At 73.5% G+C, this 55,636-nt stretch carries 49 protein-coding genes and 2 pseudogenes; 25 read left to right on the top strand and 26 right to left on the bottom strand.

Going from position 1 to position 55,636, the window contains the following annotated elements:
• The first annotated feature begins 410 nt into the window (after positions 1 to 410).
• The 3 genes and pseudogenes from ACRWND_RS13590 (at position 411) to glgC (ending at position 4,031) form a co-directional block, all read left to right on the top strand.
• Positions 411 to 1,373, top strand: a complete 963-nt coding sequence (locus ACRWND_RS13590; RefSeq protein WP_431948990.1) for a DivIVA domain-containing protein — start codon at positions 411 to 413, stop codon at positions 1,371 to 1,373.
• Positions 1,374 to 1,597: 224 nt separating this feature from the next.
• A complete protein-coding gene (gene glgA / locus ACRWND_RS13585; protein WP_431948989.1) occupies positions 1,598 to 2,794 on the top strand; it encodes a glycogen synthase in 1,197 nt (398 codons plus the stop codon).
• An 18-nt stretch (positions 2,795 to 2,812) separates the two neighbouring features.
• A pseudogene (gene glgC, locus ACRWND_RS13580) lies at positions 2,813 to 4,031 on the top strand (glucose-1-phosphate adenylyltransferase).
• Between the two features lie 169 nt (positions 4,032 to 4,200).
• Here the strand turns inward: glgC and ACRWND_RS13575 are convergent.
• The gene (locus ACRWND_RS13575; protein ID WP_431948988.1) at positions 4,201 to 4,620 is read right to left on the bottom strand and encodes a PPOX class F420-dependent oxidoreductase; all 420 of its coding nucleotides are present in this window, start codon (positions 4,618 to 4,620) and stop codon (positions 4,201 to 4,203) included.
• Positions 4,621 to 5,335: 715 nt separating this feature from the next.
• Here ACRWND_RS13575 and ACRWND_RS13570 point away from each other — a divergent pair.
• Positions 5,336 to 5,593, top strand: coding sequence for a response regulator transcription factor (locus tag ACRWND_RS13570; protein WP_431948987.1), 258 nt, complete (start codon positions 5,336 to 5,338; stop codon positions 5,591 to 5,593).
• 97 nt (positions 5,594 to 5,690) lie between these two features.
• Here ACRWND_RS13570 and ACRWND_RS13565 read toward each other — a convergent pair whose 3' ends face one another.
• Both ACRWND_RS13565 and ACRWND_RS13560 read right to left on the bottom strand, forming a co-directional pair.
• Positions 5,691 to 6,290 carry a hypothetical protein gene (locus ACRWND_RS13565; protein ID WP_431948986.1) on the bottom strand — a complete coding sequence of 200 codons (600 nt, stop codon included), beginning with the start codon at positions 6,288 to 6,290 and terminating at the stop codon, positions 5,691 to 5,693.
• Positions 6,291 to 6,969: 679 nt separating this feature from the next.
• Positions 6,970 to 7,533, bottom strand: coding sequence for a GNAT family N-acetyltransferase (locus ACRWND_RS13560; RefSeq protein ID WP_431948985.1), 564 nt, complete (start codon positions 7,531 to 7,533; stop codon positions 6,970 to 6,972).
• Between the two features lie 182 nt (positions 7,534 to 7,715).
• Here ACRWND_RS13560 and ACRWND_RS13555 point away from each other — a divergent pair, with 182 nt between their 5' ends.
• A complete protein-coding gene (locus ACRWND_RS13555; protein ID WP_431948984.1) occupies positions 7,716 to 10,265 on the top strand; it encodes a SpoIIE family protein phosphatase in 2,550 nt (849 codons plus the stop codon).
• A gap of 175 nt (positions 10,266 to 10,440) precedes the next feature.
• Positions 10,441 to 11,442: a hypothetical protein gene (locus ACRWND_RS13550; RefSeq protein WP_431948983.1), complete on the top strand. Its 1,002-nt coding sequence runs from the start codon at positions 10,441 to 10,443 to the stop codon at positions 11,440 to 11,442.
• Between the two features lie 55 nt (positions 11,443 to 11,497).
• Here the strand turns inward: ACRWND_RS13550 and ACRWND_RS13545 are convergent, their stop codons facing one another.
• The 3 genes from ACRWND_RS13545 to ACRWND_RS13535 form a co-directional block, all read right to left on the bottom strand.
• Entirely contained in the window at positions 11,498 to 12,475 is a 978-nt protein-coding gene (locus ACRWND_RS13545; RefSeq protein WP_431948982.1) for an alpha/beta fold hydrolase, read from the bottom strand.
• Between the two features lie 332 nt (positions 12,476 to 12,807).
• A complete protein-coding gene (locus tag ACRWND_RS13540) occupies positions 12,808 to 13,650 on the bottom strand; it encodes a prephenate dehydratase (RefSeq protein WP_431948981.1) in 843 nt (280 codons plus the stop codon).
• A gap of 264 nt (positions 13,651 to 13,914) precedes the next feature.
• Complete coding sequence (locus tag ACRWND_RS13535) at positions 13,915 to 15,312, bottom strand: CoA transferase (RefSeq protein ID WP_431948980.1); 1,398 nt, start codon at positions 15,310 to 15,312, stop codon at positions 13,915 to 13,917.
• 451 nt (positions 15,313 to 15,763) lie between these two features.
• Between ACRWND_RS13535 and ACRWND_RS13530 the strand changes: the two genes are divergently transcribed.
• Positions 15,764 to 16,642: an alpha/beta fold hydrolase gene (locus tag ACRWND_RS13530; protein WP_431948979.1), complete on the top strand. Its 879-nt coding sequence runs from the start codon at positions 15,764 to 15,766 to the stop codon at positions 16,640 to 16,642.
• 51 nt (positions 16,643 to 16,693) lie between these two features.
• Here ACRWND_RS13530 and ACRWND_RS13525 read toward each other — a convergent pair whose 3' ends face one another.
• Positions 16,694 to 17,926 carry an FAD-dependent oxidoreductase gene (locus tag ACRWND_RS13525; RefSeq protein WP_431948978.1) on the bottom strand — a complete coding sequence of 411 codons (1,233 nt, stop codon included), beginning with the start codon at positions 17,924 to 17,926 and terminating at the stop codon, positions 16,694 to 16,696.
• Positions 17,927 to 18,033: 107 nt separating this feature from the next.
• On the opposite strand from ACRWND_RS13525, the gene ACRWND_RS13520 reads away from it, so the two are divergent.
• Positions 18,034 to 19,254 carry a cytochrome P450 family protein gene (locus ACRWND_RS13520; protein WP_431948977.1) on the top strand — a complete coding sequence of 407 codons (1,221 nt, stop codon included), beginning with the start codon at positions 18,034 to 18,036 and terminating at the stop codon, positions 19,252 to 19,254.
• 142 nt (positions 19,255 to 19,396) lie between these two features.
• Here the strand turns inward: ACRWND_RS13520 and ACRWND_RS13515 are convergent, their stop codons facing one another.
• The gene (locus ACRWND_RS13515) at positions 19,397 to 19,867 is read right to left on the bottom strand and encodes an SPW repeat protein (protein WP_431948976.1); all 471 of its coding nucleotides are present in this window, start codon (positions 19,865 to 19,867) and stop codon (positions 19,397 to 19,399) included.
• Positions 19,868 to 20,446: 579 nt separating this feature from the next.
• Between ACRWND_RS13515 and ACRWND_RS13510 the strand changes: the two genes are divergently transcribed.
• Positions 20,447 to 21,307 carry a glycosyltransferase family 2 protein gene (locus ACRWND_RS13510; protein WP_431948975.1) on the top strand — a complete coding sequence of 287 codons (861 nt, stop codon included), beginning with the start codon at positions 20,447 to 20,449 and terminating at the stop codon, positions 21,305 to 21,307.
• Positions 21,308 to 21,322: 15 nt separating this feature from the next.
• On the opposite strand, the gene ACRWND_RS13505 is transcribed toward ACRWND_RS13510, so the two are convergent.
• Both ACRWND_RS13505 and ACRWND_RS13500 read right to left on the bottom strand, forming a co-directional pair.
• Entirely contained in the window at positions 21,323 to 21,712 is a 390-nt protein-coding gene (locus ACRWND_RS13505) for a hypothetical protein (RefSeq protein WP_431948974.1), read from the bottom strand.
• Entirely contained in the window at positions 21,709 to 21,993 is a 285-nt protein-coding gene (locus tag ACRWND_RS13500; RefSeq protein WP_431948973.1) for a ribbon-helix-helix domain-containing protein, read from the bottom strand. Before ACRWND_RS13500 ends, ACRWND_RS13505 begins: the two co-directional genes overlap by 4 nt.
• 151 nt (positions 21,994 to 22,144) lie before the next feature.
• Here ACRWND_RS13500 and ACRWND_RS13495 point away from each other — a divergent pair, with 151 nt between their 5' ends.
• The 3 genes from ACRWND_RS13495 to ACRWND_RS13485 all read left to right on the top strand — a co-directional run bounded on the left by ACRWND_RS13495 (position 22,145) and on the right by ACRWND_RS13485 (position 23,985).
• Positions 22,145 to 22,807 (top strand): maltokinase N-terminal cap-like domain-containing protein, encoded by a 663-nt coding sequence (locus ACRWND_RS13495; RefSeq protein WP_431948972.1) that lies wholly within the window; start codon positions 22,145 to 22,147, stop codon positions 22,805 to 22,807.
• Positions 22,808 to 22,821: 14 nt separating this feature from the next.
• Positions 22,822 to 23,043, top strand: a complete 222-nt coding sequence (locus tag ACRWND_RS13490; protein WP_431948971.1) for a hypothetical protein — start codon at positions 22,822 to 22,824, stop codon at positions 23,041 to 23,043.
• Between the two features lie 147 nt (positions 23,044 to 23,190).
• Positions 23,191 to 23,985, top strand: coding sequence for an SDR family NAD(P)-dependent oxidoreductase (locus tag ACRWND_RS13485; protein WP_431948970.1), 795 nt, complete (start codon positions 23,191 to 23,193; stop codon positions 23,983 to 23,985).
• 383 nt (positions 23,986 to 24,368) lie between these two features.
• On the opposite strand, the gene ACRWND_RS13480 is transcribed toward ACRWND_RS13485, so the two are convergent.
• Entirely contained in the window at positions 24,369 to 25,631 is a 1,263-nt protein-coding gene (locus ACRWND_RS13480; protein WP_431948969.1) for a hypothetical protein, read from the bottom strand.
• A gap of 343 nt (positions 25,632 to 25,974) precedes the next feature.
• On the opposite strand from ACRWND_RS13480, the gene ACRWND_RS13475 reads away from it, so the two are divergent.
• The gene (locus ACRWND_RS13475) at positions 25,975 to 27,129 is read left to right on the top strand and encodes a CaiB/BaiF CoA transferase family protein (protein WP_431949012.1); all 1,155 of its coding nucleotides are present in this window, start codon (positions 25,975 to 25,977) and stop codon (positions 27,127 to 27,129) included.
• 299 nt (positions 27,130 to 27,428) lie between these two features.
• Positions 27,429 to 27,689, top strand: a complete 261-nt coding sequence (locus ACRWND_RS13470; RefSeq protein WP_431948968.1) for a hypothetical protein — start codon at positions 27,429 to 27,431, stop codon at positions 27,687 to 27,689.
• Positions 27,690 to 27,807: 118 nt separating this feature from the next.
• Here the strand turns inward: ACRWND_RS13470 and ACRWND_RS13465 are convergent.
• From ACRWND_RS13465 to ACRWND_RS13455, 3 genes and pseudogenes are all read right to left on the bottom strand, one after another.
• Positions 27,808 to 28,144 (bottom strand): annotated as a pseudogene (locus tag ACRWND_RS13465) (IS1380 family transposase); the annotation flags it as partial.
• 41 nt (positions 28,145 to 28,185) lie between these two features.
• Positions 28,186 to 29,112: a universal stress protein gene (locus ACRWND_RS13460; protein ID WP_431948967.1), complete on the bottom strand. Its 927-nt coding sequence runs from the start codon at positions 29,110 to 29,112 to the stop codon at positions 28,186 to 28,188.
• Positions 29,113 to 29,683: 571 nt separating this feature from the next.
• Entirely contained in the window at positions 29,684 to 30,571 is an 888-nt protein-coding gene (locus tag ACRWND_RS13455; protein ID WP_431948966.1) for a universal stress protein, read from the bottom strand.
• Between the two features lie 813 nt (positions 30,572 to 31,384).
• On the opposite strand from ACRWND_RS13455, the gene ACRWND_RS13450 reads away from it, so the two are divergent.
• The gene (locus ACRWND_RS13450) at positions 31,385 to 32,296 is read left to right on the top strand and encodes an alpha/beta fold hydrolase (RefSeq protein WP_431948965.1); all 912 of its coding nucleotides are present in this window, start codon (positions 31,385 to 31,387) and stop codon (positions 32,294 to 32,296) included.
• A 147-nt stretch (positions 32,297 to 32,443) separates the two neighbouring features.
• On the opposite strand, the gene ACRWND_RS13445 is transcribed toward ACRWND_RS13450, so the two are convergent.
• From ACRWND_RS13445 to ACRWND_RS13430, 4 genes are all read right to left on the bottom strand, one after another.
• A complete protein-coding gene (locus tag ACRWND_RS13445) occupies positions 32,444 to 33,550 on the bottom strand; it encodes a type III polyketide synthase (RefSeq protein ID WP_431948964.1) in 1,107 nt (368 codons plus the stop codon).
• 462 nt (positions 33,551 to 34,012) lie between these two features.
• A complete protein-coding gene (locus ACRWND_RS13440; RefSeq protein WP_431948963.1) occupies positions 34,013 to 35,218 on the bottom strand; it encodes a cytochrome P450 in 1,206 nt (401 codons plus the stop codon).
• Positions 35,219 to 35,472: 254 nt separating this feature from the next.
• Complete coding sequence (locus ACRWND_RS13435) at positions 35,473 to 35,628, bottom strand: DUF6131 family protein (RefSeq protein WP_431948962.1); 156 nt, start codon at positions 35,626 to 35,628, stop codon at positions 35,473 to 35,475.
• Between the two features lie 660 nt (positions 35,629 to 36,288).
• Entirely contained in the window at positions 36,289 to 38,379 is a 2,091-nt protein-coding gene (locus ACRWND_RS13430) for a SpoIIE family protein phosphatase (RefSeq protein ID WP_431948961.1), read from the bottom strand.
• 194 nt (positions 38,380 to 38,573) lie between these two features.
• On the opposite strand from ACRWND_RS13430, the gene ACRWND_RS13425 reads away from it, so the two are divergent.
• Positions 38,574 to 39,140, top strand: coding sequence for a type 1 glutamine amidotransferase domain-containing protein (locus tag ACRWND_RS13425; RefSeq protein ID WP_431948960.1), 567 nt, complete (start codon positions 38,574 to 38,576; stop codon positions 39,138 to 39,140).
• 17 nt (positions 39,141 to 39,157) lie between these two features.
• On the opposite strand, the gene ACRWND_RS13420 is transcribed toward ACRWND_RS13425, so the two are convergent.
• A complete protein-coding gene (locus tag ACRWND_RS13420) occupies positions 39,158 to 39,817 on the bottom strand; it encodes a response regulator (protein ID WP_431948959.1) in 660 nt (219 codons plus the stop codon).
• On the bottom strand, positions 39,814 to 40,770 hold the full coding sequence (locus ACRWND_RS13415; RefSeq protein ID WP_431948958.1) for a HAMP domain-containing sensor histidine kinase: 957 nt from the start codon (positions 40,768 to 40,770) through the stop codon (positions 39,814 to 39,816). The genes ACRWND_RS13420 and ACRWND_RS13415 overlap by 4 nt, the downstream gene beginning before the upstream one ends.
• A 255-nt stretch (positions 40,771 to 41,025) precedes the next feature.
• Here ACRWND_RS13415 and ACRWND_RS13410 point away from each other — a divergent pair, with 255 nt between their 5' ends.
• Both ACRWND_RS13410 and ACRWND_RS13405 read left to right on the top strand, forming a co-directional pair.
• A complete protein-coding gene (locus ACRWND_RS13410) occupies positions 41,026 to 41,307 on the top strand; it encodes a DUF3040 domain-containing protein (protein WP_431948957.1) in 282 nt (93 codons plus the stop codon).
• A gap of 157 nt (positions 41,308 to 41,464) precedes the next feature.
• Entirely contained in the window at positions 41,465 to 43,045 is a 1,581-nt protein-coding gene (locus ACRWND_RS13405; protein ID WP_431948956.1) for a multicopper oxidase family protein, read from the top strand.
• A gap of 72 nt (positions 43,046 to 43,117) precedes the next feature.
• On the opposite strand, the gene ACRWND_RS13400 is transcribed toward ACRWND_RS13405, so the two are convergent.
• Positions 43,118 to 44,404, bottom strand: coding sequence for a DUF6777 domain-containing protein (locus tag ACRWND_RS13400; RefSeq protein ID WP_431948955.1), 1,287 nt, complete (start codon positions 44,402 to 44,404; stop codon positions 43,118 to 43,120).
• A 5-nt stretch (positions 44,405 to 44,409) separates the two neighbouring features.
• On the opposite strand from ACRWND_RS13400, the gene ACRWND_RS13395 reads away from it, so the two are divergent.
• From ACRWND_RS13395 to ACRWND_RS13375, 5 genes are all read left to right on the top strand, one after another.
• Positions 44,410 to 44,691 carry a hypothetical protein gene (locus ACRWND_RS13395; protein WP_431948954.1) on the top strand — a complete coding sequence of 94 codons (282 nt, stop codon included), beginning with the start codon at positions 44,410 to 44,412 and terminating at the stop codon, positions 44,689 to 44,691.
• Between the two features lie 100 nt (positions 44,692 to 44,791).
• A complete protein-coding gene (locus ACRWND_RS13390) occupies positions 44,792 to 45,352 on the top strand; it encodes a hemerythrin domain-containing protein (RefSeq protein ID WP_431948953.1) in 561 nt (186 codons plus the stop codon).
• Between the two features lie 180 nt (positions 45,353 to 45,532).
• Positions 45,533 to 46,078 carry a hypothetical protein gene (locus ACRWND_RS13385; RefSeq protein WP_431948952.1) on the top strand — a complete coding sequence of 182 codons (546 nt, stop codon included), beginning with the start codon at positions 45,533 to 45,535 and terminating at the stop codon, positions 46,076 to 46,078.
• Positions 46,079 to 46,166: 88 nt separating this feature from the next.
• On the top strand, positions 46,167 to 47,513 hold the full coding sequence (locus ACRWND_RS13380; RefSeq protein ID WP_431948951.1) for an FUSC family protein: 1,347 nt from the start codon (positions 46,167 to 46,169) through the stop codon (positions 47,511 to 47,513).
• A gap of 137 nt (positions 47,514 to 47,650) precedes the next feature.
• Positions 47,651 to 47,998, top strand: a complete 348-nt coding sequence (locus ACRWND_RS13375) for a DUF6343 family protein (RefSeq protein WP_431948950.1) — start codon at positions 47,651 to 47,653, stop codon at positions 47,996 to 47,998.
• Between the two features lie 13 nt (positions 47,999 to 48,011).
• On the opposite strand, the gene ACRWND_RS13370 is transcribed toward ACRWND_RS13375, so the two are convergent.
• Together ACRWND_RS13370 and ACRWND_RS13365 are read right to left on the bottom strand one after the other, a co-directional pair.
• Positions 48,012 to 48,839 carry an alpha/beta fold hydrolase gene (locus tag ACRWND_RS13370; protein ID WP_431948949.1) on the bottom strand — a complete coding sequence of 276 codons (828 nt, stop codon included), beginning with the start codon at positions 48,837 to 48,839 and terminating at the stop codon, positions 48,012 to 48,014.
• A gap of 162 nt (positions 48,840 to 49,001) precedes the next feature.
• Positions 49,002 to 49,598, bottom strand: coding sequence for a TetR/AcrR family transcriptional regulator (locus tag ACRWND_RS13365; RefSeq protein ID WP_431948948.1), 597 nt, complete (start codon positions 49,596 to 49,598; stop codon positions 49,002 to 49,004).
• 171 nt (positions 49,599 to 49,769) lie between these two features.
• Here ACRWND_RS13365 and ACRWND_RS13360 point away from each other — a divergent pair, with 171 nt between their 5' ends.
• Positions 49,770 to 50,657 (top strand): NAD(P)-dependent oxidoreductase, encoded by an 888-nt coding sequence (locus tag ACRWND_RS13360; protein ID WP_431949011.1) that lies wholly within the window; start codon positions 49,770 to 49,772, stop codon positions 50,655 to 50,657.
• A 200-nt stretch (positions 50,658 to 50,857) separates the two neighbouring features.
• Here the strand turns inward: ACRWND_RS13360 and ACRWND_RS13355 are convergent, their stop codons facing one another.
• The 3 genes from ACRWND_RS13355 to ACRWND_RS13345 all read right to left on the bottom strand — a co-directional run bounded on the left by ACRWND_RS13355 (position 50,858) and on the right by ACRWND_RS13345 (position 54,044).
• Complete coding sequence (locus tag ACRWND_RS13355) at positions 50,858 to 51,250, bottom strand: SsgA family sporulation/cell division regulator (protein WP_431948947.1); 393 nt, start codon at positions 51,248 to 51,250, stop codon at positions 50,858 to 50,860.
• A gap of 333 nt (positions 51,251 to 51,583) precedes the next feature.
• A complete protein-coding gene (locus tag ACRWND_RS13350; protein ID WP_431948946.1) occupies positions 51,584 to 52,675 on the bottom strand; it encodes an NAD(P)-dependent oxidoreductase in 1,092 nt (363 codons plus the stop codon).
• A gap of 775 nt (positions 52,676 to 53,450) precedes the next feature.
• On the bottom strand, positions 53,451 to 54,044 hold the full coding sequence (locus tag ACRWND_RS13345) for a TetR/AcrR family transcriptional regulator (RefSeq protein ID WP_431948945.1): 594 nt from the start codon (positions 54,042 to 54,044) through the stop codon (positions 53,451 to 53,453).
• A gap of 255 nt (positions 54,045 to 54,299) precedes the next feature.
• Between ACRWND_RS13345 and ACRWND_RS13340 the strand changes: the two genes are divergently transcribed.
• Entirely contained in the window at positions 54,300 to 55,574 is a 1,275-nt protein-coding gene (locus tag ACRWND_RS13340; RefSeq protein WP_431948944.1) for an MFS transporter, read from the top strand.
• Positions 55,575 to 55,636 lie beyond the last annotated feature (62 nt).

Here is a 55,636-nt window from a genome sequence, read left to right as displayed (position 1 = left end):
ACGGTGATGCCGGGGCCACTTCGGCGGCGGGCTTGCCTCCCCCGGCGGCGACGGGGCGCCCGTCGTGCTTGGTCGCCGTCGCCCCCGGGCAGCGGCCCTCCCGGGCCCCGCCCGCGCCGCCCTGATCGAGGACCCTGGGGCCGTATTCACCCGTCCGGCCCTTTCGCCGGGCACGAAGGGAAATCCACGCTGTCAGCGGACGCCGTGACAGCGCTGATGATCACAGTTGCCACTGCGCCTCGCGTAGTTGCGCCCGCACGCCGCTCGCCCGGGTCCCACGATCGGCGCCGGCCGCACCGCCCGCGCCGCGCACGCGCGATGTGCCCGGGCTGCCCCGACCCGGCCCGCCGCCCAAGCTGGAGTTGACGGATGCGGTCAGGACTTGTCGACGAACACCTCGAGGTGAGCAGATGGCACAGACGCCGATTACCCCCGAGAACGTGCGCACGAAGCAGTTCACCACCGTCCGCCTCCGCGAGGCCTACGACGAGCGCGAGGTCGACGACTTCCTGGACGAGGTGCGGGCCGAGCTGACCCGGCTGCTGAAGATCAACCAGGATCTGCGCACCGAACTCTCCGCCGCCGAGGCCGCTGCGGCCCGGCAGCCGGAGCGGCCGGAACACCCCGAACCGGCCGAGCAGCCCCGGCACGGGGCGGCGTCGGGGCCGGAACCCGCGGCAGCCGACGCCGCGTTCCGGTACGAGCCCGGGGCCGACTCCGGGCCCCGGCGCGAGCCCGCGCCGGAGCGGAAGCCCGCCCCCCGCCCCGCCGCCGAGGCGGCCGCATCCGCCGACGGGTCGCCCGCGCGAGCGGAGGAGTCGGCCAGGCAAGCGGAGGAGGCCGGCCCGAAGCGGTCCGGGATCGCCGTGGACAGCTCGGCCCGTCTGATGGCCCTGGCCGAGCGCACCGCAGAACAGGCCGTCTCCGAGGCCCGCGCCGAGGCCCACAAGATCGTCGGTGAGGCCCTCGGCCAGGCCGACGCCCTGCGCCGCGACGCGCGCGACCGCGCCCAGGCACTCGAGCAGGAGGCCCGCGAGAAGCACCGTCAGGCAATGGTCGCCCTGGCCTCCGCCCGCACCGCGCTCCAGCGCAAGGTCGACGACCTCCGCACCTTCGAGCACGCCTACCGCAGCCGGCTCACCGCCCACATGCAGTCCCAGCTCCGCCGCCTCGACCGCGACCTCGCCCGCTCCCTCGCCCCGCCCGTCGCACCCCCGTCAGTCTCCCTCGCCCGCGCCACCGCCACGTCTCCCGCGGACGCCCGGCCCGCACCCCCGTCCCCCGCCCATGCCTCCCCGGCCTCCCCGGCCTCCCCGGGGCCCGGTGTCGCCCCCCTCACCACCGCGGGCACGCTCAGCGGAGAGGAGGACTGAGGCGCGGCCTGCGGCGCCCAGCGGGCGCGGTGCGTATGGGGGAACGCGGGCGTCCGCTCCCTGGCGCCGAGCCGTTCCGCGTCACCCCGGAGGTGGCCACCGGTGGCGGGTGCCGTCGTCCCGGACGGCGTCCGCACCCCTGAGGTTCCGGGGAACGCGGATCGAACGCCGTTCCGCTGGGCATGGATGTCCCGACACGGCAACGGGACTCCGGGGAGGCGCCCGTGAAGGTGGCACTGCTCACGCGGGAGTACCCGCCGCACGTGTACGGCGGGGCGGGCGTCCATGTGGAGTTCCTGGCCCGTGAGTTGCGATCGCTGGCCGACCTCGAGGTCCACACGTGGGCCGGGGCCGACGGGAAGGGCCCGGCGGGCGGCTCGGACGAGCCCGGCGTCATCCGCCATGCCGCCGCCGCGGAGCTCGGGGAAGCGAACGAGGCGCTGCGCAGCCTGTCCGTCGACCTGTCGATGGCCGCCGCGCTGTCCGGGCGGGATCTGGTGCACTCGCACACCTGGTACGCCGCCCTCGCAGGCCACCTGGCCAAGCTGCTGTACGGCGTACCGCACGTGCTGACCGCCCACTCACTGGAGCCGCTGCGCCCCTGGAAGGCCGAGCAGCTGGGCGGCGGGTACGCGCTCTCCGGCTGGGCGGAGCGGACGGCGGTCGAGGCCGCGGACGGCGTGATCGCCGTGTCGCACGGCATGCGCGCGGACATCCTGCGCAGCTACCCCGCGCTCGACCCGGCTCGGGTGCACGTCGTCCACAACGGCATCGACACCCGCCTGTACCGGCCGGACGCGTCCCCCGCCGCGCTGACCGCGCACGGCGTCGATCCGGGCCGCCCGTACGCCCTGTTCGTCGGGCGGATCACCCGCCAGAAAGGGGTGCCGCACCTGCTGCGGGCCGCCCGGCGGATCGATCCGGAGCTGCAGATCGTGCTGTGCGCCGGGGCGCCCGACACCCCTGAGATCGACCGGGAGTTCCGCGAGCTGGTGGCGGAACTGCGATCGGTGCGCGGCGGGGTGGTCTGGATCCCGCGGATGCTGCCCCGGCCGGAGGTGGTGCGACTGCTCACGCACGCCGCGGTGTTCGTGTGTCCCTCGGTGTACGAGCCGCTGGGCATCGTCAATCTGGAGGCGATGGCGTGCGGCACCGCCGTGGTCGCCTCCGCGGTGGGCGGGATCCCGGAGGTGGTGGAGGACGGCGTGACGGGGCTCCTGGTGCCGTACGAGGAGAAGGACCCGGAGGCGTTCGAGGCGGGGCTTGCCACGGCGGTCGGCGCGCTGGCCGGCGATCCCGCGGCGGCGGCGCGGATGGGGGCGGCGGGACGCGCGCGGGCGGTGGCGGAGTTCGGGTGGGACGCGGTGGCCCGCCGCACGGTGGGCGTGTACGAGGAGATCTGCGGATCGCAGGGGCGGTAGGCGGCAGAGGGGGCAGTGATGCGCGGCGGACCTTCGGTGCTCGGAATCGTACTCGCGGGCGGGGAGGGCAAGCGGCTGATGCCGCTGACCGCCGACCGCGCCAAACCGGCGGTGCCGTTCGGCGGCGCCTACCGACTGGTGGACTTCGTCCTGTCCAATCTCGTCAACGGCGACATCATGCGCATCTGCGTGCTGACGCAGTACAAGTCGCACTCGCTGGACCGGCACATCACCACGACCTGGCGGATGTCGAACCTGCTGGGGAACTACGTCACCCCCGTCCCGGCACAGCAGCGGCTGGGCCCGCGGTGGTTCCTGGGGAGCGCTGACGCGATCTACCAGTCGCTGAACCTGGTGCACGACGAACAGCCCGACTACATCGTCGTCTTCGGGGCCGACCACGTCTACCGCATGGACCCCCCGGCAGATGCTGCGCCAACACATCGAGGCCGGCGCCGGCGCCACGGTGGCCGGCATCCGCGTCCGCCGCGAGCAGGCGTCCTCGTTCGGGGTCATCACCCCGGGGCCGGGCGGCGTGAGGGTGGAGCGGTTCCTGGAGAAGCCCGCCGATCCTCCGGGCCTGCCCGGGGACCCGGACCGGGTGTACGCCTCGATGGGCAACTACGTGTTCACCACCAAGGTGCTCCTGGACGCGCTCGCCCAGGACGCCGAGGACGACACGTCGGTGCACGACATGGGCGGCAGCATCATCCCGCTGCTGACGGCCAAGGGCCAGGTGCAGGTCTACGACTTCGACGACAACCATGTGCCCGGGGAGACCGTCCGCGACCACGGCTACTGGCGGGACGTGGGCACTCTGGACGCGTACTACGACGCGCACCAGGACCTGATCTCCGTCCACCCGGTCTTCAACCTCTACAACGACCAGTGGCCGCTGTACACGCACTCGCTGCGCCTGCCCCCGGCGAAGTTCGTGGCCGGCGGCATCGCGGGCGAGTCCATGGTCAGCCCGGGGTGCGTCATCTCCGGACAGGTCACGCAGTCCGTGCTGTCGCCGGGGGTGGTGGTCGAGGAGGGGGCGGTGGTGCAGGGGTCGGTGCTGCACGACAACGTCCGGGTCGGGCGGGGCGCGGTGGTGCGCCGCGCGATCCTCGACAAGAACGTGGTCGTGCCCCCGGGCGCCACCGTCGGTGTCAACCCGGACCGCGACCGCGAGTTCTACCACGCCTCGGCGAACGGGATCGTCGCCCTCGGCAAGGGGCAGCGGGTGCTGTGACTCCGTACCTCCCCCGCGGTCACCGGCCTCGACAACCGTGTCGGGCCCTGCGGATCGGCGGATGGCGGCCCGTGGAGGAGGACGGCCGGTCAAGGAGAGCGGCCGCGCCATGAGCGGCCGTCACCGTGAGCGGCTGCGCCCGTACAGGTGCTGACGCCGCCGTGTCCGGTCAGCCCGGCTGGCTGCTGTCCTTCAGCGTGCCCCAACCGTGCCACTGCTCGATCTCGATCAGCGCGCTGACGCGCTCGCGGTCCCGCTGCGGGTAGGCGCGGCCCACGTACTGCTGGGACAGCCGGTCGATGTCCGCGAGAGCGGTGTCCTCACGCAGCTCCGCGACGCGTCCGATCACGGTGACGTGGGTGTACCAGTCCCCCTCGTCCAGGACCGTGAGGGAGACCCGGGGGTCGTTGCGGAGGTGGTCCAGACGCTTGCGGCCGCTGTCCATGTTGACCAGCACCCGGCCGTCCTCCCACAGGTACCAGGTGGCCGTGGACACCGGCTGGCCGTCGGCGCGCAGCGTCGTGATGACGGCCGGATTGGCCTTCTTCAGCATCTCGATCGCTGCCGGTGGGAGCGGGGGCTTGGACACGGGGACTCCTTCTCTGCGGTCGTCGGCTCACGTCCACGGGCCGCCGCCGGCCCCTCGCCGGGGGTCGCCGCTGCCGGGACTGTGGCCGGCGCGCCGCGGGAGGTCCTGGACGTCGCGGAGGTGGTACGCGATCCCCAGGACCCGCCGTCCCCACGGACGCGCCGACCGCCGCTCGTCGTTGGCGGCATCACGATGACGCGACGCTGCATGCCGCCAGGATGACCCGTCCCGTCCCGTCCCGCATGTCGGCCGCGAAGCGGCGCGCCCACGACGCCCCCCGCGGCGGCACCCAGATGGCCCCGGCCGCCGCGGCCGGGGGTTTCCGGGCGTGTGAGGCCGGCCAAGGACCCGCCAGCGCAGCAGCGGCGTTCACGGGACCCTCCACTCGGGGCGGTGCGGGGCGCTGCGCACGGGGTGACGTCTGATGCGGCGAAGGTCCACGCCCACACCCTGGCTGAAATTTGCATCTCTATGACAATTCATCCGGAGGGGTACGGCACGGGGAACCGGCGCCGAGGACCGCATGCGCCCGCAGGCTGGCGCCGCACCCCTTCCGCACATCCCGCTCGTGACACACCTGTGACGATCGACGGACAGCACCATGACGTCGGAGCGCGAGTGTGGTCAATAGAGGGCAAAACGCCCTTATCGGACACCCCTCCCCTGCTTCCGAGGGCGCGAGCAGGACCCCGCACCACCGCCGAAGGACACCCCCATGAGCGCCGCAGCCACCACGCCCCAGACCGGCACCACCACGGGCCCCGACGCCACCGCCACCGGACTTCCCGAACTCGCCCCCCGCGAGCGCGAGACCCTACGCCACATCGCCGCCGGCCGCACCTACCACCAGACCGCCCGGCACATGGGACTGTCCAAGCACACCGTCGACGCCTACCTCCGCCGCATCCGCACCAAGCTCGGCATCTACAGCACCGCGGAACTCACCCGCACCGCCATCGCGCTCGGACTGTGACCACCCGCGCACGCAAGGTGATCAGCCGTCCGCCGACCCGGGGGCGCCGTGGTCGGTGATGTCGCGGTGGGGAGCCGTCGCGTGCGGGGCTCTGGGATCAGGAGCCGTCGGGGTGGAGGTTCTTGACCTTGATCCAGTCACGGCTGCGCCGCCCCGGCAGATACGTACTGGTCAACCGCTTGGCCACCACACCGTCGTACCCCTCCTGCCGGATGTAGTGCAACGCCTCGCTCGCCATCGCCGGCCAGTACGGCGGCACCACCACATGCGGCCCCGCCACCCCCAGATCATCCAGCAACGCCCGCCGCGCCGTGAACGGCGAATGCAGCACCGGCTCCCCCAAGTGCAGGATGTCGTACACCGCCAACTGCACCGGCATCGCCTCGGACGCCTCCGCCACCGCCACCGGATGCCGCAGACTCATCCGCCGCTGCAACCGCTCCACCGACACCCCGCCACGCTTCCCCAACGCCACGATCTCCCCGTCCAGCACCCCCACCAGCCCCGGCGGCAACACCCCCGGCAACCCCCGCAACTCCGGATACCCCGCCGTCACGTCCTGCCCCACCGCCGACACCAACCGCACCTGCCCGTCACCCGGCAGATACACCAGCACCCGAGCCCCGTTGAACAACGGCTCGAACCCGTACTCCGCCTCCACCTCCGGCCCCGGCAACGGCCCCGCCACCGCCAGCATCGGCGACCACGCCGGCAGAACGGCAGGAGCAGCGGAATCCGCAGGAACACCCGTACTCACATATCCCAGCATCACCCCACACCCCCCGAACAGGCCAATCCACCACCCAAGCGACAAACACCATCAGGATCGGGCAGACACGGCGGAACGGACTGTACGGCAACCTTCCGCGAGCGTTCCGTCACAGCGGTCCGGTCGGAACACAGCTCAGCGCGTACCGGCGAGCCGTCAGAATGCGGGCGGCCGCAGGCAGTCGTCCGGATCGCACAGCGGAGGAGGCGCGAAGCGGACCCGGGGCCTTTGCAACGGGGGCCACTCCGGGGCCCCGGGCCGCTGATGCCATCAGACACCCGCCGGGGCTTCCCTGCGAGCCGGAGTGATCCAGCCGGGGTCAACCGGGCTCCATGCCGGGTGGTGTGACGGAGCGTCGGAAACGTCTCCGGTACCGCCCGGCATCGCTGGACGGCGGTGCCGGCCGACGGCGCGCCACGCGGTCGGCGCGCCACGAGGTCGGCGCATCATGCGGTCGGCGCCGGCCAGGAAGGGGGCCAGGCCGGCGCCGGACCGCAGCGGGGCCGTTCTCCCGCTCGGGACCTCGTGGGGGCCCCACCGCTCCGCGGCCCCCGTGGAGTCCCGGGACGGGTCTCCCGCGCCGGGTGCAACCGTGCGGCGGACGCGCTCATTCCCCGTCCGGCCGGACAACAGGGTGACACCGCTCCCAGTCGGCGGCGAGCAGGCCGTACAGCAGGTCGTCGGTCCACTCCCCCTTGATCCAGCTGTGAGCCGGACGGCGGCCCTCCAGATGGAACCCCACCCGTTCGAGCAACCGCGCCGAGGCGGTGTTGCGGGCGTCGCACTCGGCGGAGACGCGGTGCAGTCCCTGTTCGGCGAAGAGCCGCTCCAGCAGCGCCGTGACGGCCTCGGCGGCGTAACCGCGGCCTTGATGCGTGCGGGAGAGGGTGAAGCCGAGTTCGGCCTGCATCAGGTTGTCGTGCAGGCGGACACCGATGTCGCCGATCAGCTCCCCGGTGGAGGTGAGCTCCACGGCGTACTGGAACCAGCCGGGCTCCCCGGGATCCCCTGCTGCGAATCTCTCGACGAGCTGCGCGGCCGCCTCCGGGGACACCGGTGCACTCCACCCCTGGTAACGGGCGACGGCGGGGTCCGATCGGTAGGCGGCCAGCGCCGGCGCGTCATCGGGACGGAAACGGCGCAGGCGCAGCCGGGAGGTCTGGGGGTACATGCGCGTGATGCTCTCACGCGGCGGGCCGACTCCCGCCTCCGGTGCACCGCCCGGCATTGGCCCATCCGCTGCGTTGGTGCTCACCCGTCACAGGCACGATGCTGGTCTCAGGATGGCCTGGCCGAGCCCGGTTCCCCCGCCCCAGCCGGGGGAAGGAACCTAGCGAGGGCGAGATGACAGCCATGGAGCCGCTTCCTACCGCCGCCGGCGGACAGCCGGAGTCCCGGGGCTCCGACGGCGGTGCCTCCTACACCGCCTCCGCCACGCTCGACGAGCTTGGGATCGTCACCGGCTGGAGCGCCCAGGCCCACCATCTGCTCGGCCACACGCCCGCCGAGATCATCGGCCGGCCCGCCGCGCAGCTGCTCGCCGAACCTCCGCCACCCGCCCCGGCGCCGCCCCGCTGGTCCGGGACCCTCGCGCTCCGGCACCGGGACGGCCACACCGTGCGCCTGCGGCTGCTCGCCCACCACCGCGCGACCGCGGGCGGGGGCGACGACGCGGGGGCCGTGCACAACGGCGGTGGTCACAGCGGGCGGGGCGGCGGCGATGGCGGCTGGCTGGTCGTCGCGGCGGTACCCGCGTCCTGCGCGGACCCGCCGGCTCACGACGCCGTCCGCGGCTGGGCCTACGCACAGTCGCCTTGCCCCCAGGCGGTCTTCGACTCCGGTCTTCGGCTGACGCGGGCCAACGCCGCCTTCGAGGACGTACTGGGCCTGCGAGAGGCCGAGATGCGCGGCCTGCGCCTGCCCGAACTCGCGCCTGGTGACTCGGCCCGGCGGGCGGAGAGCCAGATGCGGGGGGTGCTGAGCAGCGGCCGTCCGCGGCACGTCCCGGCACCCTTCACCGGCCACGGCACGATGCCCTTCGGCACGCTCGTCGCGGCCGCCGGAGGCCGAGGCGACAGCGCGGACGGCGACAGCGCGGACGGGGACGGCGCGGACGGGGACGGCGCATTGAGTGCGACGCTCACCCCGCTCGCCGATCCGGCGGGGACCGTGCGCGGGGTGGTGCTCACCACCCACCCGTCCGGCGAGGACCCCCGCGCCCGGCGCCGTTCGCGGCTGCTGCACGACGCCGCCACGCGCGTCGGCACGACGCTGGACACCACCCGTACCGCGCAGGAGCTCACCGACCTGGTGGTGCCCGACCTTGCCGACTACGCCGCGGTCGACTTGATCGACCTCGCGGCCGGTGCACCGGCGGGGGGTCCGGACGGTCCGGTGACGGTGACCCGCACCGCCGCCAGCTCCGTCCTGCCCGGCACCCCCGAGGCCCTGATCGCACTCGGCGACACCGCGACCTACCCCCCCGGGTCCCCGCCGACTCAGACCCTGGCAGCCGGGAAGGCCGCGCTCTACGACATCGACGAGGCCGCCCTCGCGCGCTGGACCGCCCAGGACCCCCGGACCGCGTGGATCCGCGAGGCGGGCACCCACTCGTTCCTCGCGGTCCCCCTCACGGCCGGCGGAAGCACCCTGGGGCTGGCACTCTTCAGCCGGCACCGCACCCCCGCCCCCTTCACCCCCGACGACCTGGTGCTGGCGGAAAAGCTCGCCGAACGGGCGGCGACCGCGATCCACAACGCCCGTCGCTACGCCCGCGAGCGTACGACGACCATGACCCTGCAGCGCAGCCTGCTGCCGCACCACCTGCCCGAACAGGCCGCTCTCGACATCGCCACGCGCTACCTGCCCGCGACGACGCACGCGGGGGTGGGCGGCGACTGGTTCGACGTGATCCCGCTGTCCGGGACCCGGGTCGCCCTCGTGGTGGGCGATGTCGTCGGGCACGGCATCCGCGCCTCGGCCACCATGGGACGGCTGCGCACAGCGGTGCGGACCCTCGCCGACGTGGACCTCCCCCCCGACGAACTCCTCACCCACCTCGACGACCTGGTGATCCACCTGTGCTCCGACGAGGCGGGGGAAAGCCAGGACGCGGAGACCGCGGGCGGGATCGGCACCACGTGCCTGTACGCGGTGTACGACCCGACGACGCGCCAGTGCAGCCTCGCCCGGGCGGGGCATCCCCCGCCCGCCGTGGTGACCCCCGACCACGCCGTCCACTTCCTGGACGTGCCCGCGGGGCCCCCGCTGGGCCTCGGCGGACTCCCGTTCGAGACGATGACCACGGACCTCCCCGAGGGCACGATCCTCGCCCTCTACACCAACGGGCTGCTGGACCCGCACCACCACGACATCGACCAGTCCCTCGACAGGATGTTCACGGCGCTGGCGCACCCCGCCGGATCCCTGGACTCGGTCTGCGACCGCATCCTGACCACCCTGATCACGCACCGCCCGACGGACGACATCGCCCTGCTGGTCGGCAGGACCCGCACGCTGCCACCGGACCACATCGCGACCTGGCAGCTGCCCGACGACCCCGCCATCGTCGCGCAGGCCCGCCGCCACGCCACCACGCAGCTCACGGCATGGGGCCTGGAGGAGACCTCGTTCACCACCGAACTCCTCGTCAGCGAACTGGTGACCAACGCCATCCGCTACGGCAAGCCGCCCATCCGGTTGCGTCTGATCCACAACAACACGGCGCTCATCACCGAGGTCACCGACACGAGCAACACCACCCCCCATCTACGGCGGGCGCGTACGTACGACGAGGGCGGGCGCGGTCTGCTCCTCGTGGCACAGCTCGCCCAGCAGTGGGGCACCCGCCACCACCCCCGCGGCAAGACGATCTGGACGGAGCAGGTCCTGGCGCCCGCATGACGCGCGCCGGACCCAAAACCCGGCGTCCGCGTCCGCGCCGTGCGTGCGCCCTGTCCCCACGACCGGAGCGCCCCCGCGTGCTGCCGCACACCTTGGCACATACCCCAGGGGGGTATATCTTGAGGGCGCGTGTCCACCCGGCGCGCATCCTGGCCACGGCACTCACGGAGCCCCCTTGAACACCGGAACGAAGATCACCGCGTTCGCAGCCGTTCTGGCGGCCTCTTTCGGCATCTCCTACGGCGTAGGCGCGGCCCTCGACCCGGTCCGCACTTCGGCGGCAGGCGCAACAGCACCGGCCACGGAGCAGGCGCACGACACGGCCGGCACCGGCCACGCCTCGAACGCCGCCGACGCCCCGGGCACCGCCGAGACCGCGACCGGCTCCTCGGCCTCGGCCGCGCATCCCGCGGGCGGCCTGGCCACCAGCGAGGCCGGCTACACCCTCGACCTGCTCACGCCGCGGGTCGACTCCGGCCACCCGGTGCCGCTGCGCTTCCTCATACGCGACTCCGGCGGCCGCCCGCTCACCGAGTACCGGCGCGCCCATGGCAAGGAGCTGCACCTGATCCTCGCCTCACGCGACCTGACCGGCTACCGCCATCTGCATCCGGTCCGCGCCGCCGACGGCACGTGGAGCACCACGGTCGGTCTGCCCCACGCCGGGGACTACCGGGTGTTCGCCGACTTCACCCCCGACGCGGAGGGCGGCCGGAACCTCACACTCGGTACGGACCTGTCGGTGGCCGGAGACCACCGGCCGACCGGTCCCATGCCGGCCTCCCGGACGGCGACCGTGGACGGCTACACCGTGACGCTCGACGGGGACCTGCGGGCGGGCGCGGAGCAGGAGCTGCGGCTGACGGTGACCAGGGACGGCCGCGAGGTGACGGACCTGCAGCCCTACCTCGGCGCCTACGGCCACCTGGTCGCCCTGCGCGCCGGCGACGTGGCGTATCTGCACGTGCACCCGGGCGGCGCCCCGGGCGACGGCCGGACCGCTCCCGGACCGGACGTCTCCTTCCGGACCACAGCCCCGAGCGCGGGCACATACCGGCTGTTCTTCGACTTCCGGCACAACGGCGCGGTGCGCACCGCGGCCTTCACGGTCACGGCCGCCCCGGGTGACGCACGCGCCGACGCGGACGGCCGCGGCACCGGTGGCCACGGCCACTGACGCCGTCCGCGGGCACGTCCCTCAGGCGGAACAGGGGATCAGGCGGAACAGGGGATCAAGCGGAGCGGCGCCGCAGACGGCGGGCGCCGAGGAAGGCTCCCGCGCCGGCCACCAGCACTCCCCCGGCCACCCCTGCGAGAGCGGCGACATCGGGCCGGCCCTTCGCGGACCCGGTGTCCGCCAGCGCCGGGCGGTCGGCCTCGGCGGCGGTGGCGGCCTGGAGGATCACGTCGGCGACGGCAGCCGGCTGCGCGATCAGCGACACGTGACAGGTGTCGAGCTCCACTGTGTGCGCGTGGGCCCGCTCGGCCTGGAAGCGCTCCTGCTCCGGGCTGATGGTCATGTCCTCGCGACCGACGATGGCCCAGGACGGAATGGTCTTCCAGGCCGCGACCTTGGCCTTCTCGGAGAACGCCGTCGTGGCGGCGGGCCGCTGGGTGACCCCCAGCAGGTTCGCCTGACGCTCCGAGAGGCAGTTCGCGAACACCGGGTGCACCTTGTCGCGCTTGAGGTACTGGTCGGTGCCGCTGACGCCGCCGCCCGCCTCGAACGGCACGGAGGTGGTGGCGGTGCCGAGTGCGCTGGGGAAGCGCTCGGACAGCGACATCCCGCTCTCGCCGACGTCGGGCATCAGGGCCGAGACGTACACCAGCGACTTCACCTGGGGGTTGCCGGCCGCGGCCGTGCTGATCACCGCACCGCCGTAGGAGTGCCCGGCCAGGACGATCGGGCCCTTCACGCTCTTCAGCACGGAGGCGATGTAGGTCGAGTCGCTGTACAGCCCGCGCAGCGGGTTGGCGGGGGCGAAGACGGTGTAGCCGCGGGCTTCGAGCCGCTCGATCACCCCGTTCCAGCTGGAGGCGTCCGCGAACGCCCCGTGGATCAGAACCACCGTCGGCTTGCTCCCGGCCGTGCCAGCGTCCGCGGCGGCGGGGGCCGCGGCGGACGCGCACAGGGCCAGGGCGCAGCCGGCCGCGGCAATGTCGGCGCGGCGTATACGACGCCGGGGACGGGAATCCAGATGTGCCGCCATGCCGTATCTCGCTTTCCTCGAGGATCAGGGCGGGGGCCGCCCTCGGCACCTGAGTGTTCACCGCTCCAGGGCGACAGGCCCGACCGTGTATGCCGACCGGGTCACGCGCATGGGCCGTCGGGGTGAAACCCGCCAGTACGGGATGTGGCACGACAAAACGCCCCTATGGGGACGAGGACGGCGCGGACGCGCGGCGTACGCCGACAGGACGCGGGGCGCGCTCGGACCTGCGGCGTCCCGCGCTCCGGGGACGTACGGCAGGCGTTGTCAGACGCTCACGTGGGGGCAGCTCCCACCGAGGCAGGGGTGCGGCGCGGTGCACCGATCCGGCGTCAGTCGCGGTCCACGCAGCGGTGCGCGTGGGCCGGGTAGACGCCCATGATCCGCACCTCGGAGGAGAAGAAGCGCAGCTCCTCCAGGGCCAGGGCCACGCTGCTCTCCTGCGGGTGGCCCTCGATCTCGACGTAGAAGCGACTGGCCTTGAGGCCCGCGCCCACCTGGTAGCTCTCGATCTTGGTGAGGTTCACCGCGTTGCTGGAGAAGCCGCCGAGTGCCTTGTAGAGCGCGCTCGGGATGTTGCGCACGGAGAAGAACAGGCTGGTCATCATGGGCGTGCCCGAGTTCGGCGGGACCTGGGCGTCGCGGGTGAGGACGACGAAGCGGGTCGTGTTGTCCGAGGTGTCCTCCACGCCGCCGCGCAGTACCTGCAGCCCGTAGAGTTCCGCGGCGCCGGGCGGGGCGAGGGCCGCGTGCCGCGGATCGCCGAGCTCCGCGACCTCGCGGGCGGCGCCCGCGGTGTCGTCGCTCACCAGCGTCTGCCAGCCGCCCTCGCGGATGACCTTCCGGCACTGCCCCAGCGCGTGCACATGGCTGCGGACGTATGCGACGTCCTCCAGCGCAGCACCGGGGACGCCCATCAGGTCGAAGCGGATGGGCAGGAAGTACTCAGCGATGATCGTGAGGCCGGATTCCGGCAGCAGGTGGTGGACGTCGGCGACGCGGCCGGCGGCCGAGTTGTCCACGGGGATCACGGCCAGATCGGCGTTCCCCAGCGCGACCGCCTCCAGCGCCTGCTCGAAGGTGATGCAGGGCAGTTCCCGGCTGTCGGGGTACAGGGTGCGGGCGGCGGCGGCCGAATTGGATCCGGGTTCTCCCTGGTAGGCGATGGTCACCATGTGCGGTCGGTATCTCCGGATCGTCGGTCTCTGCGTGCGTTGGGGCCGTTCTTCGCATGCTACTGCGCGGTGGGCGCGAACCTCGTATGCGTCCGAGTGCCGGACGTCCTGCGCCTGCCCCGCAGGCCCTGCTCCCCGGTGGCGGGCCGGGGCGCCGGTGGGGCCCGGCCCTGACCGTCAGGCGGTTCGGCGCAGCGGCGTCCGCGGCTCCCGGTTCCCGCGCCGCCGTACGGGCCGGAGACCGCGGCCCGCGCGCGAGTCGGCTCAGGCAGGCTGCCGCCAGACCGCCGCGTCGGCGCCCCAGAGACCCGGCGGGCTGCTCCAGTCCACCGGGACGCCCCGATAACCGAGCGGCGGCCGGGCATGGACGAGGCGTCCGTACACGGAGTCCGTGACGGCGAGCCGGCGGGCGGGGCCGTCATCGTCGCCGGGGGCCGCTTCACCGCCCGGGTCGCCCGGGCCGATGCCGTGGAGCAGCCAGGAAGCGGTGCCCGTCAGCGACAGCCGCAGCAGCCGGCCGCCGCCGTCGCGGCGGGCGTCGGTCAGGGCGCGAAGGACCGCCGCGGCGAGCAGGTAGCCGGTGCCGTGGTCGAGGGCCTGGGCGGGAAGGACGCCGGGGCGGCCGTCCGGTCCGGCCTCCACCGAGGCGATGCCGCAGCGCGCCTGCACCAGACTGTCGAATCCGCGCCGCTCCGCCCAGGGCCCCGACCGCTCCCAGGCCCGGATCTGGGCGACGACGAGTCCCGGCCGGCGCTCGCGCAGCGCCTCCGGCGCGAGACCGTAGCGGTCCAGCGCGCCGGGGCGGTAGCCGGTCACGACCACGTCGGCGGAGGCGAGGAGTTCCTGCAGGACGGTGCGGTCGGGTCCGGAGAGGTCGAGCCGCGCCGACCGCTTCCCGAAGCCGGTGTCGGCGTGCGCCCACTCGTCCTCCGGCAGGCGGGGGCTGTCGACCCGCAGGACGTCCGCGCCGAGCAGGGCCAGCGTGCGCGTGGCGACCGGTCCGGCGATGACCCGTGTCAGGTCGAGCACCCGGACGCCCGCCGCGGGCAGCCCCGCGGGCGGCAGCGTGCGCACCGCGGCGTCGTCGGTCCGCTCGATCTCCACGAGGGGCTGCGTGCCGGCGCTCGGGTCCCGTACGGCGACGGCCAGTCCCCCCGCCGCGTAGACGGTCTCCTCGACCTCCGCGGCCCGGCGGCCGGCCAGTTCGGCCGCCAGGCGCCTGGACACGGCTTCCGGGTCGGCACCGGCGCCGCCGTCAGCACCATCGGGAATGCCGAGGGCGGCCGTCAACCGGGCGCGGTGGTGCGGGTAGTTGGCGTGGGTGCGCACCCACCCGTCCGCCGTGCGCCAGAACCCGGACAGCGGCGCGAAGGACGTCCCCGGCCGGCCGTCGATCCGCAGGTGCCGCTCGCTGACGAAGGCCGCGGCCACCGCCGCCTCGTCCACCTCCACCGGGGGCGGCGTCCCGCCGGAGCGCAGGGCGAGCAGCTCGGCGGCGGCCAAAGAGCAGACCCCGACCGCGGCCCGAGCCAAGCGGCGTACCGGCAGGCGCGCGGGCAGCACCCCGGGAACCTCCCGGTACACCACATGGCGCACCGCCTCCGGGGCCCCGCCGAGGGCGTCCCAGGCGTGGGCGGTGGGGGCGTCGGCAGGCTGCGTCATGGCGCTGCTCCTTCGTCGGCGGGCGGCCGCTCACCGAGGCGGCCGTTCAGGAGGACCGCCGTGGCCGCTTGCCGGGCCGCGGGACGACGTATACGGCGGGGTCCGCCGGATTCACCGCCAGGGTGCGGACGCTCGGGCGTCGCCCCTCCTCCGTCTCTGTGCACGGTGCACAGAGTAGGGCTTCCGAATCGCGGCACCTGCCGGGCCGCGCCCCGGCGGTTGGAGGCCGCGTTCCGGTCCTGGAGCAGCGCGGCCGGGCAGGTATCGCACCACGCGAACAGCCCTCGAGAGTCGCGGCCCGGGGACGCCGCGGGGAGCATGCACCTCATGACCGCGCGGCCCGGGCCGCGAGCGCACTCCTTCGCGCCGGGGGTGCCGAGCGGGGACGGCGCCACTATCGTACCGACTGGACGGTATGAGCCGGTCGCCCGCGAGCCCCAAGGAGCCACGCATGCCACGCGCGAAGTCCAACGGAGTAGAGCTCGAGTACGACACCTTCGGCAGCCCGGACGATCCGGCGCTGCTGCTCATCATGGGCCTCGGCGCCCAGATGACCCTGTGGCGGCCGGAATTCTGCTCGGCGCTCGCGGACCGGGGCTTTCACGTCGTGCGCTACGACAACCGCGACGCGGGTCTGTCGACCGGTCTCGACGGGCACCCCCTTCCGGACATCCGCGCCGTGCTGTCGGGCGACTCCTCCACCGTCCCCTACCTGCTGGCCGACATGGCCGACGACGCGGCCGGGCTCCTGGAGGCGCTGGACATCGCGGCCGCACATGTCGTCGGCGCCTCGATGGGCGGCATGATCGCCCAGCAGTTGGTGATCGACCATCCCGACCGGGTGCTGTCCCTGTGCTCGATCATGTCCACCACCGGCGACCGGTCGGTCGGCCGCGCCTCGGCGGAGGCCATCGCGGCGCTGCCCGCCTCGAACGGCGTGCCCCTGACACGCGAGGCGGTCATCGCGGAGGGGGTCCGCCGGGCGGCCGTGATCGGCTCCCCCGCCTACCCGGTGGCCCCCGAGGAACTGCGCGCACGCGTGACCGAGGCCTACGACCGCGCGTACCGCCCCGAGGGCTATGTGCGCCAGTACGCCGCGATCCTCGCCTCACCGGACCGCACACCAGGCCTGCGGTCGGTGGCGGTGCCGACGGTGGTCGTGCACGGCGAGCAGGATCCGCTGATCGACCAGAGCGGCGGCCGGGCGACGGCGGCCGCGGTGCCGGGCAGCGAACTGCTGCTGGTCCCCGGGATGGGGCACGACCTGCCGGAACAGGTCTGGCCCACGGTCGTCGACGCGATCGCCCGCAACGCCGCCGGGAACCCGTGAACCGGCACGGCCTCCGCGCTCGGCTTCCCCGCGGCGCGGGGACCCGGGGGCCTACCGCACCGACGCCGCCGGGGGGCGCTCGCGCAGGGCGCCGTAGCCGATGAAGTAGGCGGGCACCCGCCGCAGCCAGGGTGTGGAGTTCAGCAGGCCGGCGAGCCGCCCCGCGCGGTCGGCGTCGCCGAGCGGGGACCGTCCTTCCAGCACCGGGGCGACGAAGCGGCGGTGGGCCAGGCGCTGCAGGGCCTGCGTGGCGGCCGTGGTCGGCCATCGGCGCAGCTGGACGGCGCGCACGTCGTTCAGCCCGACGCTGCCGCGGCGCAGCGGCTCGACCAGATGGCGCGCGGCGGCGACGGCGTCCTCCACCGCGAGGTTGATGCCGATCCCGAACACGGGCGACATCGCGTGGGCGGCGTCGCCGATGCAGAGCAGCCCCGGGCGGTGCCAGCGCTCCAGCCGGTCGCAGCGCACGTCGAGCAGTTTCACCTCGTCCCAGGAGCGCACGGCGTGCGCGCGGTCGCCCAGCCACGGCGTGGCGGCCGAGAAGGCGGCGAGGAAGCGGTCGAGGCCCGCGGCCCGGCGCTCGGCGTCGCTGCCCTTGGGGATCAGCGCGGCGCACTGCCAGTACGAGCCGCGGTCGATCATGGCGGTGAGGAAGCGGTGCCCGACCCCGCCGACCAGCCCCCGAGGGTCGCCCGGATCGCGCGGCACCCGGAACCACCACGCGTCCATCGGACAGCCGAACTCCCGCAGGCCCAGTTCCGGACGGGAGCGGGCGAGTGAACCGCGGCCGTCGCACGCCACGGTCAGGATGGCCCGCATCTCGCCCTCGCGCCCTTCGGCGGTCCGGTAGCGCACGCCCGTGATCCGACCGCCTTCCTCGAGGAAGGCGGTCGCCTCGGCGCCCATGCGCAGGGTGAACGCCGGTTCGCGGCGGGCCTCGTCGGCCAGGAGGTCCAGCAGGTCCCACTGCGGGACCATCGCCACATAGTTGTAGGGGCCGCGCAGGGTGCTGACGTCCGAGACGGTGACCAGGGACTTCCCGGGACCGATCGGCAACTGGACGGTCGTGACGCGGCGTTGCGGCAGCGCGGCAAAGCGCTCGGCCAGGCCGAGCTCGTCCAGCAGGGCGAGCGTCGAGGGGTGGACGGTGTCACCGCGGAAGTCGCGCAGGAAGTCGCCGTGCTTCTCCAGGACGGTGACCTCCACCCCCGCCCTGGCCAGAAGGAGTGCCAGCACCATCCCCGCCGGGCCGCCGCCCACCACGCAGCATGCCGTCCGTTCCATCGCCCCACCCTCCGCTGCGACCTTGAACCCGACATAACCGGACATATTACGCTTGAAGCAGGCACATTGAATGCCGTCATACAGTGCCACGCACTCCCGGAGGCCCGATGAGCCAGCAGCCGGTCACCCTGCCCTTCACCGATCCGGCGTTCGTCGCCGATCCCTTCCCCCTCTACCGGGAGCTACGCCAGGAGGGCCCGGTGCGCCGCGCCGTCATCCAGGGCGAGCTCGAGGCCTGGCTGGTCACCCGGTACGAGGACGGCCTGGCCGCCCTCACCGACCCGCGGCTGAGCAGCGACGTCCGGGACGCCTCGGATCCGCGACTGATGGAACGACTGCCGAAAACCGAGCGCGACTCGATGATCCGCACGATGCTGCGCGCCGACCCGCCCGACCACACCAGGCTCCGCCGGCTGGTCTCCAAGGCGTTCACCGCCCGCCGCGTCGCCGAGCTGGAGCCGCGCGTCCAGGCCGTCGCCGACGAACTCCTCGAGGCGATCGTCCCCGCCGGGCGCGCCGACCTCGTCGAGGACTACGCGCTGCCGCTGCCGGTCACGGTCATCAGCGAACTGCTCGGCGTGCCCGTCCGCGACCGCTTCGACTTCCAGCGGTGGACGGACGACATGGTCCTCCAGGGTCCCCAGCCCCCGGACCCGGCGAAGATCGAGGCCGCCTGGCAGCACATGCACGCGTATCTCACCGCACTGCTGGAGTCCAAGCGCGCACACCCCGGGGACGACCTGCTCAGTGCGCTGATCACCACCCACGACGAGGAACAGCGGCTGGACCGGCACGAACTCGTCGCGATGGCCTTCCTGCTGCTGGTCGCCGGGTACATCACCACCGTCAACCTGATCGGCAACGGCATGGCAGCACTGCTCACGCACCCGGATCAGCTGCAGCTGCTGCGCGAGGACCCGGAGCTGCTGCCGAGCGCGATCGAGGAGTTCCTGCGCTACGACGGGCCGGTCAACCCCGGCATCGCGCGCTTCGCCCGCGAGGACCTGACCATCGCGGGGGTGGCGATCCCGCGCGGCGCGACCGTGGTGGTCGCCTCGGCCATCGCCGACCGGGACCCGGCGCGGTTCACCGACCCGGACCGCCTGGACGTCACCCGGGCGGACAACGCCCACCTCGCCTTCGGCCACGGCATCCACTACTGCCTGGGCGCCCCGCTGGCCCGGCTGGAGGGACGGATCGCCATCGGCACCGCCCTGCGCCGGCTGCCCGGCCTCACCCTGGCCGTGCCGGCGGAGGAGCTGCGCTGGCGGCCACGCGTGCTGCGCGGTCCGTCGAGGCTGCCGGTCACCTTCACGTCCGGCTGCTGAGAGAAAGGTCCATGGCCGGCCCGGGCCGGCCATGGACCCGCGCACCGGCCGCGGTTCCGGACGCGAGCAGCGGCTCCGGACGCGGACCGCCGGGCGAGCCATCCGAATGCTCGCCCGGCGGTCCGCGGTGCGGCGGAGCCGTTCAGATGCGTGAGCCTCCGGTGGGGCCCCTCATGTCCGACGAGGTCCCGCGGCCCGCGCCCGGCCGCATCGAGGCCGCCGCCAGCGCGAGCAGCAGCGCGATGACACCGACCACCACGTTGTTGACGATCGTGCGCGTCGTGCTGACGTCCCCGGCGATGCACCACGGCGAGATGATCGTCCACAGGCCGATGACGGCCGCGGCCCACGCCATGGAGTGGGTGCGCTCGAAGCCCCTGCCCAAGCCACCCATCAGCGCGGCGTACGCGATGCCGGCGATCAGGTTGCCGACGGCTATCGTCGAAAGGCCGTTGAATCCCACGATCCACGGAGACGCCGCCAGGTACGTGCCGGTCACCAGGCCCATGGCCTCGATCGCCTGGCCCCTGTTGGTAGCGGTGGTCCGCTCGTACTCCGCACGCAGCGCCAGCAGGTCGGGGTGCTGCTCGATACTCGGTCGCGTAGAGGCCATCTAAACCATCCCCACTCATTTCGGACTTTTCATCCCACCCTTACCCACGATGCGGCAGTCGAGACCTCGAATCTCGTCCCGGGGGGCCGGTGAGAACGGTGTCAGCAGGCGTCCGTCCCGTCCGCCGAGGGGCCCTGCCGCAGGGCGTCCGGTCGTTCACGGCGGCAAGCCGTGGGCGGTGCAGGCGCCGGTCGCGCCACCGGCGGTAGGGGGCGCGCCGCAGGCAAGCCTCGGACGCCTGGATCGTCGGCCCCGAGAGGCGTCGGGAGGCCCTGACCCGAGCGGTCGATGCGGCATGGATGCCCTTGCTTGTCGGCCATGAGCATGAGCGTCGGTCGTCCGAGAGGCAGTCGGGACTGCAGGCGCCCTGCCTCCTTGGCGCGGTTGGCCCAGTTCGGCGACGGCCTCCACCGTGTAGTCACAGCCCGCGGCCCTTCCGACTCTCCCGAGCCTCCGCCGGGCGCCGGGCGCGCCCTTCGGGTACCCAGGAAGTGAGACGTGGACGCCCGCGTCCCCGCCGGCCACCCGCCACTGACCGGGTCTGTCGGCGGCCGTCCCCGGACGGCGGAGGAGCCGCACATGAGCGTGGACTGCCTGACCACTGTCGTCACGATCACGCACAACCGGCGCAGGGAACTGCTCGAGACGCTCGGCCGCCTGACCTCACTCCCGGAACGGCCGCCGGTCATCGTCGTCGACAACGCGTCCGAGGACGGCAGCGCGGACGCGGTGGCCGAGGCGTTCCCCCAGGTGCGGGTGGTACCGGCGGGGGCCAACCTCGGCGCGTGCGGCCGCACGCTGGGGGTCCGGCAGGCCCGCACCCCCTATGTGGCCTTCAGCGACGACGACTCCTGGTGGGCGCCCGGCGCGCTGTACGCCGCCCGCGACCTCCTGGCCGCCCACCCCCGGATGGGCCTGCTCGCCGCGCGAACGCGGGTCGGAGCACGAGGCGGGTACGACCCCCTCCACGAGGTGCTGGCCCGCTCGCCGCTCGGCCGCGCCCCCGACCTCCCCGGCCCGCAGATCATGGGCTTCCTGGCCTGCGCCGCCGTCGTCCGCCGGACCGCCTACCTCGCCGCGGGGGGCTACCATCCGCTGCTCTTCGTCGGCGGCGAGGAGGTGCTCCTCGCCTACGATTTGGCGGCTCGCGGCTGGTCGTGCTGCTACTGCCCCGAGGTCCTGTCGGTGCACCAGCCGTCCCCGGATCCGCGTCCGGGGCGGCGCAGTGTGCAGCGCCGCAACGAGGTGCTCACCGCCTGGCTCCGCCGTCCTCTGCCCGTGGCTCTGCGGCGCACCTGGGCGCTGGCGGCGGACGCGGCGGGCGACACCGTGGCGCGTGACGCGCTCGGCGGCCTGCTCACCCGTCTGCCCGCCGCCCTCCGCGACCGCCAGAGGCTGCCAGCGCACGTGGAGGCCGCGGCCGCGCTCGTCGAACGCTGAAGGGCCGGGGCGGCGTCAGACGACCTGCTCGGTGTCGATCCGGGCGTCCACGCGCTTGTAGGCGTCGGGCTGCTGGGTGAGAACGGGCAGGCCCGTGGAGAGCGCGAGGTGCGCGGCGTGGGCGGTGGCGAGGTCCGTCCCGCGTTCGTGGGCGATCTGCGCCACGGACCAGGAGGTGGCCTCGCCGAGCGCCCGGAAGACGAAGCACGGGGCGGCCAGCGCGTCCTGGAGGCGTTCGTACACCTCACCGAGGACCGACTCGGTCAGGCCCTGCGCGAAGGGGACCGCCGGGACGTACAGCGGCACCGCGGTCTGCGCCGAGCGGTTGACCCGGGCGACCATGTACGGCTGCCCCAGGGCCAGCGCCCGGACGGCCGTGTGGTCGAGGATGTAGCCGCCGCTCACGCCGCCTGACCCGGGTCGGCCGGCGGGGCGGTCTCGAAGCCGCGCCGCGCGTCGGCGGAGGCGACGGCCTCCAGGGCGGCCTCCCACTCGCCGGGGTGCTCCTGGCGGGCCCGGGCGGCGAGCCAGTCCACGGCGCGCAGGGCACGCTCGGTGCGCTGGAGCCGTTCGGTGACGGCCGCCTCGATGAACGCCGACCGGTTGCCGCCGGAGCCGCCGGCCAGCCTGTCGACCGCGGCGACGGTGTCCTCGTCGAGGGTGATGGTGACCTTCTGCTTCGCCATACGGGCACCTTACGTGTGTATGGCGGCGCGGACATGGATCGCCGCCCTGCCGGGCCCGCGTGTCGGACCCGGATGAAACGATGTATCTCACACGTCCTCGACCGTCTTCAGCGCACGCTCAGCTGCGCACTCAGGGGAGGCTCAACCGGCCATGTCGCTGATCCACCGCACGACGCTCACGCCGACCAAGCTGGAACTGCTCACCGAATGGCTCCCCCGGCAGCCCTGGTACGCCGGCGCGGGACGGCCGGAACTCTCGAAGGCCGGCGGCTTCCGCCTCGACGACCCCCTGGGCGCGGTCGGCGTGGAGTTCATGGTGGTCACCGACCAGGACGGCGCCGCCTATCACGTGCCCATGGCCTACCGCGACGCGCCGCTGTCCGGGGCAGAGGACGCCCTCATCGGCACCGCGCAGCACGGGGTGTTGGGCCGGCGCTGGATCTACGACGGCGCCCACGACCCCGTCGTCGTCACCCAGTTGGTCGCTCTGATGCGCGGCGAGGCCGAGGCACAGGCGCAGAGCGTGAGCGACACGCCCGACCCGACCGTCGGCCGCCACTACGCGGGGCCGGTGGACGCGGCGGTGTCGGGCGCCGGGTCCGTCACCGGCGGCCCGGAGGCGACGACCGACGTCAGCGTCGACGCCGGCCCGGCCGGCCGCCTGGTCCTCCGGGTGGCTCGAGCGCTGCGTCCCGACTCCGCCGGCAGCGCCACGGAGGAAGCGCTCGGTCACGTCGCCGCCGGCTGGCGGCAACCGGACGGCAGCAACGCCCGCGCGGTCTTCGCGATCCTGCGCAAGGCCGCCGCCGGCTGATCCGTGAGGGCGCGGTGATCGCCGGACCACCGCACGGTGAACGCGTCTTCGCCTTCGGCGATGCCGATCATGGGGCCCTGGTGGTGGGTGCCGTCATCGGGGCGGTCACCTCGCTCGTCAACGCGCTGTCGTCGCCGTGCACGGCGCTCGGAGCCCCGATCCCCTCGGCGACAGGAGCCGGCTGGGTCCTCCACCGCTTCCTTCGCGAACGGCGTGCCGCTGCCGTCAGCGCCTGACGGCGGCCGTCCCGCCACGCCCCGCCGCCGCGACGCCGTACCGTCATGCCACCGCCCCTCGCCGAGCGACGGGATACCGCCTGGCGGAGACTGGGAGGAGCACCTCGTGCTGCCGTGATCGTCGACGGTTCTCCCCAGGGAGCTGACATGCGCATCGACCTCAGCGGACGGACCGCCTTGGTGACGGCATCGACACAGGGCATCGGAGCGGCCATCGCGGCCGGGCTCGCAGGGGCGGGTGCGCGGGTGTGCGTCAACGGCCGCGCCGCCGAGCGGGTGGAGCGGGCCGTCGCACAACTGCGGGACGAGGTGCCGGACGGCGAGTTCGTCGCCGTCGCGGCCGATGTGGCCACAGCGGAGGGCGCCGAACGGGCCCGCGATGCCGCGCCGGAGGTCGACATCCTCGTCAACAACCTCGGCGTGTTCGGGGCCAAGGACGCGTTCGAGATCGACGACGCCGAGTGGCGCCGCTACTTCGACGTCAATGTGCTGTCCGCGGTGCGCCTCACGCGGATGTACATGCCCGGGATGCTGGAACGGGACTGGGGCCGCGTCCTGTACATCTCCAGCGAGTCCGGCGTCGCGATCCCCGTGGAGATGGTGCAGTACGGCATGACGAAGACCGCGATGCTCGCCCTCGGCCGCGGCTTCGCCAAGAAGGCCGCCGGATCGGGGGTCACGGTGAACTCGGTGCTGGTCGGCCCCACCCGGACCGCCGGCGTGGAGGAGTTCGTGCAGGGGCTGGTGGGCGGCGAGCTGCCCTGGGAGGAGGCGGAGCGCGTCTTCATGCGCGAGCACCGCCCGCAGTCACTGCTGCAACGCCTCATCGAGCCCGCGGAGATCGCCCACATGGTGGTGTACCTCAGCTCCGACCTGTCCTCGGCCACCACCGGCGGAGCCGTGCGCGTCGACGGAGGCTGCGTGGACGCCGTCGTCCCCTGACCGGGGGCAACCGCGGCTGCGGGGCGGCGGCACCGGCACGGCCGTCCCGCAGGACCGCTGGAGCGGCACCACCGCGACGGCGTCCCCGTCAGCTCGACGCCGCAGACATGCCGAACTGTCAACTCGCGCCCTGCCGACGCGCCGGCCGAGGTGGGGCAGGCACGTCGGCCCGCACGACCAGGACGGCTCGGGCCCGGACGACGAAAGGACCACCGGCGGAGCCGTGCGCGTCGACGGAGGCTGCGTGGACGCCGTCGTCCCCTGATCGGGAGCCACCGCGGCTGCGGGGCGGCGGCACCGGCACGGCCGTCCCGCAGGACCGCTGGAGCGGCACCACCGCAACGGCGTCCCCGTCAACTCGACGCCGCAGACATGCCGAACTGTCAACTCGCGCCCCGCCGACGCGCCGGCCGAGGTGGGGCAGGCACGTCGGCCCGCACGACCAGGACGGCTCGGGCCCGGACGACGAAAGGCCGGGAGAGGACGGTGACGGCGACGGAGAGCGCGGCCATCGCGGTGATGGCCGTGCCGGGGGTGAGGTACTGGGCGGCGCCACCCGCGAGGGCGGCCCCGATGCCCTGCCACGTCATCCGCCCGGCGGACTCGACGCCCTGCACCTGACCGCGGACCGGATCGGGGGTCAACGCGAGAAGCTGCTCCTGGAGGGGCAGGGTGGCCGCGAAGCCGGCCCCCGCGACGAACACAGCGGCGGCCCCCGCCGGCACGGGCGGGTGGAACGCGAACAGCAGGTAGGGGACGGCGAGCAGCAGTCGCAGGGCGAACGCCCAGCGGCGTCGCTGGTCGGCGGTGAGCACTCGCCCGACGGCCAGGTCGCCCAGGAGCATGCCCGCTGATCCGGCGGCCAGGAAAGCGCCCGCGTGTTCCGGGGCGTAGGAGATGAAAAGGGCCTCGCAGCCGACGACCAGGCCGTTGGGCACCCACAGGTTGAGCAGCAGTGCGCGCCGGCCGGAGTGGGAGAAGAGCGCGGCGTTCGCCGTCCAGGTCTGGCGCAGTCCGGGGCGGCGGGTCAGCCGGATCGAGCGTTCCCGGACGGTCGCCGCCACCGCGACCAGTCCGGCGCCCGTCAGGACAGCCGCGGCGGCGAAGACCTCCTGCGGGCTGAGACGGCGCAGGAGCACGGCGCCGAGGGCGTAGCCGAGGATGGCCGCGCCGCCCGAGGTAGTATTCATCAGGGAACGGGCGAGCACGTAGGCGGAGCTCGGCACCACCTCGGCGAGCAGCCCCATCCGCGTCCCGGTCGACAGGGACTGGAAGAACCCCAGCAGCAGGAGCAGTCCGAAGCGGGCGGTCAGCGGCAGCCCCGGTACGGCCTGCGCGCTGACGCCCACGAGCGAGAGGCAGTGGAGCGAGACGAGGGTCCGGCGCGGACGGTTCCCGTCGGCGACCGACATCAACGTCAGCGCACCGAGCACCGTCGCAAAGGTCGCACCGTACATGCTCACGGCTGTCAGGAAGGGGGACTGGGTCTGGCGGTCCACCAGCGTGCCGAGCGCGAAGCCCGACAAGGTGCCGGCCTCGACCGTCAGGATGAAACCGGCGTACAACCCGGCGAACTCGCGGTTGCGGAGCAGGTCACGGTAACCGCCGGCGGGAAGCGTGTGGGGTGTGGATGTGTCAGAAGGCATGAAAAAAGCCTCCGCGCGCACCCTTTGGGGCGCCGAAGGCCAACGCGATGATTCTAGCAGTCCGGTTCGTGCCGCGGCGCGGTGAGGCGTGGGCGCGGGGCGCGGCCCGCTGTGTGGCCCGGGAGGGGTGGGTTGCGTCCACGGGCCACGTGGCGTGCGACGTGGCCTCGTCCCACCGGGCCGTGCCGGTGGTCCGGCGCCGGGGCGGGCGCAGCCGTGGACCCGAGGTGTTTCCCGACGAACGCAGAGAAGGAGCGCGACCGTGCAGCAGCGCCGGCAGCAGTCACAGCACGCACCACAGCACGCACCGCGGCCGTCAGGGCATCGGACGCAGCGGCAGCCGCTGGAGGGGGTCACCGTCGTCTCGCTGGAGCAGGCCGTCGCCGCACCGTTCGCCACACGTCAGCTCGCGGACCTCGGCGCCCGGGTGATCAAAGTCGAGCGACCGGGCGGCGACTTCGCGCGGGAGTACGACCGGGCCGCCCGGGGGCAGTCCGCGTACTTCGTCTGGTGCAACCGCGGCAAGGAGAGCGTGGTGCTGGACCTCAAGCAGGACGCGGACCGCGCGCTGCTCGACCGGATCCTGGCCGAGGCCGACGTCTTCGTGCAGAACCTGGTTCCCGGCGCGGCGGAGCGGCTGGGCCTGGGCGCGCCGGCGCTGCGCGCACGGCATCCGCGGCTGATCTGGTGCGGAGTGTCGGGCTACGGCGACCACGGCCCCTACGCCGCGAAGAAGGCGTTCGACCTTCTGGTGCAGTGCGAGTCGGGGCTGGTGTCGCTCACCGGCACGCCGCGGAGCCCGGCGCGGGCCGGGATCTCCGTCGCGGACATCGCGGCCGGGATGTACGCGTACACCGGTGTCCTGACCGCGCTCTACGAGCGCGAGCGCACCGGCGAGGGCAGCGCCTTCGACGTGGCGATGCTCGACGCGCTCGGCGAGTGGCTGGGACAGCCGCTCTTCCACGACCTGTACGGGAGCGCGCCGCTGGCCCGAAGCGGGGCCCGGCATCCCTCGATCTCGCCGTACGGCCCTTACCGCGCGGGGGACGGCGGGGAGGTCTTCGTCTGCGTGCAGAGCGACCGGGACTGGGTCGCCCTGTGCGAGAAGGTCCTGGAGCGGCCCGATCTGGTCCGCGACCCGCGGTTCGCGGACAATCCGCTGCGCCACGTCCATGACGACGAGCTCACCGCGCTCATCGAGGAGCATTTCGCCGGCTTCGCGGCGGACGAGGTCCTGGAGCGTCTGGACGGCGCCGGGATCGCGAACGCGCGGCTGCGGTCGGTCGCGGAGTTCGCGGCCCATCCGCAGCTCGAAGCACGCGACAGGTGGCGGGAGTTCGACACGCCGTCCGGACCGCTGCGCGGGCTGCTGCCGCCGGTGACGGTGCACGGCCGGGAGGCGCCGATGGGGGCGGTACCGGCGCTTGGGGCGCACACGGACGCGGTGCGTGCCGAGTTCTCCGGGACGCGGGGAGGGACGGAGGGCGCAGACCGGTGAGCGTTCACGCGGCGGTCCCTCCGGACGCCGTCGGGCCGGTGGCGGGCATGGGGAGGGCTTCTCACCAGGACGAGGTACCTGACGCGGACACGATCCGCTCGACCTGCGGTACGCGCTACGGCCGCGACGGGGCTTTCTGTCAGGTCGTGTGCCGCCCGGCCAGAGCCATGGGAACGAGCTCCGGCGGACGGACAGGACAGCGCGAAGACAGCCCGGCAGGGTGCCGGTCAGTGCCCGAGTCACGACCGCCGGAACCCGGGTGTCAGCATCGATGTCAGTGCCCGATGTCACGATCGTGGGTGACGGACACCGACTTCGACTGGCGGTCCTTCCTCGCGCGCTGGAGCGGGGAGTGGGCCGACGCCTATGACCCCGACGCGTCTCCCTCCGAGGACGAGCACTACGCGCCCGACCGACCCCAGCTGGCCACCGCCCAGCAGCCGCGGCCGGGGCTCACCCTCGGCCTGGCGATGGGGTTGCTCATCTTCTTGGGCGTCGTGGTGCTCGTCTGCGTGGGTTTCGTCATCCTGTACGCGACGGTGTTCGCCCCCTTGGACTGACAACGGGCGGGTCGAGCGCAACCGGGTCGACGGCTCGAACATCGCCGCGGACCGCACCACCGAACCCGGCGGCTCTGCGTCACCGACACCGGCTCGCGGCGCAGTTCGACCCGCACGCCCACCTACCGTCCCGGAGTTGTACGGCCGGTGTCGACGCGGTGGCCGGGACCGGCAGTACCGCGGGGTGGATGGCGTCGGTGATGGTCGTGCCGACCGAGTACGGCAGCCGCCATGCCGCTGGAAGGGCCCGGTCACGAACGCGTGGGGGCACCACAGGAGCCGGTGCGGGTCAGGGCCGCCGGTCCGCGCCGGAACCGTTTCGTCAGCTGGGCCAGGACCGGTCGGGCAGCGGTGAGGTGGCCAGCGGCGTCGCTGCGCGCGTGCCGGGCCGCGGCAGCCCGGCGACCGGCTCCGCGGAGCCGCCGGGTCCGTGGTCGACGAACCGTCAGCGGGTGGCGCACGGAGGGACGCCCCGTCCCCTGAGCACGCGCGCGGGTCACTCGTGCGGGATGACCCCAACGGGCGCCTTGGCGTGGTGCAGCACCGCGTGCGTCACCGGGCCGATGTGCGGCCCGGCGGCCGCGTGCCGGACACGGCGGCCGACGACGATCAGAGAGGCGTCCGCCGCCGCCTCGACCAGGTGGTGCGCGGCCCCGCCGGCCAGGGAGAGCTCCACGACCTCGACGGCGGGGTACCTGGCCCGCCACGGCGCCAGCGCCTGCGTCAGGGCGTCCGCCTGGGCCCCGGTCAGCTCGTGCTCGAGGTCGAGGGCGAGCGCGGCGGGGTTGTAGCCGTATGAGGCGGGCAGCTTCCAGCCGTGGACGACGCGCAGGGCGCTCCCGCGCAGCACGGCGGCCTCGAAGGCGAAGGCCAGAAGGTCGTCGTGCGGGCGGGCCAGGTCGAGGCCGAGCACCACGTCGCGGAAGGGCGTGTACCGCGAGACCAGCCCGTCGAGGTCCGGGCGGTGCTCGTCGTCGCCCTTCTGACCGGCCCGTACGAGCACGACCGGCCGTACGGCCTGGGCGACGGTCGCGGAGGCCACGGAGCCGACGAGGAAACCGGCGAGGGCGCCGAGGCCGCGGGAGCCGAGCACCAGCAGCTCCGACTCCTCGGCGACGGCCGCGAGGACCGCCGCGGGCTGTCCGCTCACGACCTCTGAGGAGACCTCCAGGCCCGGGTGGTGCGCGGCGAGTTCGGCGACCGCCTCACGCACCACGGACTCGGCCCACTGCCGCTGGGCCTCGGGGTCCACGGCTGTCACCATCCCGGCCAGCGGCGCGTAGACGGAGCTGTACTGCTGCCCTTCCTGGACGTGCACGAGCCGCAACGGCAGCCGGCGGCGGAGCGCCTCGCGGGCGGCCCAGTCCGCGGCGGCCCGGCTCTCGGGCGATCCGTCGAGACCGGCGGTGATCGTAAGGGACATGGTGTTCCTCCTGGCGACCAGGGCGAAGGCATGGGCTGTGCGCGCCCCCGGCCCCGTCGGCGGCCCCTGGCCGGAGCCGTCGGGGCAGGCCGAGGGGCCTGCCGGTCCGTGGGCGACGGCAGGCCCCTGGGCACGCCGTCTGATCAAGCCTACGGGGCGGTGGCTCGCGCGGCGGCGGAGGGCGACGCATCCTCGGCGCAGGCAAACCGTGGCCGCTCATGACACCGCCGGACACCGCCGGGCACCGCTGCGCGCACCCGCACGCCCACCAGGCGTACGCCATGGCCCGCGAAGTGCCCGGCTCCACGTCGGGACGTCCTCCGGCCGGGACGACGGCCCGTGGGATCAGGCCGGCGTCCGGATCGCCGCCCGGGCGTGTCCCCGGTGCCCTTCCGCCGTCGGTCAGCGGTGCACACCCCCGTTCGGCTCCCTCCCGATCGTCCATCCCCACTCGTGACTTCCATGACAAAGCCAGTCATACCGGTCGCAGCACCGAGGTGTGGGGAGTCCCGCGCGCCGCGTTCCGGTGGGGCCCGCCGGCCGGTCCCGCTGCGCGGTGCGGGCTCCGCCGTCACCGCCCTGCGACGGAGCCGCGTACCACGGTGACCGGGCAGTGGGCGTGGTGGAGCAGCGCCTGGCTGACGGAGCCGAGCAGCAGTCCGGTGAAGCCGCCTCGGCCCCGTGCGCCGACCACGAGGAGTTGGGCGGTCCGGCTCGCCTCGATGAGGGTCTCGCGCGTTCTGCCGCGTACCGCCTTCGTCCGGACCACCACCCCGGGATGGCGCTCACGCCGTCCCGCAATGGCCTCCGCCACCAGGCACTCCTCGGTGTCCGCCAGTTCGCCGGGCTTGCCCGCGTAGGGCAGGGCCGGAGCCGGCGGCGGTGGGGGCACCGGCGTGTTCCAGGGCGTCCAGGCATGCAGGGCGAGGAGTTCCGCGCCACGCAACTCGACCTCGGCGAAGGCGAAGTCGACCGCGGCGGCCCCGGCCGGGGAACCGTCGACGCCCAGCAGGACCGGTCCGTCACCTCCGGGCTCGCGCACCACCATCACCGGGCAGTGGCCGTGCGCGGCGAGGTGGACGGCCGTCGAGCCCAGCAGCAGGCCGACGAAACCACCCACGCCGCGGGACCCCACGACCACCAGTTCCGCAGTGCGCGACTGGGCCTCCAGCACCGTGAGGGGCTCCCCCGTCACCACGGCGTGGGTGACGTCGATGTCCGGCGCCGTGCTCCTGGCGCGTTCCACGGCCTCCGCCACCAAGCGCCGCGCGGCGTTCCGCAGGCCTCCCTCGGGCGGTCCGAGCTCCGAGGGCCCCAGGGGCACGTGCAACGCGGGCCACAAGAAGGCGTGCACCACACGGAGTCCCGCGCCGCGCCACTGGGCCTCCCTGGCCGCCGCCTCCACGGCGGCGAGACCCGAGGCCGAGCCGTCCGCTCCCACGACCACCAAGCCGTTCACGAAGCCTCCTCGTCCCCCTGCCACTCGTCCGCTTCCAGCCTCACCCGGGAGCGCCGCGACATCCCGGTCCCGTACGCCCATCCGGGTGCGCCTGCACCCTCAGCTCCGCGGCGGCCCCGCGAGGGGGCCGGGTCCGCGCCCACTCGCGACTCCACGCCCCGGCACGGCGTCGGTCGATCCGGCGACGGGCGTCCCGGCGTTCGGCGGGGACGAGCGCACAGGCGTCCGCCGCCGCGACCGTGCCGCGGACCACGCCCTGGGCCGCGGCCTGCGCGGGGGTGAACCGCTTCTGCCGACAGGCGGCCTTCGGCGTCCGGCCGGACGGTCGTGCGGGAGCCGGCGCGGCCGCCCGGCTCCACGTGGGCCTCCCCGGTCCGGGGGGAGCCGTCGGGCGCGGTCCACCGGACGCCGGGCCGCCGCCGTGTCCGCGCCCTCGCCGGGCCGGAGCTCGGAGTGCCGCGCCGCCCGGGGACGCCGCCCCGTCCACGCCACCAGGACGCCGGACCGCCGCCGCAGCGGCTCGCCGGCGCCAGAGCACCGCCCGGTCGCCCATGGCCGCGCTCCTTTCCTGCCTCAGCGGGCCTTTCCCTCCGTGTCGACCGTCGCACGCGCCGGCGCTCCCCGGCAGGGGCCTCACGGATCATCTCCGCGCCGGGAGGGCAGGCCGACCCTGCCGGGTTGCCGGCCCCTGCCGGCAACAAAAGCACGCTCGCCGCAGGGGCGTGATCGGTGTCACACGCGGTCGATCGAACTTTCCGCCCCGCCCCGCGTCATGTCGGTGTCCAGAAACCCGCTCATTGCTGTGGAGTACCGATGTCCCACGATGTCACCGACCCCCTGTCCCCCGGCGCCCACTCCTTCGAGGTGGACGGGATCGTCCAGAGCTACCACGTCCACGGCACGGGCCCCGTGTGCATCGCGCACTCGGGCGGGCCGGGCGTGTTCTGGGAGTACATGCGCATGCCCGAGGTCGAGCGGCACCTCACGATGGTCTACCCGGAGCCCGTCGGCACCGGCGCGTCCGGCCGTCTGCCCTCACACCCGCACGGCTACAGCCGGGAGCGCTACAGCCGGTTCCTCGAAGCGTTGATCGACCACCTCGATGTGCCGCGCGTGCACCTGCTGGGCCACTCGCACGGCGGGTTCGTGGTGCAGTACCACGCCATCCACCGGCCCGAGCGCGTCGCCGGGATCGTCCTGTACGACAGCGCCCCGGCCAACGGCCCCGAGTTCGGCGCCGAGCTCATGGCCCAGGTGCAGGCCTTCGCCGCGAAGAACGCGCACCGCCCCGACCTGCCGGAGGTCCTGGGCGCGCTGCAGTCCGTCGGCTCACTCTCCACCGACGAGGAGATGACGGCGGCGCTCAAGGGGCTGCTCCCCTCCTACCTCGCCGACTACTGGGGCCGCGAGGAGGAGTTCGCCGCCCTGCGCGCGTCGGTCACGGGTTCGTACATCTCGGGACTGGACGAGCACCAGGAGCCCAGTGGCGGCTTCGACGACAGCGAGCAGTTGTCGGCGCTCACCGTGCCGGCACTGGTGGTGGCCGGCCGGCACGACGTGATCTGCGGTGTGCGGTGGGGTACCGAACTGCACAAGCTCATTCCCGGATCGGAGCTGCTCGTGCTGGAGGACAGCGGTCACTTCGGTCACCTCGAGGAGGCCGAGCGCTTCGCGGATGCCGTGGTGGGCTTCGTGAGCGCCCACCAGGGCACGGTCTCGGCCTGACGGCCCCTGGGAACGGTGACGACGCGGCGGCCGCGCGGCCGCCGCGTCACAGGGCTGAACGGGCCTCGCCCGGCGGCGGATGCGGGCCGGCGGTGACGGTGACACCGTGGTGTCCCCGCCACCGGCCTGCCCGGACCGCCACCCTGGTCAGGTGATGGCGTCGTACTCCCCGTAGGCGTTCTGCGGCGTCATCGTGGAGTCCAGCCCGTCGGTGACCCACGTTCCGAGGACCATCTCCGCGGTGATGCCCGGGCCGAAGCCGGCCAGCATGCCGCGGTGCCCGTCGAGGGCGGAGCCCTCCTCGAACATCCGGTACAGGGCGTCGAGGACGACGGCGCTCGCGATGTTGCCGTACTCGGTCAGCGTGGCCCGGCTGAACCGGAACGACTCCGGCGGGACGCCGAGGAAGCGGCACAGGTCGTCGAGGATCCGGGGACCGCCGGCGTGGATGATGTAGTAGTCCAGCTTGGCGGCGTTCCAGGAATGGTCCTCGGCGACCTGGCGCAGCACCGGCGCCAGGGGCTCCATCGTTCCGGGCACCCGCTTGTCGAGCTGGAAGTGGAAGCCCGTCTGGCGCACCGCGTAGGAGATCCACTCCTCGGTGTTCGGGATGAGGTAGGAGGCGTTGCGCTCCAGCCGCATCCCGGTGCCGCCGCTGCCGCGCACGACGGCGGCAGCGATGCCGTCGCCGAACAGGCCGTTGGACAGGAGAGTTCCGACGCTGAGGTCCGTGGGCTGGTAGCACAGCGAGCAGAACTCGCATGCCACGATGAGGACGTTGGCCTCGGGGTACGCCGTGCAGAAGTCGTGGGCGCGGTTGATGGCGGCCCCGCCCGCCGCGCAGCCGAGCTGCGCGATCGGCAGTTGACGGGTGTCGTGGCGGAAGCCCATCTTGTTGATGAGCCACGCGGTCAGTGAGGGCATCATGAAGCCGGTGCACGAGACGTACACGATGAGGTCGATCTCGTCGGGTTCCAACTCGGCCTCGTCGAGGGCCCGTCGTATGACGGCAGGTACCCGTGCCTTCGACTCCGCCTCGTAGATCTGGCTGCGTACGTCGAAGCCCGGATGTTTGAGCACCTCTTCGATCGGCTGGATCAGATGCCGCTTCCGAACGCCCGTGTGCTCGATGAGCTGGAGGGTCAGGTCGAGTTGGGGGTGGTCCTTGTGCAGCCGCCGTGCCAGCTCGAGCGTTTGTTCGCAGGTGATAACGTTGTCTGGTACCGAGATCACCGGCTTGCACAGAACAGCCATGGGTGGCTCCATTTCCTGCCCCTCGGCGGGCTATGGTCCATGTGATGCGCTGCTCCGGGATTTCCGGAGCAGGCCCGTACCTGTCACGAAAATGCGGTAGGGGGTACGGGCTCCATCATCAGCGCGTCCACAGGGGGACTTCAGAAAGGTCCCGGCACAATTCGGTTCACAAAAAGGGGACCGGCTACCGTCCATGTGGATTCATGGCCTGTTCAGTTTTGCGTTCACCAGGAAAACGTACGTCACTTGGGCGGCATCCGCATGTCGGAGCGGCCCGCACCCGCCGCCACGAGGGACGACGGGGCGGCAGCGCGACGGGGGCACGACCCGGGCTCGGGACGGGGAGGAGGCCGAGGAGGCCCCGTCCGCGGCCGGTCACGGCCGTCGCGCGGAACCGGCCCCGCACCCGAGCGGGTGCGGGGCCGGACGGGCCGCAACGGGGCCGGGGCCAGAACGGACGGGTCACCAGGCGACGTGCAGGGCCACCGGGTAGCGCCAGATCGACGTGGCGCTCCACCGCACCTCGTCGGCCGGCTTGGCCAGCCTCAGGGTCGGGAAGCGGCGCAGCAGCTCCCTGAAGGCCACCTGCAGCTCCATGGTCGCCAGGGGCGCGCCCAGGCAGTGGTGGCCGCCCCAGCCGAAGGTCATGTGGGGCGTCCCGGAGCGGTCCAGGTCCAGTTCGTCGGGGCGGTCGAACTTCTCGGGGTCGCGGTTGGCCGTCAGATAGGACACGTGGACGACGTCCCCGGCGCGGATGAGCACGCCGCCCATCTCCACGTCCTCGGTGGCGATCCGGGGGATGCCGACGCCCTTGCGGAACGGGATGTACCGCAGCATCTCCTCGATGGCCTGCGGGATGCGGTCCGGGTGCTCGCGCAGCAGGGCCAGCTCGCGCGGGCGGGTGAGCAGGGTGTAGGCGATGTTGCCGATCTCGTTGGACGTGGTGTCCTGGCCCGTGATGAGCAGGACCATGGCCATGACGGCGAGTTCCTTGTCGTTGAGGATCTCGTCCCCGTCCCGGGCCGTGGCCAGCACGCTGACCAGGTCGTCACCCGGATGGGCGCGCCGTTCCGCGGTGAGCTTGGTGAAGTACTCCCGCAGGTAGGCCTTGGAGCGGACGGCGTTGTCCCGGTTGTCGGGGCTGAAGTCCATCAGGGTGCGGGCGTGGCCGCGCAGTTCCCAGCTGTCCTCGTCGGGGATGTCGAGCACCTCGCAGATGGCGGCCAGCGGGAGCGGGGCCGCGAGGTGCTCGACGAGGTCGGCCGGCGAGCCGCTCTCCTCCATGCCGTCGAGGAGCTCCGCGACGACCCGCTCGATGCTGGGGCGCATGTGCTCGACGTTCCGGGGGGTGAAGCCCTTGGAGACCAGAGAGCGCAGCCGGCTGCTGTCCGGGGGGTCCATCACATTGATGGCCTCGTCCTGGACGATCGGCTCCGGCGTCATACGGGGGAAGTCCTTGCCGATGACGGCCGCGCGGCTGAAGCGCCGATCGGTCGTCACCGTCCGGACGTCCTCGTACCGCGTCACGAGCCAGGCCTCACCCTCGCCGTGCGGCAGCTTGATGCGGGTAATCGGCTCGTTCTCCAGGAAGTACTTCAGCTGCGGGTCGAATTCGAGGGCTTCGGCGAAGTCGAAGGGGCAGTTCCGCGCTGAGGAACCGGATTTCATGCGAATACTCCAGTGCGCCTGGGCGTCGGGGGACATATCACAACCAATCCCCCGGGCGCGCCGGTGACCACTGCAGGCGGCCCATCCGGGCGATTCCTGCGGCGCCCATGCCGCGACGTGCCGCGACCCACGCCGCGCCCCGCACCCTGGTGCCGGGCGGGTGGGGGGACCGCGTACACGGCCCCGCCCCACCCACCCGTGACGGACGCCGCGCCCCGGGGATCACGGGGCGCGGCGCGTACTCGGGACAGGCGTCAGTAGTAGTGGCGGCGCCCGCCGACGGCGTGACCCACGGCGCCCAGGACCCAGAGCACGAGCCCGACGAGCACGAGGATGATTCCCAGGGTCCACAGGATGGAGATCCCGGTGAGGAACCCGATGATGAGCAGGATGATGCCGAGGATGATCATGATGTTGTTCTCCCTTGCTCGGCCCTGGGCGCCGTCGCCATGTGCGGGGCGGCGGTGCCGCTGGAGCGCGGACCCCGGGCACTGACCGCGAGTCGCGGTCGGTCGGGCCCTCGCAGAAGCGTCTGCCGTCGATGTCGCCTTCCGTCCACGCCTTCACAGTGAACCCGGCGGCCTCGCTTACTCGCCCCTTTCGGTACACGGATCGGCTACCCGGCATCCCGCGGTTCATGACTACCGGTTGCCGACCGGCGCGGGCTCGGCGGCTCGCTCGGCCCGGCGGCGTCGGGCGGCGCCGCTTCGCGTCCCCCGCGTCCCGCCGCGTCCCGGTACGCGGACCGGGACGCGTGCCGGGTCCGCCGTCGCGGCAGGGCCTTCACCCGCCGCCCGCGGGCCAGGGCGCCGGCCGCGGGATCCGGACGGCGGGGCGCGTCGGCGGGGCCCGTCGGGCCGCTCGGCGCCGAACGCCCCTGCCGCCGAAGGGATCCCCCTGCCGCCTCCGCCGGATCGGCGCCGGCGCGGTCGGACGCGGGTCCCATGTGCCCCGTCCGATCGCATGGTTGTGCCACGTCGTCGCGGGCGGCGGAGCATCTGGCCGCAGTGACTGGGGACGGGAGGCGATCGGCGCGGGCTTCGCCGCGCGCGGCGCGGCCCCCGCCGACGTCAGGCGTCCTTCGGGCGCGCAATGAGGAGGGCCACGTCGTCGCGGTCGTCCGGGTGGCGGAGCTCCGCGAGCAGGCGGTCGCAGGTCTCCTCGACCGGCTCGTCGGGGATGTCCAGGAGATGGAGCAGATCCTCGAGGCGCTCGTCGATGGCGCGGTCGCGGGTCTCGACCAGTCCGTCGGTGTAGAGGACGAGGCGGTCCCCCGGAACGAGGTCGACGTCGGTGCTCTCGAAGGGCGCGTCGCCGACGACGCCCAGCGGGGTGCCGGTGGGCAGGTCGAGCAGTGCGGGGGGCTTGCCGGGCCGTACGACGGCAGGGGGCAGATGGCCGGCGTTGGCGAGGCAGCAGACTCCTCGGGCGGGGTCGTACACCGCGTAGACGCAGGTGGCGATGTAGGGGTCGAGCCCGTCGGTGATCCGGTCGAGGTGGCCGAGCACCTGGGCCGGGGCGAGGCCGAGGCCGGCGAGGGTGGAGGTGGCGGTGCGCAGCCGTCCCATGGTGGTGGCCGCGGGCACACCGCTGCCCATGACGTCGCCGATGACGAGGGCGACCCGGCCGTCGCCGAGGGGGATCACGTCGTACCAGTCGCCCCCTACTTCGCTGCTGGCCTGGGCCGCGCAGTAGCGGGCGGCGAGTTCCAGACGGGGGTGGGCCGGAGGGAGTTGCGGCAGGAGGCTGCGCTGCAGGGTCTCCGCGGTGCTGCGCAGGCGCTGGTGGAGGCGGGCGTTGTCGATGGACACCGCCGCGCGGGAGGCCAGTTCGCCGGCGAGGGTCTGGTCGTCCTCGTCGAAGGGCTCGCAGGTGCGGGAGCGCGCCATGCCGAGGACGCCGAGGATCCGGCCGCGGGCGCGGAGCGGGACGGCCATGGCCGTGTGCACGCCTGCCCGGGCGAGCAGTGAGGCGCCGTCGGCGTCGCGGGCGATCCGCAGCAGGCTCCGACAGTCGGCGTGGGTGATCAGACCCGGACGGCCGGTGCCCAGGCACTGCGCGGCCAGGTGGTCGGGAGCGTAGGAGACCAGACGGCCCGGTGCGCCGAAGGAGCCGGCCGCCTCGACGGCCTCGGTGCCCTTGGTTGCGACCGCGCGGAAACGGGGGTGCTCGAGGCCGGGCTCGCCACCGTCGTCGCGCAGCACGGAATCCAGGACGTCGACCTCGGCGAAGTCCGCCAGCTCGGGTACGACGACGTCGGCGAGTTCCCGCGCGGTCTGCTCCACCTCCAGGGAGGTGCCGATACGGGCGGAGCCGTCGGCGATCACGGCGAGCCGCCACCGGGCGCGGTCGGCCTCCTGAGCCGAGCGGTGCCGGTCGGTGACGTCCACCACGCAGGTCCCGACGCCCAGGACGCGGCCGTCGCGGTCGTCCAGGCGGAAGTAGGAGACCGACCAGGCCCGGTCGGCGGTCGGGTCGGCGGGGGTCCGGCCGACGACGTACCGGTCGACGATCGGCGTACCCGTGCGCAGGACCTGCCGGAGCGCGTTCTCGGCCATGCGGAACCGGGCGCCGGGGAGCACCTCGCGGAAGGTGCGCCCGATGTGGTCGGCCATGGGGAGGCCGTGCATCGCCGCCAGGGCGGGGTTGACGGACAGCCAGCGCAGGTCGTCGTCGAGCACCCCGAGGCCGATCGGCGACTGGGCGACGAGCTCGAGGGAGAGGGCGACGCCGCGTTCCCGCCGCTGCTCCTTGGGGCGGTCGGTGACCATGCCGAGGCCGAAGACGCGGCCGCGGCTGTCCGTCAGGCGGACGGTACGGAACTCCGCGATCCGGGTGCTGCCGTCCTTGTGGCGCGCGGGGAACTCCGCCGTCCAGCTCCGGCCGGTCTCCAGCACCTCCGCGAACAGCTTCCGGGCGTCGTCGCGGTGCGCGGGCCGGACGAGCAGCGACACGGCGTCGCGGCCGACCGCCTCGTCCGCGGTGTAGCCGAACAGCCGCTCCGCTTGGGGGCTCCACATGTCGATGCGCCCGTCCGACCCGAGCAGGACCGCGGCGGCTCCCAGGGGGTCCGTGAGTCCGCCGGGGCCGGGCGCCCCGCCCTCGAGCCGAGCGGCGTCCTCAAGCCGGTCGGCGCCGAGCGGTGGCCGCGCTTCACTCATCGCAGGCTCCTCTTCGCCCGCCCCTTCGCCGGCCTTCTCCTCGCATTCCGTCCGTCCGTATACCCCGGCTTCGGCGAGTGAGTCCTGCGTCGGCGCCCGCGGGCGGAGTGGCGGAGCGCGCGCGACCGTGTTTCCCGGCCGCCTTCGGGGGCAGGCGCTGGTCTTGCACGAGAACCGAACGTGAGGGAGGACCCATGACTGCCACGTTTCCGGACGGCCGCCGCGTCCTGGCGGTCGTCAGCAACTACGGGGTCGAGCAGGACGAGCTGGTCGTCCCCGTCGAGCATCTCCGCGACCAGGGCGCCGACGTCACCGTCGCCGCGACGCGCCGCGAGCCCGTGCAGACGCTCGTCGGGGACAAGGACCCCGGCAAGGTCGTGGAACCGGACACCAGCCTCGACGAGGTCGATCCCACCGGCTTCGACCTGCTGCTGATACCCGGCGGCACGATCAACGCCGACAACCTGCGGCTGCAGGGAAAGGCGATGGACGTCGTACGCGCGTTCGCCTCGTCCGGGCGGCCCATCGCGGCGATCTGCCACGGCCCATGGGCGCTGGTCGAGGCCGGCGTCGCGAAGGGCAAGACGCTCACCTCGTACGCCTCGGTGCGAACGGACCTGCTCAACGCCGGCGCGGCCTCCTGGGTCGACGAACCGGTGGTGAGCGACGCCTCCGCCGGGTACCCGCTGGTCACCTCGCGCACACCGAAGGACCTGGACGCCTTCCTGGGCGAGGTCGACAAGGTCCTCGCCGGCTCCTGAGCGTCGCCGCGGTCGCGTCAGGGCTCGATGAGCCCGGCGCGGATCGCATAGCGCGTCAGTTCCAGGCGGTCGCGCAGACCGAGCTTCTGCAGGAGGTTGGCGCGGTGGCGCTCGACCGTCTTGATGCTGATGAAGAGCAGGTCGGCGATCTCCTGGGAGGTGTGTCCCTCGGCGACCAGCTTGAGGATCTCCTCCTCGCGCTCGGTGATGGCGCGGGCGGGCAGCGGCTCCCCCTGGCGGGCGCGTTCGAGGTAGGTGCGGATCAGGGTGGTCACGGCACCGGGATAGATGAAGGGCTCGTCGCGTACGGCCGCCCGGCAGGCCGCGACCAGGTCGCGGTCGGCGACGGACTTCAGGACGTATCCGCTGGCTCCGGCCTTGAGCGCCTCGAAGAAGTACTGCTCGTTGTCGTACATCGTCAGGATGAGGATGCGCAGGCCGGGGCGGACCCTGCTGAGCTCCCGGGCGGCCTGCAGGCCGGTCATGCGGGGCATGGCGATGTCCAGAACGGCCAGGTCGACGGGCTCCTCGCGGGCCTTGGCGACGGCTTCGGCGCCGTCCCCGGCCTCGGCGACGACGGTCAGGTCCGGCTCGCCGTCCAGGATCAGCCGGACGCCCCGGCGCACCAGCGCGTGGTCGTCGGCGAGGAGGATGCGGGTGGGCGGCGGCTGCGTCATCGCGGGCCGCCCGCCGCCGGCTCGGGTACCTCGAGGCGGACGTCGGTGCCGCCGCCCCGGGCGGGAGCGATGGTCAGCGAGGCGCCGATGAGCAGGGCCCGTTCGCGCATGCCGCGGATGCCCGCGCCCTCGGCGACCTCGCCGATGCCCTTGCCGTCGTCCCGGACGAGGAGCACGGCCCCGCCGCCGGGGAGGGGGTCGAGATGGAGCTCCACCCGGTCCGCTCCCGAGTGCCGGGCCGCGTTGGTGACCGCCTCCTGGGCCACCCGGTAGAGCACGAGCTCGGTCTCGTGGTCGAACGCGGGCAGCGTCGGCCCCGAGTGGTCCGCGACCGTGAGGCCGGGGCTGGTGAACTCTCCGGCCAGGGCGCGCAGGGCGCTGTGCAGTCCGAGTTCCTCCAGGACGCCGGGGCGCAGTCGCCGCGCGATGCGGCGGATCTCGTCCAGCCCGACACGCGTCGTCTCCTGCACCTGCCGCAGGTCCTCCCCCAGGGGAGCGGGGGCCTGCTCCGCGCTGCGTCCCAGCTGCAGGACGACGGCGGTGAGGGTCTGACCGACCTCGTCGTGCAGTTCCCGGGCGATGCGCTGCCGTTCGGCCTCCTGCGCGGACAGCACGCGGGCGCTGGTGGCGGCGCGCTCGGCCTCCAGGCGGTCGAGCATGGTGTTGAACGTGGTGATCAGCGTGGACACCTCGCTCGGGCCGGTCACGGCGGGGCGGCTGCCGGGGCGGAGCAGGTCGGCGGAGTTCATCGCCCGGCTCAGCCGCTGCAGCGGCGCGAGCCCGACGCGCAGCAGCAGCGCGTTGGCCACGAGCATGGCGGCCAGTCCCACGCCCAGCACCAGGGCCTCGCCGAGCAGCACGGGGGTGGAGACCGTGACGGGGCCGAGCAGCAGCACCGCGGCGCCGACCAGCACCGCGCCGTTCAGCAGGAAGATCCGCCAGTACAGCGACATGGTCCCGCCTTCCTCGGGCGTCTGCTGCCCCTCTCCGCCGACGCTACCGTGACGTCTGCGCGAGCTGCCGCTCTCCGATGCCACGCCGGCGGGAATAGGCGCCCCCCTCCAGCCTGCCCCCGGCCCCGCAGGCCGCACCATCGGGGCGAACACCCAATTACGGGCGCCGGGAATGGGTGCCGAACCCGATGGTTCCGCGCGCTGGCGCGGGCGACGGTGGAGACACAGGGCCACCGATTCGGGAGGAGGGGCACCATGCCGCACCCGAACCAGGGCATCGAGGACATCGAAGCCGAGCTCCAGCGTAGCGACCCCCGCTTCGCCGAGGGGTTGCGGACCGGGCGCCCGTGCGCGCCGCGCGAGTACCGGCGGCGGCTCGGGTGGTTCCTGGTGGTGGCCGCGCTCGTCTGGATCCTGATCGGCATGGCGCTGCCGCAGGGGCTGCTGCTGGCGGCCGGACTCGTCCTCGGCGGTGTCGGAGCGAGCGTTCTGGACACCCGGTACGACACCGCGAGGAGGGGCCGCCGGCGGAGGTGACCCGGGGCCGGGGGCGGGCGCCCCTGGGCCCCAGGGGCGGCGGACCGCTCCCCGCTTGTTCGCGGGGCCCGCGTGTGGCGTCTTTGCGCACGGCTGAGGCGGGCTATTGTGCTGCCGACCGGAAAATTGCGCAAATCGTCACATTTGGGAGCCTTACGTGATCGAAGGCATCGGCAGGCGCCGTTTTCTCGCCGCGGGGGCAGCCGTCGTCGGGGCGGGTGCGACGAGCAGGGCCTGGGCGGGCACTCCGCTGGCCGATGTACCACCGGGCGGAGTCCTGCGCAGCAAGGCCCGGCTCCCCCACCCCTTCCAGGTACCCCTGCCGGTCCCGCCGGTCCTCCAGCCCACGTTGCGCACCGCGACGACGGACTACTACCACATGACCCAGCGCGAGGCGAGGCTGGAGATCCTCCCGGGGCTGCGCACCAGCTGCTGGACGTACGACGGGGTGTTCCCCGGGCCCACGATCGTCTCCCGCTCGGGACGCCGTACGGTCGTCACGCATCGCAACGAACTGCCCCAGCCGACCGTGGTCCACCTGCACGGCGGTCACACGCCCGCCGACAGCGACGGCTACCCGATCGACCTGACGATGCCGGTCGGCAGCCGCATGTCGTACGACGACGCGATGGCCGGCATGCCGGAGATGCACGGATCGTCCGGGCACCTGACCCATGGCCAGCGCAGCTACACCTACCCGATGCTGCAGCGCGCGGCGACCCTCTGGTACCACGACCACCGCATGGGCTACACCGGTCCGGCGGTGTACCGCGGCCTGGCCGGCTTCCACCTGCTGACGGACGACGAGGAGGACAGGCTCGACCTGCCGCGCGGCTCCCGCGACATCCCGCTGCTGCTGACGGATCGGGCGTTCGCCGAGAACGGGGCGCTGCTGTACCCGGCGATCGACTCGGGCATGCACAAGCCGGGCGTCGTGCACGCGCACCACTTCGGCATGATGGGCGACGTCATCCTGGTCAACGGCGCCCCATGGCCCGTACACCGGGTCAAGCGGCAGCGCTACCGGCTGCGGTTCCTCAACGGCTGCAACGTACGGGACTTCCGTCTGGAATTGGACCCGCCGCCGCCGGGCGGCAAGGGCCTGCTGCAGATCGGCAGTGACGGCGGACTGCTCGGCAGCCCGCTGCCCCACGACAGCCTGCGCATGGCCCCCGCCGAACGGTTCGACGTCATCGTGGACTTCGCCCGCTACCGGCCGGGCACCAAGGTGCGGCTGATCAACCGGTTCGGCAGCGGCAGCACCGCGCAGGTCATGCGCTTCGACGTCTCGCCGTCCACCCGGAAGCCGCACGACGACACCCACATCCCCAAGCGGCTGTCGCGCTACCCGGCGACCGTCCTCGACCCCTCCAAGGCCGTGGCGCACCGGACCTTCGCCTTCCGGCACTCGCAGGACGGCTGGACGATCAACGGCTATCCCTACAAGCCCGGTCGCTCGCTGGCCCGGGTGAAGCTCGGAACGATCGAGATCTGGAAGTTCACCTCGGTGTTCTTCCACTCGGTGCACGTGCACCTGGACGCGTTCCGGGTGCTGTCCCGCAACGGCAAGAAGCCGGGCGCGTTCGACGCGGGCTGGAAGGACACGGTCGCGACGGGCCCGGGCGAGACCGTCGAGGTGGCGGTCCGCTTCACCGACTACCCGGGCACGTTCATGATGCACTGCCACAACCTCGAGCACGAGGACATGGCGATGATGGCGGACTTCACCACGTACTGACACCGACGCCGCAGACACGGCCCCGGGCCCGGCCCGGACGCGGCGCCGCAAGCCGCGTCCGGGCCGCAGTCGTCACCGGCCGGCGGTCGGACCGCCCGGCGGACCGGGCTCCGTGCCGCCGGGCGGCGGGCTCTGCTCTCCCGGCGGGCCGGGGGTTCCGGTCCCCGGGCCGCTTGGAGCGGGTCCTGTGCCGGACGGCGGGGACGGCGGGGCGGTCCCTCCACGCTCCCCCGTCGGCGTGGCGGGGCGGTCCGGGCCGCCGCCCTCTTCCGGGGCGGCCGGGGAGCCGCCGCCTCGGGGCGGGGCCGGCGGGCTGCCGGACGGGGCGCCGCCCGGCGGGGTCGTCGGCCGGTCCCCGCCGGCCGTGCCGTCGCCGCTGGTACGGGTGAACCAGGCGCCGGTGTCCGGGTCGCGGACGGCGAACTCCTCCAGCGGCTTCGGCGCCGGGGCCACCACGACCGTCCGCGAGGGCTGGTAGCCGGGCCACGCGGTGCCGACGGTCGTGACGGCGCCCTTCTGCTCGACCGGGCGGGTCAGGGGATTCCCGCAGGCGCAGCGCACCCGTGGCAGGCCTCTGTGGTCCACCAGGACCGCGGTCCCGGCCTGCAGCACCGCCTGGAAGGCGGTGGGCCGACCGCCCCGGTAGCCGTGGTTGGTGACCCGGGTGTCCGCGCGGAGCTGGAGCGGGGTCAGGGCCCGCAGATACGCCGGGACGCCCGAGGGAGTGAGGCCCAGCACCCTGGCGAAGGCCTTGTTCTTCGACGGGTCCGTCGACAGGGCACTGATCTGCCGCTCGACGTCGCAGTCGGCGGCGCCGCGCGTACCGCCGTACAGCCCGGGCGTGCCGCCGTTGTAGACCTGCCGTACGGTGCCCCCCGCCGCCGAAGGGCTCGGCAGCGCCGGCGTCGCCGAGGGGGCGGTGGTCGTCTCGGCCGTGGACCGCGTGAACGGGTCGGGCCCCGCGCTGCCCGCCGACTGCAGGAAGAGCTCACCCCGCGATCCGCCCGACACCCCGCCGGGCCGGGTGAACACCACGGCCAGCGCCACCGCCGCCACGACGGCCGCGGTGATCGCGGCGACCTTGGGGACCGAGCGCCACCAGGGGTCCTGGTGCCCGCCACCGTCGCCGCCGTTCCCGTCGCCTCCGCCCCCTCCACCGCCGCCGTCCGGCGGTTCGCCCGGTGGCGGCGCCCCCACGACGACCGTCGGGGTCCGGCGCCGCCGGCCGGTCCGGTCCGGTCCGGCCGAGCCCGCCTCGCGCGTTCCGCTCCCACCCCTTCCGCCCGTCGTGTCCGGCCCGGTCAGCGGACCCGCGGGCGGGCCCCCGGGGCGGACGAAGGAGGGCGGTAGAACGCTCACCGGGCTTGCCTCCACTCGTCCTGGACCGGCACGCGGGCCCGCAGGACGGACAGCGCCCGCCGCTGAACCAGCCCCGCCTGCCGACCGCCTGCCGACCATTGTGTGCGCCCCGCTCACCGTCCCCGCAAGCCGACGTGCGCCGGGAGCCGGACCCCTCGGTGGAGGAGACCCGCGACCGGCTGCTGCGGGAGCTGCGCGGTGCCGACGCCCACGACGACGTCGCGCCGCTGATCGCCCGGGCCGACCCGCGGGGCCGCCCGGACCGGGTGCCGCCGGGCGGGTGGTGACCGCGTCGCCGGGTGGGCTCGCCGCCGGGAAGGTGGAAGGCATGGGCTACGGCCCCGGCGCACGCCCGGGCCGTACTGCCGCACGGAAAGGCGTGAGGGAATGGGACACGGCGGAAACGTGATCGCTGAGCTGCTGGCCGACCACCGCGAGGTCGAGGAGATCTTCGACCGCATGCAGTCGATGTCGACCGGCGACCCGGCGCTGCGCGAGCTGGTGGACGAGGTGACCATCGAGCTGGTGCGGCACTCGGTGGCGGAGGAGCAGTACCTCTACCCGGCCGTGCGCGAGCACGTCGAGGACGGGGAGCGCATCGCGGACAAGGAGATCGCCGACCACTCCAGGATCGAGGAACTGCTGAAGGAGCTGGAGCAGCTGCCGCCCAACGACAGCCGGTTCCACCCGCTGCTGATGCGGCTGATGGACGAGGTGACCGCGCACGTCCAGGACGAGGAGGGCACGCTCTTCCCCCGGATCAGCAGCGCCTGCTCGCCGGAGGCGCTCGACGACCTCGGCGACAAGGTGCGCCGCGCCAAGTCCCTCGCCCCCACCCGGCCCCACCCCGCCGCGCCGGACACCCCTCCCGCGAACAAGCTCCTCGCCCCGGGCGCCGGCCTCGTCGACCGCGCCCGCGACTTCGTGACCGGCCGCGGCCGGTCCTGACCGCCGGCGGCGGGGTCGGCGGCGCAGGGTTCCCGCTCCTCCCGGAACCCTGCGCCGGACCTGGCGGGAGCGCGGGCGTGATGCGGCTCATGTCGTGAAAGCGTGCTTTTGCGTACGCTGGGCGCGCCACGCACCCGACGGGCGTGGCCACCCACGCGCGCGGAGGACGGTTCGTTCGGCATGCACAGTGAGTTCTCGTCGGTCGTAGCCGCTGCCGCCCGGTGGCTGCTGTCCGCCTACCCGGCGACCGGCGGCGCGCTCAGCCGCGCCCTCGCCGAGGCCCAGGCCCGCCAGGCCGCCATGGTCGCCGCCGCGCTGCGCTATCCGACCGCGCTGGACGCGGCCCTGCTCGGGCTGCTCGCGCCCGGCGGTGCCGACCGGCTGGACCGGCTCGTCGGCGCAGGGGGCGCCGCCGAGGACACCGGGGATCCCGGGGACCCGGGGAGCGGCTGGCGTACCTGGGTGGACGAGGTCGTCGTCAGCTGGGCCGCATGCCTGCTCTCCGACCCGGCTCTGGCCGCCTCCGCGGTCAGCGCCGCGGCGGCGACCGGGCACGGCCCGTCCCTGGCGGGCGACGCCCTCCGGCTCACCGCCCCCGGTGCCCACGACCGCGCGGCGTCCGCTCTGCTGCGGCACCCCGATCTCGTCGCCCCGATAGCGGGCCTGCACCGCGCGGACCTGGCCGCGCTGCTGGCGGCGCGGCCGCTCGACGGCTTCCCGACGTAGACCCGGTTCCCGCCGCGCCCAGCCCAGTGCCCCGATGCGGCCCGACGTGCGCAGGTGTACGCCGACTCTGCCCGGGAAAGCGCAGGAGATGCCACTACGTGATGCCGTGACCTGGCTGACCGACCGGAGCCGGGACCCCGTCGTCACCCTGACCGTGCGGGCGACCGTCGCCGCGACCATCTCGTATGTGATCGCCCTGCACGTCAGCAGTGAGCCCGCCCCGCTGACGGCGCCGCTCACCGCCCTGCTCGTGGTGCAGGTGACGCTCTACTCGACGCTGACCACAGGCATCCGCCGGGTGAACTCGGTGGTCGTGGGCGTACTGATCGCCATCGGGTTCAGCGCGCTGGTGGGACTGACGTGGTGGAGCCTGGGGCTGATCATCCTCGCGGCGCTGGTCATCGGGCAGTTCGTGCGGGTCGGGGAGTTCGTCAACGAGGTGGCCATCAGCGCGATGCTGGTGCTCGGGGTGAGCCAGCTGACGGCGCAGGCCTGGGACCGGGTGCTGGAGACCCTCATCGGCGCGGGGGTGGGCCTGCTGCTCAACGGGCTGTTCGCGCCGCCCGTCTGGGTGGGGACCGCCGGGGAGTCCATCGAGGACCTGGCCCGCCGCATGCGTCATCTTCTCCTGTGCTGCGGCGATGAACTGGACGCCCCCGCCACCGTGGAGCGGGCCGCGGCGCGGCTGCACGAAGCACGCCGGCTGGACCAGGACGTCGCCGAGGTCGACGCCGCGCTGCGCCAGGCCGAGGACAGCCTGCGGCTCAATCCCCGCGTGAAAGAAGGGTTGTTGTCGCGGGTGGTGCTGAGGACAGGTCTGGACACCCTGGAGATCTGCGTGGTGGTGCTGCGCGTTCTGGCACGGTCACTGACCGATCTCGCCAAGCGGCGCCGCGCCGGCGAGCCGCTGTTCGACCGTGATGTGGCGGTCGCCGTCGAGGAGCTCTTCGCCCATCTCGGAGGGGCGCTCGTCAGCTTCGCCGTCCTGGTGACGACGCAGGTGAGCAGCAACGCCGAGGAGGCCGAGGCCCGGCTGGCCGCGGAGCTCGCGGCGGCCCGGGCGAGCCGGGAGAAGGTCGCCCACATACTGCTCGACCGGGTGCGGCAGCACCCGGACGCGTGGCAGTTGCACGGGGCGGTGCTCGCCGAGGTGGACCGCATCCTCGACGAACTGGCGCCGGAGCACCGTTCGCACCGGCTGATGGAGGAACTGGACGCGGCCGCCCGCGCGCAGCGGGAACGCTTCGCCGCCCTGGCCAGGCTGCGTCTCGTGGCTCGCGGTGAGCGCGTCCGGCGCCGCCGCCGCCGCGAGCCGGTCGCGACCGGCGGGGAGCGTACGGGCCGGCCGGCCGCACCCCCGGCCCGGGCGGACCGCACGGGCCGCGCGCCGGGTGGCGCGCCCCGCCCGGCGCGTGACCGTTCGCACTCGGGGTGAACGGGCCCGCGTCAGGCGTCCGCCGTCCGCGAGCCGGCAGCCCACAGCCCACAGCCCGAACGCCCGGAGGGGCCGGGCGTTCGGGCTGCGTCAATGGGTAGGCGCGCCACACGTTCCGATCACGGGAGGTGTGCCGTATGAAACACACGTCGTCCTCCGGTGGGAGGCCGCCGGTACCTCGGTCGCGATCCGGCTTCGTCGGGCGCCGCTACGAGCGCACGGGCACGGAACCCGTCACCGCGCGCAGCGCTCTCTGCCTGCGCCTGGCGCTCGTCGGGCTGTTCGCGCCGCTGTTCGTGCTGGGGACGGTGCTGTTCGCGGCGCTCGCGGCGGGAGCGGCGCCTGGTGACTCCCCCGACCAGGCCGCGTTCGTCTGGCTCGCGGTGCTGTGCGCGGGGCTCGCACTCATCGCGCTGCTCGACCTGTGGGTCATCATGCGCCGCCGGCGCCGGGAGAACCCCCGTCCGCAGCCGCCCCGTCCGTAGCGCTGGGCGGCCCTCAGCCGCGAGTGAACTCCAGCAGGTCGGCGTTGAACCGTTCGGCGAACTTGGGCACCATCGCCAGACCGTGCGGGGCTCCCTCGTACACCTTGTAGACCGCCCCCTTGACCAGCTTCGAGCTCTTCGCGCCCGCAGAGACGATGGGCACGATCTGGTCGTCGTCACCGTGCACGATCAGCGTCGGGACGTCGATCTTCTTGAGGTCCTCGGTGGTGTCGGTCTCGGAGAACGCCTTCACGCAGTCGTAGGCGCCCTTGACGCCGACCGTCATGCTCCAGAGCCAGAACTGGTCGCGTGTGCCCTGGCTGACCGTGGAATCCTCGCGGTTCGCGCCGTAGAACGGGCCGCTGAGGTCCTTGTAGAACTGGGACCGGTCCGTGGCCACGCCCTGGCGGATCTCGTCGAAGACCTCGATCGGAAGGCCCTCGGGGTTGGCGTCCGTCTTCAGCATCAGCGGCGGGATCGCCCCCAGCAGCACCGCCTTCGCCACCCGGCCCGTCCCGTGCCGCCCCATGTAGCGCGTGACCTCACCGCCGCCGGTCGAGTGGCCGACGAGGATGACGTCGCGCAGGTCGAGTTCCTCGATCACGGCCGCCAGGTCGTCGGCGTAGGTGTCGAGATCGTTGCCGTTCCACGGCTGGTCGGACCGGCCGCCGCCGCGGCGGTCGTGGGCGACGCCCCGGAAACCGTGGTCCACCATCCACTTCATCTGCGGGTCCCACGCGTCCGCGGTCAGCGGCCACCCGTGGGAGAAGACGACGGGCCGGCCGGTACCCCAGTCCTTGAAGAAGATCTTGGTCCCGTCCTTGGCTGTTGCGTACGGCATGATCCTGATGCCTCCTCGTTCCAGGGGACGCGGGGTTCAGCGGGTTCCCGAACCGCCCGGTTACGGGAACCCCGGTCCAGGCCGAATGCGCCGGTGCTCAAACCGTAATGCTGTACCGAGGTCCCGGCGCGCCGAAACCGGTGCCCGCCGGAGGCGGCACGCTCAGCCGCGCGGGGCGACGGCGGCGTCCAGCAGCGGACCGAGCTCATTTGCCACAGTGGTCAGAGCGCGCACGTCCCGCTCCGCCCTGGCGATGACGACGGCGCCCTCGATGGCGCTGATCATCAGGGTGGCCAGCGACGGTGCCCGCCCGGCGGGCACCCCCATCTCCTCCAGCGCCCCGGCGACGGGCCCGGTCCAGGTCGCGAAGGCGGCGGCCGCGGCCGACCGGGTGGCGGCGGAGGTTCCGGCGCAGTCCACGGTGGCCGCCGCGACGGGGCAGCCGCCGTCGTAACCGGAGCTCAGGAACTCCTCCGTCCACTGGCCGACCATGGCGGCGAACAGCGCGGCAGGGGTCGGCTCGGGAAGGGCGGCGAGGAAGCGTGCCACGCGGTTGCCGGCGTAGCGGCCGGCCCAGCCGACGGCCTCGTTGACCAGTTGCTCCTTGCCGCCGGGGAAGTAGTACTGCAGCGATCCCCGGGGCGCCCGCGCGTGGGCGGCGACGTCGCGCATGCCCGTCGCCGTGACGCCGCCGCGGCGGATGAGCTGCGCGGCGCTGAAGACCATGCGCTCGCGGGGACTCCGCTCGCTACCGGCCATGCCGGCCTCCCACCGCCGTCCGGTCGCGCGGGACCGGTGGCCGCCGCGCCGAGGTCTATTATGACAGCCGTCATAGCGCATGTGGCGGCCATCACACTGCGCTGATCGAGGGCCGGACGGCCGGGACGGCGGTGGGCAGTGGCGGATGTGGGCTTCATCGGTCTGGGGATCATGGGGCAGCCCATGGCGCTCCGGCTGGCCGGTTCCGGCACGCGGCTCGTCGTCTGGAACCGTACGGCCGCCCGGTGCGCCCCGCTGCGCGCGGCCGGGGCCGCGGTGGCGGACGAGCCGGGCGAGGTGTTCGACCGGGCTCACGTGGTGGTCCTGATGCTCGCCGACGGCGCCGCCGTCGACGCCGTCCTGGGGCGCGGCACTCCGGCTTTCGCCGCACGGGTGGCCGGGCGCGTCGTCGTACACATGGGGACCACCTCGCCGGAGTACTCGCGCGGCCTGGAGGCCGCCGTCACAGCGGCGGGCGGACGCTACGTCGAGGCCCCGGTCTCCGGCTCGCGCACCCCGGCCGAGGCGGGGCAGCTCGTGGCGATGCTGGCCGGCGACCCGGAAGCGGTGGATGAGGTGCGGCCGCTGCTCGCGCCGATGTTCCGGGAGTCGTTCACCTGCGGGCCGGTACCCGGGGCGCTGCTCATGAAGCTCTCGGTGAACCTCTTCCTGATCACGATGGTCACCGGGCTCACCGAGGCCTTCCACTTCGCGGAGCGGCAGGGACTGGACACCGCGCGGTTCCTCGACGTCGTGAACGCCGGGCCCATGGCCAGCGCGGTGTCGCGGGTGAAGGCGCCCAAGCTGCTGGGGCGCGACTTCGCCGCGCAGGCCGCCGCGGCGGACGTGCTGCACAACAACCGCCTCATCGCCGAGGCGGCCCGCGCGTCCGGGCTGGCCTCGCCACTGCTGGACGCCTGCCACGCCCTCTTCGACGAGACCGTGGAACTGGGCGAAGGCCGGGCGGACATGGTCGCCGTCCTGCGGGCGATCGAGGCCAGGACGGACACCGCCTGCGGCCCGACCGCGGAGGCGCCGGAGGAAGCCGGCCGACGCTGAGCGGAGCCGGCACGGCGTCGCCCGGTCCCGGCGCCGCCCGCGACGGGGCCGCGCCCGCACGGCAGCGGGGCCTCACCGGCCGCCTGCGGCGGTGTCCTGATGCCCATGCGGCGGTTCCGGCCCGGCTCGTGTCGAGCCGGGCCGGGAACCGCGCGGCGCCGCAGTAGCCCCAGGCCCGGCGGGCGGTCCGCTGGGGCGCCTCAGGCAGACAGGAGACCGGCGATGCAGGCGTCCCAGTCGATGCGTGTGCTCTCCGTGCCGAGCGGTACGAGATCCGCGGTCGCGGCCAGGAAGCGCGCGAGTTCGGCCGTGACGACCTGCAGGACGGCGGCGCCGTCCAGGCCTGCGAGGGCGATCAGGGTGTGGGCGTGGTCGTCGGGTGAGACATGGACGTCGCCGTCCCCGGCGGGGGCCGCGAGTCCGGCCAGCAGGAGCTCACGGGAGAGCACCCACTGCGACTCGGCCCCGAGGCCGAAGCGCATCCGGACGGTGTAGGGGTCGTCGGCGCGGTACTGGCAGTCCGCCGACAGATCGAGGACCCGGCCGGTCGGGGTGATCAGCCGCAGGGGCAGGTGTTCCGTGAGTGCTCGCATGGACGTCCCCTCGTGGGCCCGGTTCGGCCGCGTCACCGTGTCGCAGCGTCCTGTTGGCTGTGCGCCTGCCCCGTCAGGCGCGGTCGGGCCCGGGGCGGTCGGGAAGATTTCGTGAAGGCTCGGCACGCCGCCAGGCCGGCGGCCCGGCAGGCAGTGGCCGTACCGGTGTCGGCGGCCGGCGGTACGACCGGGCCCGCGCCCGGTACCCGCTGCGGGTACCGGGGCGGCGGGGGCGGTCGCGTCGGTGGGCGCCGACGAAGGAGAGGGCGCCACTCGCGAGGAGTGTCTCGGATGCCAGGCCGTAGCCTTCTGGGTCATGGCGACCTGAGGGCCTCAGCACCAAGCGTTCGCGATCGGGACGCCGTCCTGGCGGTCCTGCAGCAGGGCCACGATGTTGCGCGACAGTTGGTCTGCGGCGCGTTGGGCGGCCGACCTGGTCATCCCGGCAACGTGGGGGGTGAGGATCGCGTTCTCGACACCGATGAGCGGCGACGCGAACTCCGTGTGCTCGTGTTCGAAGACGTCAACGGCTGCGACCGCCAGTGGTGCGGAGGGGTCCGTCAAGGCAGCGGCGAGGGCATGTTCATCCACGACTCCGCCGCGTGACAGGTTCAGCAAGACGGCACCGGGCTTCAGACCCGCGAGCTCGGCGGCTCCGATGAGGCCGCGGGTGTGCTGGTTCAAGGGGCAGTGCAGGGACACCACGTCGGATGTGGCGAGCAGTGCGTCGAGTGAGCCCGCGCGCCGCAGTCCGCGCTCTTCGGCTTGCCGGTCGTCGAAGCGGGTGCTCCCGGCCGCGATCACCGTCATGCCCAGCGCCCTGGCCTTCCGGGACAGAGCCTGGCCGATCAGGCCGGGCCCGACGATACCCAGCGTCAGGTCCGCCAGTTCGGGGGGCAGCGCCTGCGGGTGAACGGGCCATTGGCCGGTGTGTGCACCACGGTTGTGCCGGACGACGCCGCGAATTGCCGTGAGCATCAGTGCGAGGGCGTGCTCGGCAACGGCTTCGGCGTTGCTTCCGGGTGTGTGCGTGACCTGAATGCCGAGGTCGGTCGCGGCTTGGAGGTCGATCTTGTTGACGCCTGAACCGACTTGGGCGACGACTCGAAGGCGACGCTCGAGGCTGCTCCGGGCGCCCGCTTCCAGCGTGCGCCGGGTGATCGGTAGGTTGGCTCGGGTCTTGACAGCGTCGTAACCGCGGTTGTCGCGTCCGAGTTCCCGGATCAGGGCTTCCTCGTCGAACCCGGTGAAGTCGGCATAGTCCACCTGGTCGCCCAAGTGCCGTCGGACAGCTTCCCGGTCCTCCAGACGCCACAGGTTGAGCGTGATCTGGATACCGGCCGCCGTGAGCGGTGCCAGTTCGGCAGGAAGATGCTCCGCCGGAGCAGAATCAATGATGAGGATGCGTTGCCGTCCGTCAAGCATGCTGCGGTTGTTCCTCTCGGGACTCGCCGGCCGTGGCGGATCGGCTGCCGACTCACCAGTGGGTGATGGTACCGACAGTGGCCAGCGTCAAGCCCAAGAGCCACCATCCGGGCCCAGGTCGGACGACAGCAGTCCGAGAGGGGTTTCCGTGTGCGATTCCCCCGATCACGTTGGGCAGCCGACAGCCCGTCACAGGCCGTGGGCAACGTGCGCGGTCTCCGCGACGAAGCCGTGCCTCGATGGACCCGTCCGAGCGGCCGTCCACGACGTCGCGACAGCAGGCACGACATGCGCCGGCCGCTGTCGCCGAAGGCGTTCAGGGCCGCCGTCCAGCGTGCGGTCCCTTACTCGGCTGCCCTTCCGGTCTCCGTGAGTCAGTACGGCGTTGCGATGCGACATGGCAAGGCCGCTCCTGGGCCGCTCGGCCCAGGAGGGGCCATCGAGTTGCGTTCAGGGTTCGAGCAGGACTTCCAGGAGGACCAGTACATGGCGAAGACAGAAGCAGCTGCGGCGCGGGCTCAGGCGGACGACATTCGCGGTCGCGGCGAGACCATGCTCCGCTCTCCGACGGAAGTGGATCAATAGCCTGCGTCGGACATCCTCCGTGATGGGGGAAGATCTGCCAGACGCTCCAGTGGAGGGCGCTGCAGCCGCTGCTGCCCGCAGGTCTCAAGCCTGGCCGACCGCCGGTTCACTGCAAGCGCCAGCAGATCGGCGGGACAAGGTTCGGCACGCGGACGGGCATTCCGTGGCGATTCCGCCCGCGCCCTCCCCGTCACACCTCGGCGGGTACGCGTGCGCCCGTGCCCTTGAGGCGTCCGGCGACCGTGGCCAGAATCTCGTCGGACAGTTCCGGGTCGGCGACCGCGCGGGACATCAGCAGCGCGCCGACGAGGGCGCTGAGGGTGACCATCGCGTCGGCCCTGACGTCGTCGGGGTCGTCACCCTGCGCCGCCTCACCGATCAGCTCGAGGTACCTGCGCACCTGCAGCTCGTACGACTCCTTCAACGCCTCGTCACCGCGGCCGGCGCTGGCGCCGAGGGTCACCAGGGCGCAGCCCGTTCCGGGGGCGTCCCGGTGGCGGGAGCTGAGGTAGGCGTCGATCAGCCCCGAGCGGGGCGCCTCGGGGTCCTTGCGGGCGGCCTCGGCCATCTTGTGCTCACCGTCGGCCAGGGCGAGCGCCGCCGCCTGCGCCATCAGGTCGTCGCGTGAGGAGAAGTGCTTGTAGAAGCCGCCATGCGTCAGTCCGGCTTCCTTCATGAGGTCCGCGACACCGGGGCGGGCCATGCCCTCCTCGCGGATCCGGCGGGCGGCGATCCGCAGGACCTTCTCGCGCGATTCGGCCTTGGCTGCCTGCGAGTGACCCATCGCTGACCTCCTTGGTGTGCGCGCCGGACCGACCCGGCAACGGGTGTGGATGATGCGCATCATACACCCTGACCGACAGCCCTCGCGCCCCCGACACCCCCTGCGCCACAGGGGAACGGTCGCCGTCTTTGACTTTCAGGATGATGACCACCATCCTGAAAGGGAGGATGACTCACATCATCCAGACAGTCCCGGGCGAGGCCCCCCACCGCGGCAGTCCCGCCCCTCCCGCCCGCGAGCCCTCCGCGAGGACCCATGACCACCGCAGCAACCCCATCGGACGTCAAGCGGGGAACCCTTCCCGTCTTCGCCACGGCGACGGCGATCACGGTCGCCAACATCTACTTCACCCAGCCCCTCCTCGATCAGATCGCCCGCGGCTTCGGCGTCTCCGCCTCCACCGCCGGGCTGGTCGCCACGGCCGGGCAGATCGGCTACGCGCTGGGCATCGTGGCCGTCGTCCCGCTCGCGGACCGGGCCCGGCTGCGCCGGCTGTCCCGGGTCCTGCTGTCGGTGACCGCCCTCGCGCTGCTGGCCGGCGCCGTGGCGCCGTCCGTGGCCCTGCTGGGCATGGCGACCCTCGTGCTCTCGGCGAGCACCGCACTGCCGCAGGTGATCATGCCGACCGTCGCCTCCATGGCCGCTCCCGGCCAGGCCGGACGGGCCCTGGGGGCGGTGGGCACGGGGCTGACCATGGGCGCCCTGCTCTCGCGCACCGCCTCCGGGCTCATCGCCGAGGCCGCGGGCACCTGGCGGGCCGGATTCCTGGTCGCCGCCGCGGCCACGGCGGCGCTGCTGCTGGTCCTCCCCCGCTACATGCCGGCCGGGCGCCCCGTCGGGGCCGCGGCATCGGGCGGCTACGGCCGCCTGCTCGCCTCACTCCCCCGACTGCTGGCGCGATACGCTCCGCTGCGCCTGTCGGCCGCGCTGGGGGCGACGGTCTTCGCCTCCTTCTCGGCCTTCTGGTCCACGCTCGCCTTCCATCTCACCGCGCCGCCCATCGGGCTGGGTCCGGCCGTCGTCGGCCTCTTCGGCCTATGCAGCGTTCCTGGCGCGCTGGCCGCCCGCTACTCGGGACGGCTCACCGACCGATGGGGGCCTTCCGCGGTCAACACCCTGTCCGTCGTCTCCGCGGCGGCGGCCTTCGCGCTCTTCGCCGTGGCGGGGCGGTCGCTCGTCACCTTGGCCGTGGGCTGCAACCTCCTCGGCTACGGGGTGACCAGCGGTCAGATAGCCAACCAGGCACGTGTCTTCGCCGCCGCGCCGGGAAGCCGGGGGCGGCTCAACACGGTGTACATGTTCGCCGTCTTCGGCGGCGGCGCCACCGGTTCGGGCGTCGCGGGAGTCCTGTACTCAGCCTACGGCTGGCACGGCGTGGTGGCGGGCGGAGCGGGCTTCCTGCTCCTGGCCGGCCTGGCGCTCGCCTGGTACGGCCTGCGCTCTCGAGGGACGAGCACCGGGAGCGACGACGGCGCCGGGCCCGGCCGGACGGACACCGGCACCGCCGCCGCTCCCGCCGTACGCGCGTAGCGGCGCCCCCAGCACCGTCCAGCCCCTAGATGAGTGAGTCCAAGGGATCGCCTGCGGACATA

The sequence above is a fragment of the Actinacidiphila sp. bgisy167 genome, assembly GCF_965342175.1.
Lineage (GTDB): Bacteria > Actinomycetota > Actinomycetes > Streptomycetales > Streptomycetaceae > Actinacidiphila.
The sequence above is the reverse complement of the archived record's forward strand: the minus strand, read 5'-3'. Positions and strand labels throughout refer to the sequence as shown.

What these genes read in the sequence shown, in the direction of transcription:
- ACRWND_RS13385 (WP_431948952.1), top strand. Translation starts at nt 45,533, where the DNA reads ATGCACAGTGAGTTCTCGTCGGTCGTAGCCGCTGCCGCCCGGTGGCTG.
- ACRWND_RS13570 (WP_431948987.1), top strand. Translation starts at nt 5,336, where the DNA reads ATGAGCGCCGCAGCCACCACGCCCCAGACCGGCACCACCACGGGCCCC.
- ACRWND_RS13515 (WP_431948976.1), bottom strand. Translation starts at nt 19,867, where the DNA reads ATGGCCTCTACGCGACCGAGTATCGAGCAGCACCCCGACCTGCTGGCG.
- ACRWND_RS13430 (WP_431948961.1), bottom strand. Translation starts at nt 38,379, where the DNA reads ATGAGTGAAGCGCGGCCACCGCTCGGCGCCGACCGGCTTGAGGACGCC.
- ACRWND_RS13510 (WP_431948975.1), top strand. Translation starts at nt 20,447, where the DNA reads ATGAGCGTGGACTGCCTGACCACTGTCGTCACGATCACGCACAACCGG.
- ACRWND_RS13340 (WP_431948944.1), top strand. Translation starts at nt 54,300, where the DNA reads ATGACCACCGCAGCAACCCCATCGGACGTCAAGCGGGGAACCCTTCCC.
- ACRWND_RS13540 (WP_431948981.1), bottom strand. Translation starts at nt 13,650, where the DNA reads ATGGTGACCATCGCCTACCAGGGAGAACCCGGATCCAATTCGGCCGCC.
- ACRWND_RS13500 (WP_431948973.1), bottom strand. Translation starts at nt 21,993, where the DNA reads ATGGCGAAGCAGAAGGTCACCATCACCCTCGACGAGGACACCGTCGCC.
- ACRWND_RS13360 (WP_431949011.1), top strand. Translation starts at nt 49,770, where the DNA reads ATGGGGCAGCCCATGGCGCTCCGGCTGGCCGGTTCCGGCACGCGGCTC.
- ACRWND_RS13435 (WP_431948962.1), bottom strand. Translation starts at nt 35,628, where the DNA reads ATGATCATCCTCGGCATCATCCTGCTCATCATCGGGTTCCTCACCGGG.
- ACRWND_RS13420 (WP_431948959.1), bottom strand. Translation starts at nt 39,817, where the DNA reads ATGACGCAGCCGCCGCCCACCCGCATCCTCCTCGCCGACGACCACGCG.
- ACRWND_RS13560 (WP_431948985.1), bottom strand. Translation starts at nt 7,533, where the DNA reads ATGTACCCCCAGACCTCCCGGCTGCGCCTGCGCCGTTTCCGTCCCGAT.
- ACRWND_RS13415 (WP_431948958.1), bottom strand. Translation starts at nt 40,770, where the DNA reads ATGTCGCTGTACTGGCGGATCTTCCTGCTGAACGGCGCGGTGCTGGTC.
- ACRWND_RS13535 (WP_431948980.1), bottom strand. Translation starts at nt 15,312, where the DNA reads ATGACGCAGCCTGCCGACGCCCCCACCGCCCACGCCTGGGACGCCCTC.
- ACRWND_RS13390 (WP_431948953.1), top strand. Translation starts at nt 44,792, where the DNA reads ATGGGACACGGCGGAAACGTGATCGCTGAGCTGCTGGCCGACCACCGC.
- ACRWND_RS13370 (WP_431948949.1), bottom strand. Translation starts at nt 48,839, where the DNA reads ATGCCGTACGCAACAGCCAAGGACGGGACCAAGATCTTCTTCAAGGAC.
- ACRWND_RS13460 (WP_431948967.1), bottom strand. Translation starts at nt 29,112, where the DNA reads ATGTCCCTTACGATCACCGCCGGTCTCGACGGATCGCCCGAGAGCCGG.
- ACRWND_RS13380 (WP_431948951.1), top strand. Translation starts at nt 46,167, where the DNA reads ATGCCACTACGTGATGCCGTGACCTGGCTGACCGACCGGAGCCGGGAC.
- ACRWND_RS13480 (WP_431948969.1), bottom strand. Translation starts at nt 25,631, where the DNA reads ATGCCTTCTGACACATCCACACCCCACACGCTTCCCGCCGGCGGTTAC.
- ACRWND_RS13440 (WP_431948963.1), bottom strand. Translation starts at nt 35,218, where the DNA reads ATGAAATCCGGTTCCTCAGCGCGGAACTGCCCCTTCGACTTCGCCGAA.
- ACRWND_RS13485 (WP_431948970.1), top strand. Translation starts at nt 23,191, where the DNA reads ATGCGCATCGACCTCAGCGGACGGACCGCCTTGGTGACGGCATCGACA.
- ACRWND_RS13565 (WP_431948986.1), bottom strand. Translation starts at nt 6,290, where the DNA reads ATGCTGGCGGTGGCGGGGCCGTTGCCGGGGCCGGAGGTGGAGGCGGAG.
- ACRWND_RS13590 (WP_431948990.1), top strand. Translation starts at nt 411, where the DNA reads ATGGCACAGACGCCGATTACCCCCGAGAACGTGCGCACGAAGCAGTTC.
- ACRWND_RS13525 (WP_431948978.1), bottom strand. Translation starts at nt 17,926, where the DNA reads ATGGAACGGACGGCATGCTGCGTGGTGGGCGGCGGCCCGGCGGGGATG.
- ACRWND_RS13410 (WP_431948957.1), top strand. Translation starts at nt 41,026, where the DNA reads ATGCCGCACCCGAACCAGGGCATCGAGGACATCGAAGCCGAGCTCCAG.
- ACRWND_RS13350 (WP_431948946.1), bottom strand. Translation starts at nt 52,675, where the DNA reads ATGCTTGACGGACGGCAACGCATCCTCATCATTGATTCTGCTCCGGCG.
- ACRWND_RS13545 (WP_431948982.1), bottom strand. Translation starts at nt 12,475, where the DNA reads ATGGCGGCACATCTGGATTCCCGTCCCCGGCGTCGTATACGCCGCGCC.
- ACRWND_RS13555 (WP_431948984.1), top strand. Translation starts at nt 7,716, where the DNA reads ATGGAGCCGCTTCCTACCGCCGCCGGCGGACAGCCGGAGTCCCGGGGC.
- ACRWND_RS13520 (WP_431948977.1), top strand. Translation starts at nt 18,034, where the DNA reads ATGAGCCAGCAGCCGGTCACCCTGCCCTTCACCGATCCGGCGTTCGTC.
- ACRWND_RS13530 (WP_431948979.1), top strand. Translation starts at nt 15,764, where the DNA reads ATGCCACGCGCGAAGTCCAACGGAGTAGAGCTCGAGTACGACACCTTC.
- ACRWND_RS13450 (WP_431948965.1), top strand. Translation starts at nt 31,385, where the DNA reads ATGTCCCACGATGTCACCGACCCCCTGTCCCCCGGCGCCCACTCCTTC.
- ACRWND_RS13495 (WP_431948972.1), top strand. Translation starts at nt 22,145, where the DNA reads ATGTCGCTGATCCACCGCACGACGCTCACGCCGACCAAGCTGGAACTG.
- ACRWND_RS13445 (WP_431948964.1), bottom strand. Translation starts at nt 33,550, where the DNA reads ATGGCTGTTCTGTGCAAGCCGGTGATCTCGGTACCAGACAACGTTATC.
- ACRWND_RS13345 (WP_431948945.1), bottom strand. Translation starts at nt 54,044, where the DNA reads ATGGGTCACTCGCAGGCAGCCAAGGCCGAATCGCGCGAGAAGGTCCTG.
- ACRWND_RS13365 (WP_431948948.1), bottom strand. Translation starts at nt 49,598, where the DNA reads ATGGCCGGTAGCGAGCGGAGTCCCCGCGAGCGCATGGTCTTCAGCGCC.
- ACRWND_RS13425 (WP_431948960.1), top strand. Translation starts at nt 38,574, where the DNA reads ATGACTGCCACGTTTCCGGACGGCCGCCGCGTCCTGGCGGTCGTCAGC.
- ACRWND_RS13355 (WP_431948947.1), bottom strand. Translation starts at nt 51,250, where the DNA reads ATGCGAGCACTCACGGAACACCTGCCCCTGCGGCTGATCACCCCGACC.
- ACRWND_RS13375 (WP_431948950.1), top strand. Translation starts at nt 47,651, where the DNA reads ATGAAACACACGTCGTCCTCCGGTGGGAGGCCGCCGGTACCTCGGTCG.